Origin of the sequence: Yoonia rosea (assembly GCF_900156505.1) — a bacterium.
Taxonomy (GTDB): Bacteria; Pseudomonadota; Alphaproteobacteria; order Rhodobacterales; family Rhodobacteraceae; genus Yoonia; species Yoonia rosea.
The window spans coordinates 228310-284838 of record NZ_FTPR01000002.1 but is presented as its reverse complement, the minus strand read 5'-3'; the positions used below and the strand labels follow the sequence as shown (position 1 = coordinate 284838).

53 protein-coding genes, 1 tRNA gene and 1 riboswitch (2 of these 55 cut by a window edge) are annotated in these 56529 nt (G+C 57.5%); of the genes, 29 read left to right on the top strand and 25 right to left on the bottom strand.

All coding sequences use genetic code 11. The features are described from left to right. The 6 genes from crtB to B0B09_RS12605 form a co-directional block, all read left to right on the top strand. Nucleotides 1–679, top strand: the 3' portion of a protein-coding gene (gene crtB, locus B0B09_RS12630; protein ID WP_076660296.1) for a 15-cis-phytoene synthase. 344 nt of this gene lie to the left of the window's left edge; the window shows 679 of its 1023 coding nt (coding positions 345–1023); its start codon lies off the left edge, out of view; the stop codon is at nt 677–679. 29 nt (nt 680–708) lie between these two features. Continuing rightward, on the top strand, nt 709–1188 hold the full coding sequence (gene tspO, locus B0B09_RS12625; RefSeq protein ID WP_076660295.1) for a tryptophan-rich sensory protein TspO: 480 nt from the start codon (nt 709–711) through the stop codon (nt 1186–1188). A 40-nt stretch (nt 1189–1228) separates the two neighbouring features. Further along, nucleotides 1229–3028, top strand: coding sequence for an adenine deaminase (gene ade, locus B0B09_RS12620; RefSeq protein ID WP_076660294.1), 1800 nt, complete (start codon nt 1229–1231; stop codon nt 3026–3028). Continuing rightward, the gene (locus B0B09_RS12615; protein ID WP_076660293.1) at nt 3025–4506 is read left to right on the top strand and encodes an AMP nucleosidase; all 1482 of its coding nucleotides are present in this window, start codon (nt 3025–3027) and stop codon (nt 4504–4506) included. Before ade ends, B0B09_RS12615 begins: the two co-directional genes overlap by 4 nt. A gap of 133 nt (nt 4507–4639) precedes the next feature. Next, nucleotides 4640–4930, top strand: a complete 291-nt coding sequence (locus tag B0B09_RS12610) for an HU family DNA-binding protein (protein WP_055295176.1) — start codon at nt 4640–4642, stop codon at nt 4928–4930. Between the two features lie 153 nt (nt 4931–5083). Then, nucleotides 5084–5944 carry a DMT family transporter gene (locus B0B09_RS12605; protein WP_076660292.1) on the top strand — a complete coding sequence of 287 codons (861 nt, stop codon included), beginning with the start codon at nt 5084–5086 and terminating at the stop codon, nt 5942–5944. An 18-nt stretch (nt 5945–5962) separates the two neighbouring features. On the opposite strand, the gene aroC is transcribed toward B0B09_RS12605, so the two are convergent. Continuing rightward, on the bottom strand, nt 5963–7066 hold the full coding sequence (gene aroC / locus B0B09_RS12600; RefSeq protein ID WP_076660290.1) for a chorismate synthase: 1104 nt from the start codon (nt 7064–7066) through the stop codon (nt 5963–5965). 90 nt (nt 7067–7156) lie between these two features. Then, nucleotides 7157–7258: riboswitch (TPP riboswitch) on the top strand. A 37-nt stretch (nt 7259–7295) separates the two neighbouring features. On the opposite strand from aroC, the gene thiB reads away from it, so the two are divergent. Genes thiB through B0B09_RS12585 form a run of 3 tightly spaced genes read left to right on the top strand, consistent with a single transcriptional unit; the run spans nt 7296 to nt 10469 of the window. Continuing rightward, a complete protein-coding gene (gene thiB, locus B0B09_RS12595) occupies nt 7296–8285 on the top strand; it encodes a thiamine ABC transporter substrate binding subunit (RefSeq protein WP_076660661.1) in 990 nt (329 codons plus the stop codon). Then, the gene (locus B0B09_RS12590) at nt 8261–9790 is read left to right on the top strand and encodes a thiamine/thiamine pyrophosphate ABC transporter permease ThiP (RefSeq protein ID WP_076660288.1); all 1530 of its coding nucleotides are present in this window, start codon (nt 8261–8263) and stop codon (nt 9788–9790) included. The genes thiB and B0B09_RS12590 overlap by 25 nt, the downstream gene beginning before the upstream one ends. Beyond that, a complete protein-coding gene (locus B0B09_RS12585) occupies nt 9777–10469 on the top strand; it encodes a thiamine ABC transporter ATP-binding protein (RefSeq protein WP_076660286.1) in 693 nt (230 codons plus the stop codon). Before B0B09_RS12590 ends, B0B09_RS12585 begins: the two co-directional genes overlap by 14 nt. A gap of 79 nt (nt 10470–10548) precedes the next feature. Here B0B09_RS12585 and B0B09_RS12580 read toward each other — a convergent pair whose 3' ends face one another. From B0B09_RS12580 to petA, 3 genes are read right to left on the bottom strand one after another with little or no spacing between them, the layout of a single operon-like run. Further along, entirely contained in the window at nt 10549–11406 is an 858-nt protein-coding gene (locus B0B09_RS12580; RefSeq protein WP_207552157.1) for a cytochrome c1, read from the bottom strand. 16 nt (nt 11407–11422) lie between these two features. After that, entirely contained in the window at nt 11423–12772 is a 1350-nt protein-coding gene (locus B0B09_RS12575; protein ID WP_076660285.1) for a cytochrome b, read from the bottom strand. A 12-nt stretch (nt 12773–12784) separates the two neighbouring features. Beyond that, the gene (gene petA, locus B0B09_RS12570; protein ID WP_076660659.1) at nt 12785–13345 is read right to left on the bottom strand and encodes a ubiquinol-cytochrome c reductase iron-sulfur subunit; all 561 of its coding nucleotides are present in this window, start codon (nt 13343–13345) and stop codon (nt 12785–12787) included. A gap of 416 nt (nt 13346–13761) precedes the next feature. Between petA and B0B09_RS12565 the strand changes: the two genes are divergently transcribed. Continuing rightward, nucleotides 13762–14406 carry an outer membrane beta-barrel protein gene (locus tag B0B09_RS12565; RefSeq protein WP_076660283.1) on the top strand — a complete coding sequence of 215 codons (645 nt, stop codon included), beginning with the start codon at nt 13762–13764 and terminating at the stop codon, nt 14404–14406. Nucleotides 14407–14411: 5 nt separating this feature from the next. On the opposite strand, the gene B0B09_RS12560 is transcribed toward B0B09_RS12565, so the two are convergent. The 4 genes from B0B09_RS12560 to dapF are packed head-to-tail and all read right to left on the bottom strand — an operon-like array spanning nt 14412 to nt 17738. Further along, nucleotides 14412–15014 carry a glutathione S-transferase gene (locus B0B09_RS12560; RefSeq protein ID WP_076660280.1) on the bottom strand — a complete coding sequence of 201 codons (603 nt, stop codon included), beginning with the start codon at nt 15012–15014 and terminating at the stop codon, nt 14412–14414. Nucleotides 15015–15034: 20 nt separating this feature from the next. Further along, nucleotides 15035–15667, bottom strand: coding sequence for a glutathione S-transferase (locus B0B09_RS12555; RefSeq protein ID WP_076660278.1), 633 nt, complete (start codon nt 15665–15667; stop codon nt 15035–15037). After that, entirely contained in the window at nt 15664–16923 is a 1260-nt protein-coding gene (gene mtaB / locus B0B09_RS12550) for a tRNA (N(6)-L-threonylcarbamoyladenosine(37)-C(2))-methylthiotransferase MtaB (RefSeq protein ID WP_076660276.1), read from the bottom strand. Before mtaB ends, B0B09_RS12555 begins: the two co-directional genes overlap by 4 nt. Beyond that, the gene (dapF, locus tag B0B09_RS12545) at nt 16923–17738 is read right to left on the bottom strand and encodes a diaminopimelate epimerase (RefSeq protein WP_076660658.1); all 816 of its coding nucleotides are present in this window, start codon (nt 17736–17738) and stop codon (nt 16923–16925) included. Before dapF ends, mtaB begins: the two co-directional genes overlap by 1 nt. 96 nt (nt 17739–17834) lie before the next feature. Here dapF and B0B09_RS12540 point away from each other — a divergent pair. After that, a tRNA-Lys gene (locus B0B09_RS12540) sits at nt 17835–17910 on the top strand. A gap of 65 nt (nt 17911–17975) precedes the next feature. Here B0B09_RS12540 and B0B09_RS12535 read toward each other — a convergent pair. Beyond that, a complete protein-coding gene (locus B0B09_RS12535) occupies nt 17976–19175 on the bottom strand; it encodes an ROK family transcriptional regulator (protein WP_076660274.1) in 1200 nt (399 codons plus the stop codon). A 138-nt stretch (nt 19176–19313) separates the two neighbouring features. Between B0B09_RS12535 and B0B09_RS12530 the strand changes: the two genes are divergently transcribed. From B0B09_RS12530 to B0B09_RS12495, 8 genes are all read left to right on the top strand, one after another. Continuing rightward, the gene (locus B0B09_RS12530) at nt 19314–20342 is read left to right on the top strand and encodes a sugar ABC transporter substrate-binding protein (RefSeq protein ID WP_055295161.1); all 1029 of its coding nucleotides are present in this window, start codon (nt 19314–19316) and stop codon (nt 20340–20342) included. A 104-nt stretch (nt 20343–20446) separates the two neighbouring features. Next, nucleotides 20447–21535 carry an ABC transporter permease gene (locus tag B0B09_RS12525; protein ID WP_076660272.1) on the top strand — a complete coding sequence of 363 codons (1089 nt, stop codon included), beginning with the start codon at nt 20447–20449 and terminating at the stop codon, nt 21533–21535. Continuing rightward, nucleotides 21535–22305: an ATP-binding cassette domain-containing protein gene (locus tag B0B09_RS12520; protein ID WP_055295159.1), complete on the top strand. Its 771-nt coding sequence runs from the start codon at nt 21535–21537 to the stop codon at nt 22303–22305. Before B0B09_RS12525 ends, B0B09_RS12520 begins: the two co-directional genes overlap by 1 nt. Continuing rightward, nucleotides 22289–22912: a nucleoside/nucleotide kinase family protein gene (locus B0B09_RS12515; protein WP_076660270.1), complete on the top strand. Its 624-nt coding sequence runs from the start codon at nt 22289–22291 to the stop codon at nt 22910–22912. The genes B0B09_RS12520 and B0B09_RS12515 overlap by 17 nt, the downstream gene beginning before the upstream one ends. Nucleotides 22913–23022: 110 nt before the next feature. Beyond that, nucleotides 23023–24744 (top strand): AMP-binding protein, encoded by a 1722-nt coding sequence (locus B0B09_RS12510; RefSeq protein ID WP_076660268.1) that lies wholly within the window; start codon nt 23023–23025, stop codon nt 24742–24744. After that, entirely contained in the window at nt 24744–25625 is an 882-nt protein-coding gene (locus B0B09_RS12505) for a bile acid:sodium symporter family protein (protein ID WP_076660265.1), read from the top strand. Before B0B09_RS12510 ends, B0B09_RS12505 begins: the two co-directional genes overlap by 1 nt. 69 nt (nt 25626–25694) lie before the next feature. Beyond that, a complete protein-coding gene (locus B0B09_RS12500) occupies nt 25695–26708 on the top strand; it encodes an NAD-dependent epimerase/dehydratase family protein (protein WP_076660263.1) in 1014 nt (337 codons plus the stop codon). Nucleotides 26709–26759: 51 nt separating this feature from the next. Continuing rightward, nucleotides 26760–28088 (top strand): UDP-glucose dehydrogenase family protein, encoded by a 1329-nt coding sequence (locus tag B0B09_RS12495; protein WP_076660261.1) that lies wholly within the window; start codon nt 26760–26762, stop codon nt 28086–28088. Here B0B09_RS12495 and B0B09_RS12490 read toward each other — a convergent pair. The 5 genes from B0B09_RS12490 to B0B09_RS12470 form a co-directional block, all read right to left on the bottom strand. Next, nucleotides 28085–29287, bottom strand: a complete 1203-nt coding sequence (locus tag B0B09_RS12490) for an aminopeptidase P family protein (protein ID WP_076660259.1) — start codon at nt 29285–29287, stop codon at nt 28085–28087. The two genes, B0B09_RS12495 and B0B09_RS12490, sit on opposite strands and share 4 nt — an antisense overlap. Before the next feature lie 174 nt (nt 29288–29461). Continuing rightward, the gene (locus B0B09_RS12485) at nt 29462–30682 is read right to left on the bottom strand and encodes an ABC transporter permease (RefSeq protein WP_076660257.1); all 1221 of its coding nucleotides are present in this window, start codon (nt 30680–30682) and stop codon (nt 29462–29464) included. Between the two features lie 4 nt (nt 30683–30686). Then, nucleotides 30687–32348 (bottom strand): ABC transporter permease, encoded by a 1662-nt coding sequence (locus tag B0B09_RS12480; RefSeq protein WP_076660254.1) that lies wholly within the window; start codon nt 32346–32348, stop codon nt 30687–30689. A gap of 78 nt (nt 32349–32426) precedes the next feature. Continuing rightward, the gene (locus tag B0B09_RS12475; RefSeq protein ID WP_055295150.1) at nt 32427–33542 is read right to left on the bottom strand and encodes an extracellular solute-binding protein; all 1116 of its coding nucleotides are present in this window, start codon (nt 33540–33542) and stop codon (nt 32427–32429) included. Nucleotides 33543–33628: 86 nt separating this feature from the next. Beyond that, nucleotides 33629–34762: an ABC transporter ATP-binding protein gene (locus B0B09_RS12470; protein ID WP_375342222.1), complete on the bottom strand. Its 1134-nt coding sequence runs from the start codon at nt 34760–34762 to the stop codon at nt 33629–33631. 312 nt (nt 34763–35074) lie between these two features. Here B0B09_RS12470 and B0B09_RS12465 point away from each other — a divergent pair, with 312 nt between their 5' ends. After that, a complete protein-coding gene (locus B0B09_RS12465) occupies nt 35075–36259 on the top strand; it encodes a M24 family metallopeptidase (protein WP_076660249.1) in 1185 nt (394 codons plus the stop codon). 6 nt (nt 36260–36265) lie between these two features. Continuing rightward, nucleotides 36266–37453, top strand: coding sequence for an acetylornithine deacetylase (gene argE / locus B0B09_RS12460; protein WP_242654432.1), 1188 nt, complete (start codon nt 36266–36268; stop codon nt 37451–37453). On the opposite strand, the gene B0B09_RS12455 is transcribed toward argE, so the two are convergent. Then, nucleotides 37450–38301, bottom strand: coding sequence for an urea carboxylase-associated family protein (locus B0B09_RS12455; protein WP_076660247.1), 852 nt, complete (start codon nt 38299–38301; stop codon nt 37450–37452). The two genes, argE and B0B09_RS12455, sit on opposite strands and share 4 nt — an antisense overlap. A gap of 151 nt (nt 38302–38452) precedes the next feature. Here B0B09_RS12455 and B0B09_RS12450 point away from each other — a divergent pair, with 151 nt between their 5' ends. Continuing rightward, nucleotides 38453–39508: a pyridoxal-phosphate dependent enzyme gene (locus B0B09_RS12450; RefSeq protein WP_076660245.1), complete on the top strand. Its 1056-nt coding sequence runs from the start codon at nt 38453–38455 to the stop codon at nt 39506–39508. 22 nt (nt 39509–39530) lie between these two features. Here B0B09_RS12450 and B0B09_RS12445 read toward each other — a convergent pair whose 3' ends face one another. The 4 genes from B0B09_RS12445 to B0B09_RS12430 form a co-directional block, all read right to left on the bottom strand. Beyond that, complete coding sequence (locus tag B0B09_RS12445) at nt 39531–40406, bottom strand: LysR family transcriptional regulator (RefSeq protein WP_207552156.1); 876 nt, start codon at nt 40404–40406, stop codon at nt 39531–39533. 335 nt (nt 40407–40741) lie between these two features. Further along, nucleotides 40742–42232, bottom strand: coding sequence for a glucosylglycerol-phosphate synthase (gene ggpS / locus B0B09_RS12440; RefSeq protein WP_055295142.1), 1491 nt, complete (start codon nt 42230–42232; stop codon nt 40742–40744). A gap of 15 nt (nt 42233–42247) precedes the next feature. Then, a complete protein-coding gene (locus B0B09_RS12435) occupies nt 42248–43021 on the bottom strand; it encodes an HAD-IIB family hydrolase (RefSeq protein ID WP_055295140.1) in 774 nt (257 codons plus the stop codon). Beyond that, nucleotides 43018–44145, bottom strand: a complete 1128-nt coding sequence (locus tag B0B09_RS12430; protein ID WP_242654430.1) for an NAD(P)H-dependent glycerol-3-phosphate dehydrogenase — start codon at nt 44143–44145, stop codon at nt 43018–43020. Before B0B09_RS12430 ends, B0B09_RS12435 begins: the two co-directional genes overlap by 4 nt. 361 nt (nt 44146–44506) lie before the next feature. On the opposite strand from B0B09_RS12430, the gene B0B09_RS12425 reads away from it, so the two are divergent. After that, nucleotides 44507–45400 carry a UTP--glucose-1-phosphate uridylyltransferase gene (locus B0B09_RS12425; protein ID WP_076660240.1) on the top strand — a complete coding sequence of 298 codons (894 nt, stop codon included), beginning with the start codon at nt 44507–44509 and terminating at the stop codon, nt 45398–45400. Nucleotides 45401–45430: 30 nt separating this feature from the next. Here the strand turns inward: B0B09_RS12425 and B0B09_RS12420 are convergent, their stop codons facing one another. Both B0B09_RS12420 and B0B09_RS12415 read right to left on the bottom strand, forming a co-directional pair. Beyond that, a complete protein-coding gene (locus B0B09_RS12420; RefSeq protein ID WP_076660237.1) occupies nt 45431–45736 on the bottom strand; it encodes a chaperone modulator CbpM in 306 nt (101 codons plus the stop codon). 4 nt (nt 45737–45740) lie between these two features. Next, entirely contained in the window at nt 45741–46631 is an 891-nt protein-coding gene (locus B0B09_RS12415; protein ID WP_076660235.1) for a DnaJ C-terminal domain-containing protein, read from the bottom strand. Nucleotides 46632–46751: 120 nt separating this feature from the next. On the opposite strand from B0B09_RS12415, the gene B0B09_RS12410 reads away from it, so the two are divergent. After that, on the top strand, nt 46752–47603 hold the full coding sequence (locus B0B09_RS12410; RefSeq protein WP_076660233.1) for a universal stress protein: 852 nt from the start codon (nt 46752–46754) through the stop codon (nt 47601–47603). 48 nt (nt 47604–47651) lie between these two features. Here B0B09_RS12410 and B0B09_RS12405 read toward each other — a convergent pair whose 3' ends face one another. From B0B09_RS12405 to B0B09_RS12395, 3 genes are read right to left on the bottom strand one after another with little or no spacing between them, the layout of a single operon-like run. Next, complete coding sequence (locus B0B09_RS12405; protein WP_076660231.1) at nt 47652–48866, bottom strand: efflux RND transporter periplasmic adaptor subunit; 1215 nt, start codon at nt 48864–48866, stop codon at nt 47652–47654. A gap of 3 nt (nt 48867–48869) precedes the next feature. Continuing rightward, nucleotides 48870–51233, bottom strand: coding sequence for an ABC transporter permease (locus B0B09_RS12400; protein ID WP_076660229.1), 2364 nt, complete (start codon nt 51231–51233; stop codon nt 48870–48872). Further along, nucleotides 51233–51952 carry an ABC transporter ATP-binding protein gene (locus B0B09_RS12395; protein WP_076660226.1) on the bottom strand — a complete coding sequence of 240 codons (720 nt, stop codon included), beginning with the start codon at nt 51950–51952 and terminating at the stop codon, nt 51233–51235. Before B0B09_RS12395 ends, B0B09_RS12400 begins: the two co-directional genes overlap by 1 nt. A gap of 147 nt (nt 51953–52099) precedes the next feature. Here B0B09_RS12395 and B0B09_RS12390 point away from each other — a divergent pair, with 147 nt between their 5' ends. The 3 genes from B0B09_RS12390 (at nt 52100) to B0B09_RS12380 (ending at nt 54388) form a co-directional block, all read left to right on the top strand. Continuing rightward, nucleotides 52100–52309: a YgaP family membrane protein gene (locus tag B0B09_RS12390; RefSeq protein WP_076660224.1), complete on the top strand. Its 210-nt coding sequence runs from the start codon at nt 52100–52102 to the stop codon at nt 52307–52309. A gap of 54 nt (nt 52310–52363) precedes the next feature. Then, the gene (locus B0B09_RS12385; RefSeq protein WP_076660222.1) at nt 52364–53134 is read left to right on the top strand and encodes an SDR family oxidoreductase; all 771 of its coding nucleotides are present in this window, start codon (nt 52364–52366) and stop codon (nt 53132–53134) included. A 114-nt stretch (nt 53135–53248) separates the two neighbouring features. Beyond that, nucleotides 53249–54388 carry a site-2 protease family protein gene (locus B0B09_RS12380; RefSeq protein WP_076660220.1) on the top strand — a complete coding sequence of 380 codons (1140 nt, stop codon included), beginning with the start codon at nt 53249–53251 and terminating at the stop codon, nt 54386–54388. Between the two features lie 96 nt (nt 54389–54484). On the opposite strand, the gene B0B09_RS17990 is transcribed toward B0B09_RS12380, so the two are convergent. Next, a complete protein-coding gene (locus B0B09_RS17990; RefSeq protein ID WP_165689332.1) occupies nt 54485–54631 on the bottom strand; it encodes a hypothetical protein in 147 nt (48 codons plus the stop codon). A 142-nt stretch (nt 54632–54773) separates the two neighbouring features. Here B0B09_RS17990 and B0B09_RS12375 point away from each other — a divergent pair, with 142 nt between their 5' ends. Together B0B09_RS12375 and B0B09_RS12370 are read left to right on the top strand one after the other, a co-directional pair. Next, nucleotides 54774–55901, top strand: a complete 1128-nt coding sequence (locus tag B0B09_RS12375; protein ID WP_076660218.1) for an ABC transporter permease — start codon at nt 54774–54776, stop codon at nt 55899–55901. Next, nucleotides 55901–56529, top strand: partial view of an ABC transporter ATP-binding protein gene (locus tag B0B09_RS12370; protein WP_055295120.1) — the 5' portion only. Its footprint extends 148 nt past the window's final position; the window shows 629 of its 777 coding nt (coding positions 1–629); its start codon is at nt 55901–55903; its stop codon lies off the right edge, out of view. Before B0B09_RS12375 ends, B0B09_RS12370 begins: the two co-directional genes overlap by 1 nt.

The window sequence follows — 56529 nt, the reverse complement described above, 5'->3', positions numbered from 1 at the left end:
CACCTTAAGCGGTGTGCGCGATTATTCCGCCCGCGTGGCCAGTGCCGTAGGTGCGATGATGTGCGTGCTGATGCGCGTGCGCGATCCCGATGCGCTGGCGCGGGCCTGTGATCTCGGCGTTGCAATGCAGCTGACGAATATCGCGCGCGATGTGGGCGAAGATGCCCGCATGGGGCGGATATATCTGCCGCTGGATTGGCTGGCCGAGGCGGGGATTGATCCAATGAACTTTACCCGCGAAACCCTGCCTACAAATGACGTGCGGCGTATGGTCAAACGTCTTCTGGCCGAGGCCGACAGGCTGTATCTGCGGTCCGAGGCGGGAATTGATGTGCTGCCCTTGCAAGCCCGTACCGGTATCTGGGCCGCGCGGTTGATCTATGCAGGTATCGGCAAACAACTGCGCAAGCAGGGGTTTGACAGCATCTCGATGCGCGCAAGAACCTCGGGCGCGCAAAAGCTGGGTTGGTTGATGCAAGCGGGTGCGCGGACAAGCATTTCACTGATCATGCCGAAATCGGCAGTGATCTATGCGAAACCCCTGCCGGAAGTTGCATTCTTGGTTGATGCCGCCAGCCGCGCCAAGCCCGATCAAAAACGGACATCATCGGTGTTGGATATCTTGGCCGAGCTGAAAGCGCGCGAAGCAGGCATTGGAACTGACCGTCCAATGGCCTAAGTGTGTGGTGACCTTGAAAGGGCCCTGCAATGGATATTCTGCTTTTTTGCCTCTTTTTGGCGGCGACCTTTGGCGCAGGCGCGACGGGCGCGCTTTTCCCCACTGGTGAGTGGTACAAAAGCCTGAACAAACCGTCGTGGACACCGCCCAACTGGGCCTTTCCGGTTGCGTGGACCTCGATTTATTTGCTGATCTCTTTCGCGGGCGCCCGCGTTGCCGTGATGGAGGGTAACGCCTATGCGATGGGGTTCTGGGCGATGCAGATTGCGTTCAACGCGCTTTGGACGCCGGTGTTCTTCGGGGCGCGCAACCTGAAGGGTTCACTCCCGATCATGGTCTGTCTCTGGATTGCCGTTCTGGGGGCCACGATCACCCATCTCCAGCTTGATTTCTGGGCGGGGCTGGCATTTGTGCCCTATCTTGCGTGGGTCACTGTGGCGGCTGCGCTGAATATTGCGATGGTGCGTCTGAACCCCGATCAAAAGCCGCTTCCGCTTCAGAACCTCTGATCCCTCTTGAACGTCCCTGAAATCGGTGAAACCATTGGGGATGGAAACGCATTTCAAATCATGGGCCGAGGTTGCCCCCCGTCTGGTGGCTGTGGCCGCAGGTCGCGAAAAGGCCGATCTGGTCATTCGCGGCGGCAAACTGGTCAACGTTCAAACCCGCGAAATTCTTGATGGTTGGCAAGTGGCTGTGGCCGAGGGGCGCTTTGCCTACGTCGGCCCCGATGCGTCGCATTGCATTGGTCCTGACACCCGCGTGATCGAAGCGGACGGCCGTTATCTGATTCCTGGCCTCTGTGACGGGCATATGCATATTGAAAGCGGGATGCTGACGCCCGCCGAATTTGCAGCGGCTGTTATCCCCCATGGTACGACCACCATGTTCACCGACCCCCATGAGATCGCCAATGTGCTGGGCCTGCGCGGTGTCCGCATGATGCACGACGAGGCGCTGATGCAGCCCGTCAATATCTACACACAGATGCCGTCTTGCGCCCCTTCAGCACCGGGGTTGGAGACGACGGGTTTCGAAATTTCCGCCGCAGATGTGGCCGAGGCGATGGCATGGCCCGGGATCATCGGACTAGGCGAGATGATGAATTTCCCCGGTGTGATCAATGGTGACCCCCAGATGCTGGCGGAAATGGCCGCGACGATGAATGCGGGCAAAACCGTGGGCGGACATTACGCCAGCCCTGACAAGGGGGTGGCGTTTTCAGCCTATGTTGCGGGCGGTGCCGCAGACGATCACGAAGGTACCGCCGAAGCGGATGCACTGGCACGGGTACGTAATGGGATGCGGTCGATGATGCGCCTTGGATCGGCGTGGTATGATGTGGAAAGCCAGATTACCGCCGTTACCGAAAAGGGCCTTGATCCGCGGAATTTCATCCTCTGCACAGATGACTGCCATTCCGGCACGTTGGTGAACGAAGGGCATATGAACCGGGTTGTGCGCCATGCGATTGCCTGCGGCTGTGATCCGGTGATTGCGCTGCAAATGGCGACGATCAACACTGCGACACACTTCGGGCTGGAACGTGAACTCGGGTCTATCGCACCGGGGCGCAGGGCCGATATGATCCTGACCTCTGATTTGGTGACACTGCCGATCGAAGAGGTCATCGCACGCGGTCAGACCGTGGCGCGTGATGGCAAGATTACCGTAACCTGTCCGCATTATGCTTGGCCCGATGATGCACGCAAGACAGTGCATATGGGCAAAGTGCTTGGGGATGCCGACTTTGCCATCCATGCGCCTGAGGGAAAGAACAAGGTCAAAGCCAAGGTCATCGGCGTGGTGGAAAACCAGGCACCGACGCAGGCGTTGACTGCAGAATTGCCTGTCGTCAACGGGTTGGTTGAGGGTGAAGGCGACACCTATCAGATCGCCTTGGTCGAACGGCACCAAGGCACAGGAAAGGTCGTGAACGGCTTTGTGTCAGGGTTCGGATACACGGGCAAAATGGCCATGGCCTCGACCGTGGCGCATGACAGTCACCATATGATCGTCGTCGGCACGGACCGCGCGATGATGGCCGCTGCGGCAAACCGGCTGGGCGAGGTTGGTGGCGGCGTCACCGTCTGGAAAGACGGCGCGGAACTGGCGCTGGTGGAACTGCCTATTGCCGGCCTGATGTCTGACAGCCCTGCGGCCGAAGTGGCCGGCAAAGCCGACCAGATGGTTGCTGCCATGGCCGCTTGCGGCTGCACATTGAACAACGCCTATATGCAGCATTCGCTGTTGGCGCTTGTTGTCATTCCGTCGTTGCGGATCTCTGATCTGGGGCTGGTGGATGTCGATAAGTTTGAAATTACAGATATATTTGAGGAAAACGCATGAACGTTGCACAAGAGGTGTCAATCCGGACACCTGAAGTCCCCGCGCCAGAAGCCTTTACCGATGCGAAACTTGCCGTCGTCAGGCTGCAAGAGCTCTATAACACGGCAGTGAAATTCCTGTCCGAGAATTTCGCAACCGCTCTGCGGCATGGCCAGCCCGACACGCGGGTGCGGGCCTACTATCCCGAAATCCGCCTGACGACGACAACCCATGCAAAGATGGATTCGCGGCTGTCTTTCGGGCACGTGGCCGAACCTGGGGTTTATGCCACGACGGTCACCCGCCCTGATCTTTTTGCGTCCTATCTTGAACAACAAATCGGGCTTTTGCTGGCCAGTCATGGCGTGCCTGTGATCATCGGTGCATCCAGTACCGAAATGCCTGTACATTTTGCTGCCGCAAATGATCCGGGGCTGACGGTGCCGCATGACGGGTCCATGGAATTCAATCTGCGCGATGCATTTGATGTGCCGGACCTCAGCACGACACATGACAGCATCGTGAACGGCGCGGGGTTTCAGTACCCTGACGGCGCGCACCCTTTGGCACCCTTTACGGCACAGCGCGTTGATTACTCACTGGCGCGTCTGGCACATTATACGGCGACGGCGCCCGAGCATTTCCAGAATCACGTGCTCTTTACCAACTACCAGTTCTACGTTGAGGAGTTTGAATCCTTCGCACGCCAGATGCTGGCGGACCCCGACAGCGGCTACACCAGCTTTGTGAGTACCGGGAATGTCGAAATATCGGATGCTGATGCGCCTGTTCCGATGCCCGCGAAATTGCCGCAAATGCCGACCTATCATCTCAAGCGCAAGAACGGTGCGGGGATCACGTTGGTCAATATCGGTGTGGGTCCGTCGAATGCGAAAACCGCGACCGATCATATCGCCGTGCTGCGGCCCCATGCGTGGCTGATGGTCGGGCACTGTGCGGGGCTGCGCAATTCGCAGCGCTTGGGTGATTTCGTGCTGGCACATGCATACCTGCGCGAAGACCACGTGCTGGATGATGATTTGCCGGTCTGGGTCCCGATCCCTGCTTTGGCAGAAATCCAGATTGCGCTGGAAACGGCTGTGGCTGATGTGACCAAGCTTGAAGGGTATGAGTTGAAGCGGATCATGCGCACAGGCACAGTGGCAACCATCGACAACCGGAACTGGGAATTGCGCGAACAGGCTGGCCCAGTTCAACGGCTTTCCCAATCACGTGCGATTGCGCTGGATATGGAAAGCGCCACGATTGCCGCCAACGGGTTCCGGTTTCGCGTCCCCTATGGCACGCTGCTTTGCGTCAGCGACAAACCCCTGCATGGCGAGTTGAAATTGCCGGGCATGGCGTCGGAGTTCTATAAAACGCAGGTTGCAGCCCATCTGATGATTGGTATTCGTGCGATGGAACGGTTGCGCGAAATGCCGCTTGAGCGCATTCACAGCCGCAAATTGCGCAGCTTTGAAGAGACAGCTTTCCTCTAAACAGTCAAAAAGTGCGGAAACCTGCTCTTTTTCACTTGTAATGGCACACTAATCATTGTGGTGTCCCACAACATACCGTTAAATGTGCGGGTAATAGGCCCTACTGCTGGGGCGAACGAGGGAGACCAGTAAAATGGCGACAAAACCAATGACAAAGGCGCAGCTGGTTGCTGCACTTGCAGAAGAAACAGGCATGGACAAAAAAGCAGCCGGTGCTGCGCTTGATGCTGTGACAGACATCATCACCAAAGAAGTTTCCGGCGGCGGTGCTGTGACACTTCCAGGTGTTGGCAAGATCTATTGCCGCGAGCGCCCAGAGCGTATGGTCCGCAACCCTGCCACGGGTGAGCAGATCAAGAAAGAAGCCGACAAGGTTGTCAAAATGACAATCGCAAAAGCGCTGAAAGACAGCGTGAACGGCTAAGCCATCGCAGGCCCTTGGGCCGGATGCAGAGTTTGGGAAAGGTCGCCGGTTAAGGCGGCCTTTTTCGTTTCGGGATACGCAGTGCGGCGCGACAACAGTCGAGCCTTGCAATCAGCCGTACGCTGGGCGTAACTCGGCACCAAAGGGGATCACATGGACATCAAAGCAATCGCGATGGGGTTGGCGTTCGCGCTGATGTGGTCGTCGGCATTCACCTCTGCCCGCGTGATCGTGGACTATGCGCCGCCTCTGAGCGCGCTGGCATTGCGGTTCCTGATCTCGGGTCTGCTCGGTGTCGGTATTGCCTGGGTGCTGGGCCAATCCGCGCGGCTGACCCGCCGCCAATGGCAGGGTGTCGTTATCTTTGGGGTCTGCCAGAACGCGCTTTATCTGGGTTTGAATTTTGTTGCGATGCAGACGATCCCCGCGTCGCTGGCGGCGATTATCGCGTCCACGATGCCGCTCTTGGTGGCGTTGTCGGGGTGGTTGGTTTTTGGCAACACCGTGCGTCCGTTGGGCATTGCGGGGCTGATTGCGGGTGTGATTGGCGTGGTCCTGATTATGGGCGCACGGCTGCAAGGCGGTGTTGATGTCTTCGGGATTGTGCTGTGCGTGATTGGGGTGGTGTCCTTGACTGTTGCCACTTTGGCTGTCGCCGGCGCGTCCTCGGGTGGCAATGTGTTAATGATCGTGGGGTTGCAGATGCTAGTGGGCAGCGCGATGCTCTGGGTCCCTGCCCTGACGATTGAGGTTTGGGATGTCACGTGGAACTGGCAACTGGTTGTCGCCTTTATCTATACGACGATTGTGCCCGGATTACTGGCCACCGTGGTCTGGTTCTTGCTGGTGGGGCGGATCGGTGCCGTCAAGGCCTCGACCTTTCACTTTCTGAACCCGTTTCTGGGGGTCGCGACCGCTGCGATCATTCTGGGCGAAAAGATCGGCGTGCTGGATATCGTGGGTGTCGCGATTATCGCAGGCGGGATTTTGGCGGTACAACTGTCCAAACAGTAAGGTGGATTGAAATCCACCTTACCCGATTTTCCCGCGCGCCCCGCCAGTTTGCCCACGATCCAGCAGCAGATGATCAAGGATCACACAGGCCATCATCGCTTCGCCGACAGGCACTGCGCGGATACCGACGCAAGGATCATGCCGCCCTTTGGTCACCACTTCGGTCGGTGTGCCATCCATGCGGATCGACTTGCGCGGTGACAGGATCGAAGACGTCGGTTTCACCGCAAAGCGCACGACAATGTCCTGCCCTGTGCTGATCCCGCCAAGGATGCCGCCCGCGTGATTTGACGAATATTCCGGCCCATTCGGCCCCATGAAAATCTCGTCGGCATTGTCCCGTCCGGTTAGCGCCGCCGCTGCCATGCCCTCGCCGATCTCAACGCCTTTGACCGCGTTGATCGACATCATCGCCGCAGCCAGATCAGTGTCTAACTTGGCGTAAACCGGTGCACCAATGCCCGCAGGCACGCCGCGCGCCACGACCTCAATGATGGCACCGACCGAGTTGTGATCGTCCTTGCGCAGCCATGCCAGATAGTCGTTCCACTCTGCCGCTGCTTCGGCGTCAGGACAGAAGAAATCGTTCTGGTCGATCTGGTCCCAGTCGACCTTGCTGCGGTCAATCGCTTTGGTCCCCATCTGGGTCATATAGCCCTTGATCTGTACGTTCGGCGCAATCGCCTTGATCGCTTCACGCGCTACACCGCCAGCGGCGACGCGCGATGCGGTTTCGCGCGCGGATGACCGCCCGCCGCCGCGGGGATCGCGCAACCCGTATTTCTGGTGATAGGTGATATCCGCATGGCCGGGCCGGAAGGTGTTCAAGATATCGCCATAGTCCTTTGACCGCTGGTCGGTGTTTTCGATCATCAACTGGATCGGCGTACCGGTTGTCTTGCCCTCATAGACGCCGGACAGGATTTTGACCGCATCGGGTTCATTCCGTTGGGTTGTGTTCTTGTTCAGGCCGGGGCGGCGTTTATCCATCCACTGCTGGATCATTGGCGCCTCAAGCGGCACACCCGGTGGGCAGCCGTCAACAGTGGCCCCCAAGGCGGGCCCATGGCTTTCACCCCAAGTGGTGAAACGAAACAAATGTCCGAAGCTGTTGATCGACATGGGCATCTCCCTTTGCTCATGGGGTCTAGCGGGGGTGACAATCAGGCTCAAGAGGTTTCCCTTGTCCTTTGCCCTATTCCGCAATACCAAAGGCTTACCTCGGGGGGCCAATCATGGCTGAGATGCGTCGCACGCGGACCCGTTGAACCTGAACCGGTTAAGACCGGCGGAGGGAAGGTATGGCAATCCCGCTATCCCCCCAATCCGCCCTTCGCATTTGGAGGATACGATGAAGAATACCAGATATCTGCCAGTTGTCGCGGGACTAGCCCTTTGTGCCACAGGCGCAGTGGCTGACACGCCCGTGCTGCAAGTCATGACATATGACAGCTTTACCACCGAATGGGGCCCCGGCCCTGCGATTGAGGCCGCCTTCGAGGCAAAATGCGCCTGTGATCTGCAATTTGTGGGCGCTGGTGATGGGGCATCCTTGCTGGCCCGTCTGCAACTGGAAGGGCCGCGCACGGAGGCCGATATCGTCTTGGGTTTGGATACAAACCTGACCGCCGCTGCGCGCGAGACGGGACTATTCGCGCCGCATGGCGTCGTGGCCGACCTTGATCTGCCTGTCGCATGGGATGACGCGGATTTCCTGCCGTTCGACTGGGGCTATTTCGCTTTCGTCGCAAATGCAGGTGCGGAAGCGCCGACATCCCTGCGCGCTTTGGCCGACAGTGACATCCAGATTGTCATTCAGGACCCCCGCTCTTCCACCCCCGGTCTGGGTCTGTTGATGTGGGTGAAGGCCGCTTACGGCGATGAAGCCGCAACGCTATGGGCGGATCTGGCCGACAACATCATAACCGTGACGCCGGGTTGGTCCGAAGCCTACGGCATGTTCCTTGACGGGCAGGCAGATGCGGTTTTGTCCTACACGACGTCGCCTGCCTACCACCTGATTGCTGAGGAAGACGACAGCAAGGCCGCATGGGCCTTTGATGAAGGGCACTACATGCAGGTCGAAGTGGCGGGCAAAGTCGCAGGCACCGATCAGCCGGAACTGGCGGATCAATTCCTCGCTTTCATGGTGTCGGATGCGTTTCAAATCGTGATCCCCACAACAAACTGGATGTATCCTGCGGTCATTCCGGCTGCGGGCCTGCCTGACGGGTTCGAGACGTTGATGACACCGGAAACATCGCTGTTGTTGTCATCGGAAGATGCAGCCGCCATGCGTGATGCGGCCTTGGACGAATGGCGCACAGCCTTGTCCCAGTAACGCCGCGCGGGCCCGGCGTCGCAGCTGCGGCGCTGGTGCTTGTGCTCACACTTGGCACGTTGGCCGCTGTTGGCTGGCGTGCCGAATGGGGGGGCGGTCTGGCCCCTGCGGATTGGGCGGCTGTCCGGTTTACGCTTGTACAGGCGTTTCTGTCTGCGTTGCTGAGTGTCCTGCTTGCCATTCCTGTCGCGCGGGCTTTGGCACGGCGTGGTTTCTACGGACGGGATTTGCTGATTACCCTTCTGGGGGCACCATTCCTCCTGCCGGTCATTGTTGCGGTGCTTGGTCTTCTGGCGATTTTTGGCCGCGGCGGTCTTTTGAATGATGGCCTGGTCTGGCTGGGGTTTCAGCCCGTTTCGATTTTCGGTTTACACGGTGTGGTATTGGCCCACGTGTTCTTTAACATGCCCTTGGCGGTGCGGTTTATTTTGCAAGGCTGGCTCTCCATCCCCGCCGAGCGGTTTCGCCTTGCGGCATCGCTGAATGCGCCGGTTGGTAGGTTACTCGAATGGCCGATGCTTCGTTCAGTGGTGCCAAGTACGTTTCTGGTTATCTTTCTGATTTGTCTGACCAGTTTTGCGGTTGCCCTGACGATGGGCGGCGGACCGCGGGCAACGACAGTTGAACTTGCGATCTATCAGGCGGTCCGGTTCGATTTTGATCTAGGGCGGGCAGCGCTGCTGGCCTGCATCCAGTTCGGGCTTTGTGTATTGGCTGCTGCTCTGGCGTGGCGGGTGACAGGGAACGATCCGATCGGTGCCGGCATGGACCGTGTCGTGCAGCGTTGGGATTTGCCGCGGCCCGTTTTGGACTACACAGTGATCGTCATGGCAGGACTTTTTCTGCTGCTGCCTTTGGGGATGATCGTGGTACGCGGGCTGCCCGCCTTCGCCGACATGCCTGCAACGGTCTGGGTTGCGGCATTCCGGTCGCTCTGTGTCGCCATCGGCTCGGCGGTGCTTTGTGTCTTGATGGCCCTTGCGTTGGCTTTACGTGGTGGCGTGATGGTGTCTGTGATCGGGGTGATGCCGCTCGCGGCGTCTGGATTAGTCGTTGGGACGGGTGCGTTCTTGATCGTGTTTCCCTTTGTCCGTCCGGCTGATGTTGCCCTACTGGTGACCATGTTCGTGAACGCGACACTCGCTTTGCCTTTTGCGCTCCGCGCCATTGCTCCGACTGTTGATCAGATCAACCAAAGCTATGGCCGTTTGGGGTTGGCCTTGAATATGCGCGGATGGACGTGGCTGAGATGGGTTGTTCTGCCCCGTCTGCGGCGTTCACTGGGGTTTGCGGCGGGTTTGGCGGCGGCTTTGTCGATGGGTGATCTGGGGGTCATTGCTTTGTTCGCGGGGCAAGGGAAAGAAACCTTGCCGCTGGCGATGTATCGTCTGATGGGTGCATACCGGATGGAGACAGCAGCAAGTGCTGCGCTGTTGCTGGTGGTGCTGAGTTTCGCGTTGTTCTGGATCTGTGACCGATGGGGGCGTGGACGTGTTGAGATGTGAAAGTCTGGTTTTGCAGCAAGGCGCGTTTTCGTTGCGCGCGGATGTTGTGTTCGCGCGCGGCAAAGTGGTGGCATTGATCGGGCCGTCCGGTGCGGGCAAGTCGACGCTTTTGGTGGGTCTGGGTGGGTTTCTTGTGCCTGTGACTGGTCGCGTCATCATTGACGATGTTGATGTGACGGATGCGGCACCCGGTCAGCGGCCGATCAGCATGCTTTTTCAGGACAATAATCTGTTTCCGCATTTGTCTGCGGCGCAAAATGTCGGTTTAGGGCTGCGGCCGGACCTGCGGTTGCGCGAGGAGGAAAAGAGCCAGGTTGCTGCGGCCCTCGCAGAGGTTGGGCTGGCGGGCATGGGTTTGCGCAAGCCCGCTGCATTGTCGGGTGGGCAGCAAAGCCGCGTGGCGCTGGCGCGCGTGCTTGTGGCAAACCGGCCTGTCGTCTTGCTGGATGAACCCTTTTCCGCACTTGGCCCTGCACTCAAGGATGAAATGCTCGATCTGGTGAAATCCAAGCTCGCCGCGGCAGGAAAGACTGTCATGATGGTCACCCATGATCCGGCTGATGCGCAACGGATTGCGGATATGGTGGCGCTCGTGGATGCGGGTGAGGTGCATGCGCCCGTTGCGACCGATGCGTTGTTTGATGATCCACCGGCCGCGCTCAGGGCTTATCTGGGGTAAGGTGGAGCAAGATCCACCTTACAGAATGCAAAAGGCCCGCCAAAATGGCGGGCCTTTGTGTTTGTTTGGTCTGTTTGACTTAGTCTTTGTGCTTGTGTGGTGCCCAGAGACGCTTGTTTGTCAGGTACAGCAGCACGGACAGAACTGTCAGAAACAACACACCTGTCAGACCAGCCTGCTTGCGCGCAACTAGTTTCGGCTCGGCTGTCCACATCAGGAATGCCGAAACATCCTCTGCGATGTGCTCCAGCTCGGTGGAGTGGCCGTCGGCATATTCGACATCGTCGCCGTAGAGCGGTGGCGCCATAGAGATCCAGCTACCAGGCACCATGTGCTTGCCCTTTTCGTCAAGGCAGCTTTCAGGGAAGCCACCAGCAGCAAAAGCCACGTTGTAGTAGCCGTCCATTGGCTCGCCTTCCAGTGCGCACTCGGGCTCTTCATGGTAGCCTGTGAGCAAGGACGCAATGTATTCCGCGCCGCCCATGCCCTTGACGAACTGGTTGATGCCGGTGCCGTAAGGACCGTGGAAACCCGCACGCGCTTTTGCCATCAGGCTCAGGTCAGGTGCGTTGGAAAGGCTGGATGCCGGAAAGTTGTCAGCCGGTGTAGCAGGGCGGAAGTCGCCCTCACCGTCGAACAAGGACTGATCGAAGACCTCGTAGAACTCGGCATAGGCCCGCATCTGGTCCTCAGGCAGGCCAGGGCCACCTTCGTCGTGCAGGTTGCGGAACGCGACAAGTTCAAGGCCGTGGCAGGCGGAGCAGATTTCAGTATAGACCTGAAGGCCACGCTGAAGCTGCATCTGGTCATAGCTGCCGAATGGACCTTCGAAGGAGAATGCGAAATCCTCGATCTCGGTTTCGATTTCTGCGGCCATCACCTGCCCTGCTGTCAGGGCAAGCGCTGTTGCTGCAGTGAGTGATAGTTTGCGGAACATGACTATTCGTCCTTTCTCACTCGGCCGGGCTGGCAACAGGCTGGGCGCCGTCACCTTTCGGCGCATAGTGCGCATTGAAGTCGTCTTCGATGGTTGCTGGAGGTGTGTTCGGCTTTTCGATCACGCCCAAGAGCGGCAGGATCACCAGGAAGTAGGCGAACCAATATGTCGAACCGATGAGCGCGATGTAGGGATAGATACCCTCAGCAGGACGCGCACCAACCCACATCAGCAGCATGAAGTTCACGGCGAACAGCCAGAACCACCACTTGAACATCGGACGGTAGCGGCCCGAGCGGACAGACGAGGTATCAAGCCACGGTGCCAGTGCCATCACAACGATTGCACCAAACATCGCGATCACACCAAAGAACTTGGCATCGATGATCCCGAAGGTGATCCAGTTTACTGCGATGACCAACCAGACCTCTTGGTCGAACGCACGCAGAATTGCGTAGAACGGCAGGAAGTACCATTCTGGGACGATGTGCGATGGTGTGACCAGTGGGTTCGCAGGGATGTAGTTGTCAGGGTGGCCCAGATAGTTTGGCATAAAGCCGACGACAGCCATGAACACGGCCAGAATAATGGCTAGCGCAAACAGGTCCTTGATCACGAAGTACGGCCAGAATGGCAGGGTGTCTTTGGCTGCGTCCTCTTTCGATGTGCGACGCACCTCGACACCGGTCGGATTGTTGTTGCCAGTCGTGTGGAACGCCCAGACGTGCACGATTGTCAGACCCAACAGAATGAAGGGCAGCAGATAGTGCAGCGAGAAAAAGCGGTTCAGCGCAGGCTGGCCGATTGATCCGTTTGGCGTACCGAGCAGCCAGACCTGTACCGATTCACCAATGAAGGGGATCGCACCGAAGAGACCGGTGATAACAGCCGTGCCGTGGAACGACATCTGGCCCCATGGCAGCACGTAACCCATAAAGGCCGTGCCCATCATCAGTACATACATCAGCATTCCAACGATCCATGTCACTTCGCGCGGTGATTTGTATGAACCATAGTAGAGCGAACGAAAGATATGCGCATAAACGGCAACAAAGAACAGCGACGCGCCGTTCATGTGGAAGTAACGGATCATATGGCCGCCATTCACGTTGCGCATGATATGCTCAACCGAGTTGAACGCCATATCGACGTGCGGCACATAGTGCATCACCAGGACAATCCCGGTCACGATTTGCAGCACAAGAGTGAAAACAAGAACGATACCCCAGATCCACATCCAGTTCAGGTTCTTGGGTGTGGGGATCATCAGGGTGTCATACATCAAACCAACGATGGGTAGGCGCGTGTGAAGCCACTTTTCGCCGCCGGTCTTTGGTTCGTAATGGTCGTGGGGAATTCCGCCCATGGGTTTCTCTCCTTAACCGAGTTGAATTGTTGTTTCGTCCACGAAGGACGCGACAGGAACGGGCAGGTTGCGCGGCGCTGGGCCTTTGCGGATCCGGCCGGATGTATCGTAGTGTGATCCGTGGCACGGGCAGAACCAGCCGCCAAAATCACCTGCGTCGCCCAGCGGCACACAGCCAAGGTGTGTACACACACCCATCTGGACCAACCAAACACCATCTTCTGTCAGTGCGCGGTTCTCGTCAGTGGCTGGCGTGCCGTCAGGAAGGTTCGCGTTTTCCGCGCTCTGGTCCGGCAGATCGGACAGTTCTACGGCGCGCGCTTCGGCGATTTCCTCTTCGGAACGGGACCGGATAAAGACTGGTTTACCTTGCCAAAGCACTGTGATCTGGGTGCCTGGATCGACCGCGCTGACATCAACGCGGATCGAGGCGAGCGCCAAAACATCGGCGGAAGGGTTCATCTGGTTTACCAGTGGCCAAACTGCGGCGCCCGTTACTACAACACCCGCTCCAGCGGTTGCGTAATAAAGAAAGTCGCGGCGTGTGCCCTGATGATCATCTGCATGTGACACTGGATGCATCTCCGATTCTTTTGATGGGCTCTATGCCCGCACGAGAAAATAGACCGACAAGTCGGTCAGTCAATTTGAGCGCTGTTTAACTATCAAACCTTTCAAGGTCCAGCGGACAATCGGGCGCAGGCCCACAAGGCAGTTCTGTTATGCGCTAACAGCGAAGACTTCGTTAAACATGCACGAAGAATCACTTGTGTCCTTGTTCGGCATGGCGGCCCTGGCTTGCCGGCGATTATCCCGGACTGTGCTCAACTGTGGCATTTATATGGCGGGATTTTCCGATAAAATACGGCTATTTGTGTCGATGACGCCACATGCGGACGGTAACACAGCACAGGGTGGTCATGATTCATTGTCAGCTTTGTGGCAGGTCTCTACGCCAGTTAGGTGCCTCTCATTCCGGACAAGCTGCTATGCGCCGTGCCCTTGCTTTTTGCCTTTGTGCCATGACTGCACCTGCCCTTGCGAAGGCAGATGTGCAGTTGAGCATCTATGGCGGCGCACAGACTGCGCCAGCGTCCGATATCTCGATTCGTGATCCATTGATCGGGGCGGATGACTTTTCCCAGGATTGGGAAGGACGCTCGTCCGAGGCGCCAATCTACTACGGGGTGCGCGCAACACGCTGGCAGTCGCCGACATTCGGCTATGGTTTGGATTTCGCGCACAACAAGGTCTACCCCGCCAACGGTATCGCAGCACCCGGTTACGAGGTGCTGGAATTCGCTGATGGACTGAATACCCTGACGTTAAATGCGTACCGGCGCTGGACCGAGATACTTGGCGATGTGACGCCCTATGTTGGCGGCGGCATTGGTTTCGCCGTGCCGCATGTCGAGGTCGTCAACGGCAGTTCCGATACAAGTGGTTATCAGGTGACAGGTCCCGCCGCGACGCTGCTTGCCGGTGCCGCCATCCCGATCAACGACCAATGGTCCATTTTTGGCGAATACAAAGGCACGTTTTCATCCAACCGTGCTGAACTTGATAGTGGCGGCACGCTCGAGACGGACATTTTCACAAATGCCGTCAATTTTGGTGTCAGCTTCGATTTCTAGCGCTGCTACTCGGGCTTTGTCGCAACCATGCTGTCGCGCGTACTGAATTCTGCATGCCAGTGTGCCAGCGCTTCGTTTCCGTTGCGCCAACCGCGCGCATCATGCCGCAGATCAATATAGGATAGCGCACAGGCAACGGCGATCTGTCCGATATTGAGCGGGCCGGTCAGATGGCTCATCCAGCGGCTATTGATTGCGGCGATGCCACGGGCGGCTTTGGCCCATTGCGCCTCAATCCAGTCAGGCGATTGTTGGTCCGCAGGGCGTAGCCGTGTTTCATAGGCCATCGACACAGTTGCATCCATGATCGCGTCGGCTGTGGCCTCGAGCGTGAGAATTTCCCAGATGCTGCTTTGCGGATAAAGGTTGGCACCAGCCAGATCATTCAGAAAGCGCGTGATGACACGGCTGTCATAGATCGCAGGGCCATCGGCGCGGATCAGTGCGGGAATTTTCCCCATCGGATTCGCGGCAATGACCTCTGGCGCCGAGTTGAAAGCAGAGGTCGAAACGATCACCTCGTCCACTGTATCCATCAGCCCTGCTTCACGGATCAGCACACGCGCTTTGCGGACAAAGGGGGATGCGGAAGAAATCAACAATTGCATGGGGCTGGTCCTTATCTAGGTCAGGGAAACAAGACCTGATCCTGCCCCTCTTGCCAAGGCGGATATTTCGTCATGATCGCGCGAAACCGTTCTGAGGCCAGAAAATCATCCAACCACGCGGTCAAAGGACCCATGCCTTGCGCATCAAACCATGCGCGATCTGTATTTGCGAATTGTCGCACGAAGGGCAGGATTGCCATATCGGCCAGTGTGCGACGATCCCCCATCAGGAACGGGGACCGCGCAAGACGGTCGTTCAATTCGGCGAGGAATACCATCGCTTTGGCGCGCTCATCTTCTTCACTGCGGTCGGGAAAGCGGACGGCGTATTTGGTGTGATCCAAGGCGCTTTTGAAGGGACCATCATTCCGGTCAATCAGGGCGTGGCCTTCGTGCGGCATTTCAAGCCAGCCCTCGGGGTCATTGCGGCCTAATGCCCAGAGCATGACATCGCGGCTTTCCTCGATCACGCGGTCCCCGTCCTGCACCACAGGCACCGTGCCTTTGGGTGAGGCAGCCAGAAAAGGCGCGGGCTTCTCTCGTAGCAGGATTTCCTGCAATGCAACCTGCACACCGCTGGACTGGATCGCAAGGCGGGCGCGCATCGCGTAGGGGCAGCGCCGAAAGCTCCAAAGGATCGGCAGCGTTGTCATGCGGTCAGCTGCGTGCCTGCAAATCCGGTGATCTGCGCCTGCACGATCTGGCTTTCGGGCTGGTCAGTGTCGAACACCACTTCAGTGAACTGCGCGGTGCGACCCATCCGCGCATTCTCCATCAGCACCTGATGGGTCTTGCCCTGTTGGGCGGCCAAATGCCGCATGACTTGCGCTTCACCTGCCGCGCGCAAGGCGGCAGCGCGGGTTCTGATCAGCTTGCCATTCACCTGCGGCATCCTCGCAGCAGGCGTGCCGGGGCGCGGGGAGTAGGGAAAGACATGCAGCCATGTCAGATCGCATTCTGCGACAAGCGCCAGAGAATTGGCAAACATCGCGTCCGTCTCGGTCGGGAAGCCTGCGATGATGTCGGCGCCATATGTCATGTCGGGGCGCAGTTTCCGCGCCTCCTGGCAAAAAGCGATGGCATCGTCGCGCAAGTGGCGGCGTTTCATCCGTTTCAGGATCATATCGTCGCCATGCTGCAAGGACAGGTGCAAATGCGGCATCAAACGCGGTTCGGTCGCGATGGCCTGCATGAGGTTGTCATCCACTTCGATACTGTCGATCGAGCTGATCCGCAGACGCGGCAGATCCGGCACCAGTTTGAGGATCCGCATCACCAGATCGCCCAGTTTCGGCGTGGCAGGCAGATCGGCGCCCCAACTGGTCAGGTCAACGCCGGTCAGAACAACCTCGTTATAGCCGGTATCGACCAAGCGTTTGATCTGATCCACCACGACACCGGCAGGCACCGAACGTGAATTGCCGCGGCCATAAGGAATGATGCAGAACGTGCAGCGGTGGTCACACCCGTTCTGGACCTGCACATAGGCACGGCTGCGGGTGCCGAAACCGTCAATCAGGTGGCCTGCGGTCTCGGTCACCGACATGATGTCATCAACCTGTACCGGTTCGGTCTGCCCGATCAGATCGGGGGCCATGCCCGCCCATGTGGCAGGGTCCATCTTTTCGGTATTGCCGATGACGACATCAACCTCGGCCATTCTGGCGAAAGTGTCGGGTTCTGTCTGGGCGGCGCATCCTGTGACAATCAGCTTTGCACCCGGATGATCGCGGCGGAGCTTGCGGATATCCTGACGTGCTTTGCGCACGGCCTCTGCCGTGACGGCGCAGGTGTTCACCACGATGGCGTTATCCACGCCTGCCGCTGTTGCCAGTTCCTTCATCGCCTCGGTCTCATAGGCGTTGAGCCTGCAACCGTGGTTGGAGAATATGGGCGCTGTTTTCACCATCAGAGCCGCCAGACGCCGTCAAAGACATGTGCCGTTGGCCCTGTCATCCACACGCCATCATCACGCCAGTCGATATGCAGGGTGCCGCCATCCAGATCAATCCGGACGGACCGCCCTGTCAGCCCGCGCCGTGCGGCAGCGACAGCTGTGGCACAAGAGGAAGAGCCGGAGGCCAGCGTCACACCGACGCCGCGTTCCCAGACACGCATGCGCAGGTGGTCTGGTCCAACGATGCTCGCAAATTGCACATTGGTGCGTTGCGGATACAGCGGGTGATGTTCGATTGCAGCCCCTTGGGCGGCCAGATCAACAGCCTCGGCGTCTGCGACAAAGAATGTGCAATGCGGGTTGCCCATGCCGGTCGCTGTTGGTGCGCCGTCAATCGGCAGTTCAAGCGTGTCCATTTCATGCGCCAAAGGCACATCCTGCCAGTCCAGCTGGGGGTGACCCATGTTGACCGACGTCAGGCCATCGCCAGCATCCAGCGCCTGCAGGATACCGCGCTCGGTTTGCAAGGTCAGCGTGGTCGCGCCAGACTGGTCCATCAGATAGCGCGCGATACAGCGCGTGGCGTTGCCGCAGGCCCCTGCCAGTGATCCGTCGCTGTTCCAGAATGTCAGCCCCACATCGGCTTCGGCCGTGTCGGACAGGACCGCAAGCTGATCAAACCCAACGCCGCGATGGCGGTCTGCGATTGCCACAGCGATAGCCGCATCCACGCGCGGGGTGATTCCCCGTTCGTCCACGACAACAAAGTCGTTTCCCAGCCCGTGCATCTTCATAAAGGGCAAAAATGATGAGTCGTTCGTGGTCATGGCGGCGATATATGCCAAGGCAGACAAGTTATCCAGCAGTCAGGGGAATTTGGGGGTTGACCATACCCCCATGGCTTTCTAGATACCGCCCTCAGTGGGCCGTTAGCTCAGTTGGTAGAGCAACTGACTTTTAATCAGTAGGTCGATGGTTCGAACCCATCACGGCTCACCACTTTTTCCGATACTCGGGTACGATTTGATTGCGGCAGGCAGAGCGTCGCAAGCCACGTGCATTCGCTACTGTACCAGAAACCGGTGGCTGAGCGGCAGGCTCGCTGCGCCGAGAACGCGGGCATCGGGGCCGCGCGTCCCCGTTGCAATATCGGGTCTGTCCATGCCGGTCATATCCAAAGTCGCAAGATGCGCTTTTGTCTGCGCGGTCAGCTCCGCGCAGAGCGCGCGGGGCATCCATCCATCAATCAAAACCAGCTCAAGATCGACGATCGCCTGCGTTGACTGGATCGCCTGTGCAATTGCGTGCGCGCATTGCGCGGTCCATTCGGCGACGATGTTTTCGGGGAAATCCCAGTTTTCAGGGTCGACCCACATCTTTTGGGCGTCGACACCATTCTTGACAAGCGCCTCTTCTAGCGTGGCCAAAGAGGCAAGCTCGATCATCGGGCGTGAAACACCATTGCGGTCAGGGATGTTCAGGGGCCCGAAACTTGCGGCATTGCCGGTTGACCCTGTGTAAAGCGTGTTGCGCAGCACCAGACCACCGCCAATGAAGAAGGCGATGAAGAAGCAGAGCGTATTTGCAGGCAGCGGGTTTTCACCGAACACCATCTCGGCGCTACAGGCCGCGGTTCCGTCGTTCTGCAAGAAGACAGGCATCCCGAGCGCTTCGGCGATCTCTGTCTCCAGATCGCGGTACTCCCAATTGGCCATACGTTCCGCGTCAACGCCGATATGCTCGGGCCAGCTCCAGAGATAGAAGGGCATTGCAATGCCCAAGCCCGCGATCCGCGGTTTCAGGTTTGCAGGAAGCCGGGCGCGCAGGGACTTAGACGACGTTTTGGCAAATTGCAGAACCTTGTCGAAATCAGGGTAGTCATAGATCTGTTTTTCGCGGTCGATGATCTGGCCGAGGAAATCAATGGCGACCATCTCGACAGAGCGACGCCCCACTTTCATGCCCAGAAAGACAACACCCGAGGGGTTGAGTGAAAGGGGCACAGACGGTTGCCCGATCCGGCCCCGGGAAGGTGTGCCGCGTAGAATAAGACCATCGGCCTCAAGCGATCCGATCAGGCGGGCAACGGTCTGGGCTGACAAACCTGTGCGGCGTGCGATATCGGCCTTCGCCATGTCGGAATTTCGGCGCAAGAGGCTCAGGACAACGCGCTCGTTTCGTTCGCGCATGCCGCCTTGATTGGTGCCGCGCTCAAATGTCGCGTCGTCCGATTCGTCCCTGTCCGGTTCCTGAATTCTGTCCATTGCACCCAACTATTCTTTGGTTTCGCCAAGCAATAGCATATTAAATAACTCTCTGGAAGTTAGTTATTGACAGTCTGTCGGAAAAGCTTCAGTTTCTCGTCTCACGGGAACGACTAAAAAGGTCATGGGAGGACCATTATGTTTAAATCTACAAAGACAGCCCTTTTGGGTGGTGCAATTGCTATTGCGAGCAGTGGCGCAGCTTTTGCCGACGCACACGGACCATCCGCTTGCTTGATTACAAAGACAGACACCAACCCTTTCTTCGTGAAGATGCGCGAAGGTGCCGAGGCTGCTGCCGAAGCTGCGGGCATGACGCTGAGCTCTTTTGCAGGGCGTGTTGACGGTGACCACGAAACACAGGTTGCTGCGATCGAGACCTGCATTGCAAACGGTGCATCCGGTATTCTGCTGACAGCGTCCGACACATCATCCATCGTTGGTGCGGTCACGCAGGCCCGTGAAGCAGGTCTGTTGGTTATCGCGCTCGATACACCGCTTGATCCGATTGATGCCGCCGACGCGACATTCGCGACCGACAACTTCCTTGCGGGTGAGTTGATCGGCCAGTGGGCAGCCGCAACACTTGGTGATGAAGCCGCAAACGCGAAAATCGCGATGCTTGACCTTGCTGTCAGCCAGCCAACTGTTGGCGTTCTGCGCGACCAAGGCTTCTTGCAGGGCTTTGGTATTGATCTCGGCGACCCGAACAGATGGGGCGATGAAACCGACCCGCGCATCGTTGGCAACGACGTCACCGCAGGGAACGAAGAAGGCGGCCGTCGTGCGATGGAAAACCTTCTCGCTGTCGATCCGATGATCAACGTTGTCTACACCATCAATGAACCGGCCGCAGCTGGTGCCTATGAAGCGCTGCGTTCTATCGGTCGTGAAAACGACGTGCTGATCGTGTCTGTCGACGGTGGCTGCCCGGGTGTGCAGAACATCGCTGATGGTGTGATCGGTGCGACATCGCAGCAGTATCCACTGTTGATGGCGTCCAAAGGGATCGAAGCGATTGCAGCATATGCAGCCGATGGCACATTGCCTGAAAACACACCGGGCAAGAACTTCTTTGACACCGGCGTTGCTCTGGTCACCGACCAGCCAGCAGAAGGCGTTGACAGCATCTCGGTTGCCGAAGGCATGGAGCTTTGCTGGGGTTAAAACCCTGACACGTCTTTGTTAAACTTTGAAAAGGGCAACGTGTTTGCCCTTTTCTCTAAGAAGCTGAATTCGCCGTTCACGCCGTTGCCACGTTGGGGAGCATAATGCCAAACGATTCCGATAACTATGAATCTGTTGTCAAAACGGAGCGCACTGAAACAGTTGCCGCCTTCGTAGATAACCGCAAAGGGTTCATGCACAATTTACAGCACTTGCTGCACGTCAATCCTGCGCTGGTGCCGTTGTTTGTGCTTGTCGCTTCAATTGCAGTGTTCGGGTTGCTCTTGGGTTCAACATTCTTTTCGCCCTTCGCACTGACGCTGATTTTGCAACAGGTGCAGATCGTCGGCATCGTCGCGGCTGCGCAATCTCTGATCATCCTCACGGCAGGTATCGACTTGAGCGTCGGCGCAATCGCTGTTTTGTCGAGCGTGATCATGGGGCAGTTCACCTTTCGCTACGGCATTCCGGTTGAGGCCGCGATTGTCATCGGCCTTGCGTTCGGCACGTTGATCGGCACGATCAACGGATGGCTTGTTGCGGTGATGAAGCTACCGCCCTTTATTGTAACATTGGGGATGTGGCAGATCGTCTTGGCGGCCAATTTCCTTTATTCCGCGAACGAGACGATCCGCAGTCAGGATATCGAGGCTGATGCGCCCTTGCTCCAGTTCCTTGGTACGACTTTCAAAGTCGGCGCGGATGCAAATGGCAGCGGCGGCGCTACCTTTACCTATGGTGTGATTGCCATGATCCTTATTTTCGCCGTGCTGACTTATGTGCTCAGCCAAACGGCTTGGGGCCGCCATGTCTATGCCGTGGGTGATGATCCCGAGGCAGCGCAGCTATCTGGTGTGAACGTCCGCTATACGCTGATTTCGGTCTATGCCGTCACCGGTTTCATCTGCGCGATTGCAGGCTGGGCGCTGATTGGCCGGATCGGGTCTGTCAGCCCGACATCGGGTCAGCTTTTGAATATTGAGAGCATCACGGCCGTTGTGATCGGTGGCATCTCGCTCTTCGGGGGGCGCGGATCGATCCTTGGGCCGCTCTTTGGTGCGCTGATTGTGGGTGTCTTTACGCTTGGCCTGCGCCTTGCGGGGGCAGACGCGCAGTGGACCTATCTTCTTATCGGCGCGCTGATCATTGGCGCTGTCACCGTGGACCAATGGATCAGAAGGGTATCGGCATAATGGAACCGGTTTTAAAAGGACGCGGGCTTGTCAAACGCTATGGCAAGGTCACCGCATTGGACCATTGCGATTTCGATCTCTACCCGGGTGAAATCCTTGCGGTGATTGGCGATAACGGCGCGGGGAAATCATCACTGATCAAATCCGTATCGGGCGCAGTGGTCCCTGATGAGGGCGAAGTGTTCCTGGATGGCCGGAAGGTGCAGTTCAATTCACCCACCGAAGCGCGCGAGGAAGGCGTCGAGACCGTCTATCAGACGCTTGCGATGTCACCTGCCCTGTCCATTGCGGATAATATGTTCATGGGGCGCGAATTGCGCAAACCGGGGTTTATGGGCAAATGGCTGCGCCAGCTTGACCGGCCCCGTATGGAGAAAATCGCCCGCGAAAAGCTTTCGGAACTGGGCCTGATGACGATCCAGAATATCAATCAGGCGGTTGAAACACTGTCTGGTGGCCAGCGCCAAGGTGTCGCCGTGGCGCGTGCCGCCGCGTTTGGATCCAAGGTGATCATTCTGGATGAACCGACGGCTGCCCTGGGCGTGAAAGAAAGCCGCAAGGTGCTTGAGCTGATCAAGGACGTGAAGGCGCGTGGCATTCCGATCATCCTGATCAGTCACAACATGCCGCATGTATTCGAGGTCGCGGATCGCATCCATATCCATCGCCTTGGCAAACGCCTGTGTGTGGTAAAGCCATCCGAGGTTTCAATGTCCGATGCTGTCGCGTTGATGACCGGAGCAATGACGCCCGATGAAATTGCCGCCTGAGACACTTGCGAAGCAGGCGCTCGAGCATGTTTTGCGCCTGCCTGACGGGCGCAAACTGATCGCGATTGCAGGGCCGCCCGGTTCGGGGAAATCCACCGTCGCAGCAGTCTTGCACCATCTCTTGGGTGCACAAGGCAAAACGTCTGCGGTGGTGCCGATGGACGGATTTCATCTGGATAACGCAATCTTGGATGCGCGCGGATTGCGGGCGCGGAAAGGTGCGCCAGAAACCTTTGATGGCGCGGGATTTTGCAATCTCGTGCAGCGGATTGCACATGACGGGGCGGACATTGTGTATCCTGTCTTTGACCGGTCGCGGGACATCGCGATTGCCGGTGCGGCGGTCCTTTCAAAAGATGTGGAGTATGTGCTGTTTGAGGGCAATTACCTCATGCTTGATGGCGCCCCTTGGGACCAGTTGGCGCAATTCTGGACCAGCTCCATCTGGATAGACGCACCAATCGTGGAACTTGAACGCCGTTTGATGCAACGCTGGTTCGATGAAGGATTCTCTGAAACAGAGGCGCGTTTCAAGGTTGGCGAAAACGATTTGCTCAATGCGAAACATGTGCAATCCAACAGCCGTACCTGCGAATTAGTACTTTAGTGCGGGCTGAGCGCATTCGACGCAGGGTTAAATACCCCGCAGCCACTGCTTTTGCTTCACAAAATCGCAGGACAGGATAATCTCTCCCGAACGCTTTTGGGAGGAAGCCAGTGACAGACCAGACACGCCCATGGACGGCCTTTTACGGCTCGTCCGTCCGCAAGACGATCGACGCGCCCGAATTTCGAACAATCGGTGATTTCATCAGCGCGACTGCCGCGCTTTATGGCGACCAACCCGCATTTACGACCTGTCTGCCCAACGGCATGAATGGCACGTTAAGCTACCGTCAAGCGGATGAAATGTCCGATGCGCTGGCGGTTTACCTGCGCGAAATCGCGGGTCTGGACACCGGTGACCGCGTTGCCATTCAGGTGCCCAACTGCCTCGCCTATCCGATTGCGGCCATGGCGGTTTTCAAGGCCGGGTGTATTCTGGTCAACGTGAACCCCCTCTATACGCCCGAGGAAATGGCAAAACAGTTCGCTGATGCCGAACCGTCTGCCATCATCGTGGTCGATATGTTCGCCGACAAGCTGGTCGAAGCGATGCAGGGCCACCCGATCCCGAATGTCATCGTGACCCGCGTGGCCGAGTACTTTCCGGCAATGCCCCGCGGTATCGTGGGTCTGGTCCAAAAGTACTGGGACAAGACGATTACCCCGATCACGATCCCCCACATCCGGCTGCCAGAGGCCGTGAAGGCAGGCCGCGCCAAACACGCGCAGACACACAATGCGCTGGAAAGCTATCGTCAGACAATCGACCCTGATGATGTCGCATGCCTGCAGTACACAGGTGGCACCACCGGTGTGTCCAAGGGCGCGATGCTGACCCACAGCAATATTCTGATGAATATGGAACAGACGATGGAGCTGATTGAGCAGTTCGAAAAGGGCCGCGAAGTGGCCCTGACGGCGCTGCCGCTTTATCACGTCTTTGCCTTTACCGTGAATTTTCTGGGTATGTTTTCGCAGGGCGCGCATAACATTCTGATTCCAAACCCCCGCCCGCTCAGCAACCTCAAACGCGCGTTCGAGAACTACAAGATCACATGGCTGAGCGGCGTGAATACGTTGTTTAACGGTCTGACAGGGGAAGTCTGGTTTCTCGATACACCACCCAAGCACCTGAAATTTGCATCTGCTGGCGGCATGGCAACGCAGGGGGTTGTGGCTGAGCGATGGGAAAAGCTGACCGGCAAACCCTTGCTGGAAGGATATGGGCTAACTGAATCCTCGCCGATCCTGACGTTTAACCCTTTTGGCAAAAGCCGCGTGAACTCGATCGGTGTGCCTTTGCCCTCGACCGAGCTGAAATGTGTGGACGAGGACGGTGTTGATGTGCCGCAAGGCGCGCCGGGCGAACTGATTGCCCGCGGTCCTCAGATCATGAAGGGCTATTGGAAAAAGCCCGAAGAGACCGCCCAGACCATTCAGAACGGCTGGCTGTTAACCGGCGATATCGGCGTGATGGACGATGACGGGTATTTCCGTATCGTCGACCGCAAGAAGGATATGATCCTTGTCTCGGGCTTCAATGTTTATCCGAACGAGATTGAGGACACGCTGGCGGCCCATCCGGGTATCGAAGAAGTCGCGGTGATCGGCGTGCCTGATGGTGCATCCGGCGAAGCTGTGAAGGCCTTTATCGTCAAGCGTGATGAAACGCTGACCAAAGATGCCGTGCGCGCCTACTGCAAGGAACATCTGACTGCGTACAAAGTGCCCAAGGCGGTGGAATTCCGTGACGAACTGCCAAAATCGAACGTCGGGAAAATCCTGCGCAAGGACCTGCGCGCCGAAGAACAAGCTAAAGTGGAGAACGCATAATGGTTGGACCACTCGAACAAGCCATTCTGGCGTTGATGATTTTCGTGATCATGCTGGGCATGGGTGCATCGCTGACCCCGCGCGATTTTACGCTGGCATTGAAGCGACCCTACGGATTGATGATCGGCGTTGTGTCGCAATACGGCTTTATGCCGTTGATCGGCTTTATTCTCGCGACAACTTTGCCCGTTTCGGATACGATCAAGATCGGTATCCTGATCATGGCCTGCATGCCGGGCGGCACGACCTCGAACATCTTTACCTACTTCTCGAAGGGTAATCTCGCGCTGTCGGTGCTGATGACGGTTACATCCACGGTCTTTGGCGTTCTGCTGATCCCGCTGGTGCTGGTGCTGTATGCTGGCGCGCTTGATCTGGATATTCCGCGCGAAAACATCATTGCGACACTGGTGCTTCTTCTGGTGCCTGTCGCTATCGGGATGGTCCTGCGCAAACTGAACGCCAACGTGGGCGCTGTAACCGAATTTATGGGGTCGATGCTGGCGATCTTTTTCATTCTGTTCCTGATCGTATCGTGGATTCCCCGCAACTGGGAGTTCCTGCTCACGACGACATGGGCCACGTATTTCGGGTCCATCGTGCTGGGCCTCTTTGGTTTTGCGCTGGGCTACGGGTTCTCGATCCTGTTGCGGTTGCATCCGCGGAATGCGCGCACGGTGGCGCTTGAGACAGGTATCCAGAACGGTCCGCTTGCGATTGCGATCATCGCCTTCACATTTCCTGCGACAGAGCAGCAAGCAATCATGGCCGTGCCGGTGCTCTATTCACTGTTCATCGTGATCACCTCGACAATGGTGACGCTGTGGTTCCGTCGCGTGAACACGGCGAACGAGCAACCTTTGCCCAACGGTTTGCTCTAGCTGCATTGACCTGAACCTTGCATTGCATGAAAACGGCACCAAGCAGCCGTTTTCATCAAGGTTTCATTCATGCGCACTGTCTTTATCACGGGAACGGCCGGATTTATCGGCTTTCACCTTGCGCAGCTGTTGCTGGATGAAGGGTTCCGTGTCGTTGGCTATGACGGCATGACTGACTATTATGACGTGCAGCTCAAACGCCGCCGTCACCAGATCCTGCTGCAAAATCCGCATTTCTCATGTGTTGAGGGGCGGCTGGAAGACTATGATCTTCTGGCCAAAACCTGTGATGAAGCCAAGCCGGATATCATCGTCCATCTCGCAGGACAGGCCGGTGTGCGCTATTCGCTCGAAAACCCGCGATCCTATATGGAAACGAATGTTATGGGCACGTTCAACGTGACCGAATGTGCACGCATCCATCAGGTTGAACACTTGCTGATGGCCTCGACCTCATCGGTTTACGGGGCCAACACCGATATGCCGTTCAATGAATTGCAGCGCACTGATACGCCACTGACGATCTATGCCGCCAGCAAGCGCGCGAATGAGCATATGGGCCACGCCTATGCCCATCTGTGGAAGATCCCGACCACGATGTTCCGGTTTTTCACTGTTTATGGGCCTTGGGGGCGGCCCGATCTGGCGCTCTTCAAGTTTGTCAAAGCAGGTTTGGATGGTGAGGCCATCGACGTCTATAATAACGGCGAAATGGCGCGTGATTTCACCTATGTGACTGATCTTGTGCGCGGTATCCGGCTCTTGGTTGATACGCCGCCTGTCGAACCTGCCACCCCAGATGATATTGCCGAGGGCGATAGCCTCAGCCCCGCTGCACCTTTCCGCGTGGTCAATATCGGCAACGGGACCAAGGTGCCCTTGATGGATTTCATTGCCGCGATTGAGGATGCATTGGGTATGCCGCTGGAAAAGAATTTCATGGAGATGCAAAAGGGTGACGTGCACGAAACCTTTGCTGACAATGCATTGCTGCAACATCTGACCGGATATGCGCCGCAAACCGATGTTGCAGAGGGTGTCAGCGCCTTCGTTGCATGGTATCGCGACTATTACGGTAAGTGAATTTGGCGTTTCATGAGAGACATGCGCCACTGCTAAAGAAGAGAGAAGACGATGAAAATTGCAATGATTGGCACCGGTTATGTTGGTCTGGTGTCTGGCGTCTGTTTCTCGGACTTTGGGCATGAAGTGGTCTGCGTCGATAAAAATCAGGATAAGCTCGCACTTTTGCGCGCAGGCAAAACCCCGATATTCGAGCCGGGTCTCGATCGTTTGATGGCGAGGAACATGGCGGCAAACCGGCTGTCGTTCACAGATGACCTTCGGGACGCAACGCAAGATGCCGATACGGTTTTCATCGCTGTCGGCACCCCCAGCAGACGTGGTGATGGCCATGCGGACCTGAGTTTCGTGTTCGGTGCTGTCAAAGAAGTGGCCGAGGTTTTGACCAAGCCTGCGGTCATCGTGATAAAATCAACTGTGCCCGTCGGGACGAACCGCAAGGTGGCGGAACTCTTGAAAGAGGTGCGCCCTGATCTGGCTTGCGATGTGGTCTCGAACCCTGAATTCCTGCGCGAAGGGGCCGCGATTGACGACTTTATGCACCCTGACCGCGTGGTCGTTGGCGTTGAGTCCGAGCGCGCGAGCGAGGTGATGCGAGAGGTCTACCGCCCGCTTGCGCTGCGCGATTACCCGTTGCTGACCACAGATCTTGAAACAGCAGAGATGATCAAATACGCCGCCAACGCGTTTCTGGCGACAAAAGTGACCTTCATCAACGAGATTGCGATGCTCTGCGAGAAAACCGGTGCTGATGTAAAGGACGTCGCCAACGGCATGGGCTTTGACAGCCGCATCGGGCCAAAGTTCTTGCAGGCGGGTCCGGGCTATGGCGGGTCCTGTTTCCCAAAGGATACGATGGCGCTGGCGCGGATCGGGCAGGATAATTCCTCGCCTTTGCAGATCGTAGAAACGGTGATCAAGGTCAACGAAGAGGTCAAACGCCTGATGATTGAAAAGATCATCGACCTGTGTGACGGCAAGCTTCAGAACAAGACGATTGCCGTGCTGGGCCTGACGTTCAAGCCAGATACCGACGATATGCGCGATGCGCCCGCGCTGACGATTGTGCCTGTGCTTGTCGGGCGGGGTGCGAATGTGCGGGTTGTTGATCCGCAGGCGTTCCGCGAAGCTGAATCGCTGTTGCCGAACGTGGCATGGTTCGATGATCCCTATGCGGCCACAGATGGCGCGGATGCCGTGGTCATGCTGACCGAGTGGAACGAGTTTCGTGCCCTTGATCTGCGCGAGATGGCTGGTCGGATGGCACAGCCCCGCATGGCGGACCTGCGCAACATTTATTCTTGCGATCTGGCGCTCGATGCAGGTTTTGAGGCCTACTCAGGCATGGGCCGCAAGTCCAAGCTACCCTTCGACGACTAGGCCACCACGTTGAAGTCGGGGCCGTAGGGATATCCTGTGATATCCTCGTTGCCGTCTTCGGTGATGACCAGAATATCGTGCTCACGGTACCCGCCTGCACCCGGTGTGCCTTCGGGGATTGTCAGCATCGGTTCCATCGAAATCACCATCCCAGGTTCCAGCACCGTGTCGATGTCTTCGCGCAACTCAAGCCCCGCTTCACGGCCATAGTAATGCGACAGGATGCCGAATGAGTGGCCGTAGCCAAAGGTCCGGTATTGCAAGAGATCACGTTCGGCAAAGAAGATGTTAATCTTTTCAGTGACTTCCGCGCAGCTGGCACCCGGTTTCAAAAGGCTCATCCCGTATTCATGCGCCGCGACATTGGCTTCCCAGATTTTCAGGCTGGCAGGATCGACCGTTTCCACGAACATCGTGCGTTCAAGTGCTGTGTAGTATCCGCTGACCATCGGGAAGGTGTTGAGGCTGAGAATATCACCACTCTCAAGCTTGCGCGATGTCACGGGGTTATGTGCACCGTCGGTGTTGATGCCGGATTGGAACCAGACCCATGTGTCACGGTATTCGGCATCGGGGAAGACCTTCGCAATCTCAAGCTCCATTGCATCGCGCCCTGCCATGGCGACGTCAATTTCGCGCGTGCCTGCCTTGACCGCGTCCTTGATCGCATAGCCGCCCACGTCGGCGATCTGTGCACATTGGCGGATCAGGGCGATCTCGGCGGCGGATTTATGCATGCGCTGGCGCATGGTCATTGGGGCCACATCGGTGGTGGTGGCAGGCGACAGAAAGGATTTCAGCAGGTCAAACTGCGCCAGCGACAAGTGATCGCCTTCATAGCCGATCGCCTTGCCGCTGCCGGTCACGGACAGCACCGCGCGCCAGTAGTTGTTCCGTTGCCAATCGGTATAGGTGATATTGTCACCATGGCTGCGCCGCCAAGGTTGGGCGGCGTCAATGCCCGCGCTGATGGTGACAGACTCTGTCGCTGTCACGACAAGCGCATAGGGACGCCCGAAGGAACAATAAAGAAAGCCCGAGTAGTAGGCGATGTTGTGCATCGAACTAAAGACACAGGCGTCAACACCGGCATTGGCCATATCGGTGCGCAGTAGTGCAAGGCGGGCGTCATATTCGGAGGGGGCGAAAGGAAGGGTCTTTTCCCCCTGATGGAAACGGTAGAATTCTGGGCGATCCATAGCATGGCTCCGTGATCAGCGGCCCATGCGTGAAGAGTGAACTCATCTGACGCAAAGGCGGCAAAGTGAAGTCCCGGCGTTCAGGATGAAACGTGTCAAAGAAAAAGAGTCGGCGACGCCATCGCCGACCCTGAAGGTCATTTGCCCGCAAAATACGGGCTATGGCAAGCCCCCTTACGCGGGGGACAGACCGCGCAACCGCTCGGACCGGCGGCGCAACAATTCGACCGTTGTCAAAAGCATGATCGAGACAATGACAAGGATCGTCGCGGCTGCAAGGATTGTTGGCGAAATCTGCTCGCGCAGGCCGGTGAACATCTGCCAAGGCAGTGTCTGCTGCTGGGCAGAACCCACAAAGAGCACGACAACCACCTCGTCAAACGACGTAATAAAGGCGAATAGACCACCGGAGATCACACCGGGCAGAATGAGCGGCATTTGCACTTGAAAGAAGGTGGTCACAGGGTTGGCCCCCATAGATGCCGCAGCCCGCGTCAGCGACCGGTCAAAGCCAACCAAGGTTGCAGTCACCGTAATGATCACGAAAGGAATACCGAGCACGGCATGTGCGAGGATCACTTTGACAAAGCCCACGAATGATTGCGACAGGCCAAGTGTTGCTTCCAGCCAGTTGCCCAAAGGCGCGTAGAAGAAGAACATACCCGTTGCCGAAATGATCAGCGGGACAATCATCGGCGAAATCAGGATTGCCATGATCGCCTGACGCCCGGGAACGTGGCTTTGCGACAGGCCAATCGCGGCCAGCGTTCCCAATGTCACCGAAATGATCGTCGCAATCGGCGCAATGATCAAAGAGTTTTTCAGCGGCACCATCCACTCATCCGTGCCAAGGAAATCACGGTAGTGCTTGAGGCTGTAACCCTCGGCCTGGAAGTTCAGCATCTCCGGCGTGAAGGTAAAGAAATCCTCGGCGTTGAAGCTGAGCCACATCACAGGGATCAGTGGTGCCACGAGGAAGAAAAAGATCAAGCCGCAGATGAATTTGAACGTGTTGTGCCACAACGTCTGTCCAGAGGTGTAGTAGATTGGCACGGTCATGCCGTAGGCCCCTGTCGCCAGCCAATAGGCTGTCCAGCTCAGAACGGCCCCGATGATTGCACCGGACACGGCTGTGCCGACGTTCCCAAAGACCAAACCAGCGATCGCGAGGGCAGCAATCGTGCCCCAACGCACCGCAGTGCGCCGGTTCAGATTGGTATCTGCCACAAAGGCGATGGCAGCGCCGACGAGGGCGCCAATCAGCATACCCAGCATCGGCTGCGCCACCATATTGCCGCCGACAAAGCCGAACATCGCGGCCAGGAGTGCCGTCAGGGGCATCGTGAACCGGAACAGGTCCGGACGCTTTTCTGCTATAAGCATCTTCTTTGCCATCGTCTTAGCCCCCCAGCTTTACGTTATCGATGCCGACGATGCGGTCGTAGCACCAGTAGAGTGCCATCACGAGCACCAGAAGGATTGTGCCCAAGGCGGCCGCAAGGCCCCAGTTCAACGAGCTTGAGATGTGATAGGCGATCCGGTTCGAGATAAAGACACCATCGGTGCCCCCCACGATCTCGGGCGTGATGTAGTAGCCAATCGCCAGAATGAACACGAGGATCGACCCCGCACCAATGCCCGGCACAGATTGCGGGAAGTACACCCGCCAGAAGGCTGTCCAATTGGTTGCGCCCAGCGATTTCGCCGCCCGCAGATAGGTGGGTGGGATCGTTTTCATCACCGAATAAAGTGGCAGGATCATGAACGGCAGCAGGATATGCGTCATCGCAATGATCGTACCGGTCGAGTTGTTCATCAGGATCAGACGGTTTGCGTCATCCACAAAACCAAGCCAGACAAGGATTTCATTGATCACACCTTGTTGTTGCAACAGAACCTTCCATGCGGACGTCCGCACCAGAAGCGAGGTCCAGAAAGGCAGCAATACAAGGATCATCAGCACGTTGGCGGTGCGTACCGGCAGGTTCGCCAACAGCCACGCAATTGGATAACCCAGCAGAATGCAGCTACCGGTGATGATCAGCGACATTTGCAATGTGCGGATGAAGAGCTGGATATAAAGCTGCTGATTGTCAGGGCGCATGGACACACCTTCGGGTGTCAGCTGGGCGTCAACCGCGTTCAGAAAATAACCGGTGGTGTAGTTCGGGCTATAAACAACAATCGTCTCCCAGACCTCTTTGTCGCCCCAGTCCTCATCAAGATCGAGGAACGCTTCGGTAAAGGTCAGATTTGGCAGGTCAGCGGCGGCAAGCGCTTGCAGCGCATCGGCACCGGGCCCTTGATAGGCTGTCAGAGCCGGCCCTGTCGCAGGGTCACGCAGATCAATGGCAAGGGCCGCATAAACGGCCTCCCACGGATCTTCCTCGGACACGACATCTTCTTCGTCAATCACAGTCCAGATCGCCCAATCGGTATAGGCGGCTGCGGTTGTTGGCAGTATCTCGATGATGGCCTGCGATGGCATAAAGCCGATCTCCGCGGACATATCTTGCTCCATCAGGTTTTCCCAACGCGCGCGCCGCATTTCAAGCATGGCATCACCGCCAGTCCCGTTCATCATCTCGAACCAGAATGCGCCTTCCTCAAAGCGCGGATCGACATCTTCGATCGCGTCCTGAAAGACCTCGCCAATAGAATCCATGTTGCGCCCCGATGTGCGGAACAGCGATGCAAGGCCTGTGGTTTCATAGTTCAGACGGCTGCCCAGTCTCGTGTGCCTGCGGGCCTCGGCGGCGTTGAACAGGTCAAAGAACATGTTCTGATAGACATCTTCGGACGGCATGTCCTGAGTTTCGCTATCCCATGCCGCAAGTGCAGGCACCGCGCCGGGCAGCGTGTTCTCTACGATCTCGTTATCGACCGATCGGATCAGCATGGAAACGATCGGGATCACAAAGGTCAGAAGGACAAAAAATAGAAGCGGGGCGATCAGCGCCAGCGCCCGCAGTTTTTGGCGGCGAAGTGCGCGTCCCAGGCTTTCTTTGAGGGGCCTGCCGTCAGCAGCAAGCATTGGTCCCGAGCCGGTTGTATCACTCATGTCGTCCCCAATCGTTTAACGCAAATTTCGGTATTCATGGAAATGGAAAGGGGCGAAACCGCCCCTTTCCTTAAGTGCTTACTGTGCAAGCCAGGCTTGGAACTTCGCGTCGATATCGTCGCGGTAGTCAGCCCAGAACTCATAGTTGTACAGGAAGGTGTTTGCCGCGTTCGCCGGGTCGGTTGGCATGTGCTGCGCCATGTCGATACCCAGTGTTGCGTGCTGACCAACCAGTGGCGCAGAAGACAAACGAGCAGGACCGTAAGAGATGTACTTGGCCTGATCTGCAAGACGCTGTGTGTCTGTCGCAAAGTAAACAAAGTCCAGTGCGCGTGCTTTACGCTCATCGGACAGACCTTCTGGGATGATCCAGCCGTCAAGGTCGAACACTTGCGCGTCCCACATCATGCCGATTGGCTGGCCCTGCTCTTCGATCGCTGCAAACAGACGACCGTTGTATGTGGAGCCCATAAAGACTTCGCCATCAGCCAGAAGCTGTGGTGTGTCTGCACCAGCGGACCACCAGATCACGCTGTCACGGATCGTGTCGAGCTTAGCAAGCGCCTGCTCTTGGCCTTCTTCTGTTGCCAGAACGTCATAGACGTCTTCTTTTGCAACGCCGTCACACAGCAAGGCCCACTCAACGTTGTTGATTGGACGCTGCTCAAGGGCGCGCATACCTGGGTATGTTTCCAGGTCGAACACGTCACAGATGTCGTTGGGCGCTTCTACACCGGCTGGCACCATGTCTGTGCGGTAGCCGAATGTTGTGGAGTAGACGATCTGCGGGATAAAGCAGTCGCCGACCAGAAGGTCGCCAAAGTCGTCAGACGCAGATGTACCGTCCGGTGCAGGTGCCAGCACTTCGTCAGCGTCGATTTCCATTGCCAGACCTTCGTCGCACAGACGCAGGGCGTCAGCAGCAACAACATCAACCACATCCCATGTGATCGAACCGGCTTCGTTCATGGCGCGCAGCTTGGCCACAGCTTCGGCCGAGCTTTCGTCCCATGTGATGGTCACACCGGGGTTCATCGCGACATATGGGTCAGCATATGCGTTGATCTGGGACGACTGGTATGCACCGCCCCAGCTGACCAGTGTCATGTCTGATGCCATATGACCGTCGGCAAGCGACGTTGTGGCAGACAGGCTCAGGGCCATTGTCGTCAGAATTGGTTTCGTAAACTTCATACTATTCTCCCGTTAAACCTGGTTTTTCGATGATGACCGCGCATACCAGGGCTAGCGCGGCCAATCTGACAGTGCCTCGGGTCGCTTTACGCGTCCAAAGCACGGCAATCTTCGGGCAACCAACCAATTTCGATCTGCTCGCCGGGGCGAAGCCGTGGTTGGTCGGGGGCATTCCGTGTCTTCATGACAAATTCGGTCGACCCGGCAACACGCAGACGTGTGCGGAAGATGTCACCCATATAGATGAACTCAAGCACTTCGGCCTTCAGTGTGTGCGCGTCCGGAGACAAACGCTCTTTGTTGGTTTCAACGCGTTCGGGGCGGATCGACACTGTTGTGCGCTCGCCTACCGCATTGACGTTCACGGGTACCGCGTCGATTTCCTCACCACTATCAAGCTGGACGACACAAGTATTCTTGGCATTGTCTATCTTGGTCACTTTGCCACTGAGCGTATTATTCTCACCAATGAACTGTGCAACGAAGCTATTTTGTGGCTGCTCATAAAGCTCGTCCGGTGGGGCAAGCTGCTGAATGCGGCCATCATCGAACACGGCAACGCGGTCTGACATTGTCAGCGCCTCTGTCTGGTCGTGCGTCACATAGACCGTGGTGATCCCAAGGTTATGGGCCAGATCGGTAATCTCGAATTGCATCTTTTCGCGCAGCTGTTTGTCCAGCGCGCCAAGTGGTTCGTCCATCAGCACCAGTTCGGGTTCAAACACCAGCGCGCGCGCCAAGGCGACGCGTTGTTGCTGGCCACCCGAAAGCTGGGCGGGACGGCGATTACCGAATGCACCCATTTCCACCATGTCCAAGGCGCGTTTGACCTTTTGTTCACGCTCGGACTTGCCCATTTTGCGGACCTCCAGCGGAAAAGCGAGGTTTTCGGCGATGGTCATATGCGGGAACAACGCATAGTTCTGGAACACCATGCCGATGCCGCGCTTGTGCGGGGGGATATCGTTGATGGATTTCCCATCAAGCCGGATATCGCCGTGCGTCGCTGTCTCGAAACCGGCCAGCATCATCAGGCAAGTTGTCTTGCCTGAACCCGATGGTCCAAGCATTGTCAGAAACTCGCCTTTTGGCATTGAGAGGTTGAGGTCTTTCACGACGAGCGTTTCGCCGTCATAACTCTTCTGCACTCTTTCGAATTCGACGAAAGAGTCGTTTTGTTTTGTATCGGCCAAAATTGGCTCCCTTTTGTGTCGCAACATTTTTTATCTCTGCGTTGGCCTCATACTAACGTAAAAGCGTCAGTGGTTTGCAAGCAGATTTCCTGAGCGCACCTTTACTGGACACTAAAACCCTTCGTTATATAGCGTTCAGCGCTGTAAATGAGGCAATCCGCCCCATGCGATGCCAAGAATCATGGCGTTTTGCAAATCTCGTTTCGCAAGGATAACGGCTCATCTGAAACCGATGACGCTCTTGTAACATGCGGTGTCGCGAAAGGCGAGGCGGGGCGCCGTCGCCGCTGTAGCCTCTTATGCAGTTGCATCGCGCACTGGGCCAAAGGAACATCGCACATGACACATCCGGATCCGGCTTTCAGCGCAAGCGAATACGCCCGCCGCCTGACCAAGACGCGCGCAGCCATGGCGGCCGCCGGGCTGGACATTCTGTTCGTCGAGGATCCTTCGAACATGGCGTGGATCACCGGCTATGAAGGCTGGTCGTTCTATGTACATCAGGGTGTCGTTGTCTTTCATGACGCTGATCCAATCTGGTGGGGGCGCAGGCAGGACGCCAATGGCGCGCTGCGCACGGTCTGGATGCAGGACGACCGGATCTTTGGCTATGCCGACCATTTCGTGCAATCCACGGTCCGTCACCCCATGCAGGACCTTGCGCGCCTGCTGACCGAGATGGGGCATGCGAAGGCGCGTATCGGTGTCGAGATGGACAACTACTATTTCTCAGCCAAAGCCTTCACCACGCTTTGCACAGAATTGCCCAATGCGAAAATTCTTGACGCAACAGCACTCGTGAACTGGCAGCGGGCGGTCAAATCCGACGAAGAGATTGCCTTTATGCACAAAGCGGCGCGTATTGCCGAAAACGTTATGGACGGGGTGATCGCGCGGATCGAACCCGGGATGCGCAAGAATGATCTAGTGGCGGAAATTTACGGTGACGTGATCCGTGGCATTGGTGACGATTGGGGGGACTACCCAGCGATTGTGCCGCTTTTGCCCTCAGGCACAAATGCCGCCGCCCCGCATCTGACGTGGGACAGCCAGCCTTTCAAACGTGGTGAGGGCACATTTTTTGAACTGGCAGGATGTTACCGCCGTTATCACATCCCGTTTTGCCGCTCTGTTTTTCTTGGGACACCGCCTGATTTCCTCAAACGCGCCGAAGCCGCGCTTGTCGAAGGGCTTGAGGCCGGCCTTGATGCGGCTCGTGCAGGCAACCGCGCACAGGATATCGCGATCGCCCTCGCCGCGCCGCTGGAACGCGCGGGCATCGAACGCGGTGCGCGCTGTGGCTATCCCATCGGTCTGAGCTATCCCCCGGATTGGGGCGAGCGGACGATTTCACTGCGTGAAGAAGACGAAACGATCTTGGAGCCGGGCATGACCTTTCACTTTATGCCGGGTCTGTGGATGGATGATTGGGGTTTGGAGATCACTGAATCCATCCTGATCACAGAGGACGGACCAGCGTCCTGTTTCTGCGACCGGCCACGCAAGATGTACCTCAAGGACTAGGCGCGCGTGGTTGTTCCCCTCTCCTCGCCACGCGTGACGGACATCACGCAGCGTGCCCAGAGTATCCTGCAGCACCTTATCGGCTTTCCCACAATCTCGGCTGACAGCAATCTGGCGATGATCTCGTGGATGGCGGAGCATCTGGAACGTCAGGGCGCACGCGTTTTTCTGGATCACGATGACACCGGCAGTAAAGCGAACCTTTTTGCGACGTTTGGACCGGACGCGCGTGGCGGTATCCTTTTGTCGGGTCACACCGATGTGGTCCCTGTGGCAGATCAGGACTGGGCCACAGACCCTTTCGTCTTGCACGAAGGTGATGGCCGCCTTTACGGGCGCGGTACCTGCGACATGAAGGGGTTTATCGCGGCCACGCTTGCCATTGCGGAAACCGTTGATGCGGACAAGCTGATGCGCCCGCTCCACTTCGCCTTTACCTATGACGAGGAAACCGGTTGCCTGGGCGCGCAATCGCTTGTCGGTGTCATGCGTGATCTTGGTTTGGTGCCTGACATCACGATCATCGGCGAACCCACAGAAATGCGGGTGATCGAGGGGCATAAGGGCTGCTGCGAATACACGGCACATTTCACAGGGCTTGAGGGCCACGGTTCTGCCCCTGATCTGGGTGTAAACGCGGCCGAATATGCGGTGCGCTATGTCACGCGGCTGATGGAGTTGCGCCAAGACCTGATTGCGCGCGCACCAGCGGACAGCAAGTTCGCGCCGCCTTGGACGACCATCAATATTGGCCGCATTTCTGGCGGCGTGGCCCATAACGTGATTGCGGGCAAAGCCGAGGTTGAATGGGAAATGCGGCCCGTGCAAAACAGCGACGCCGATTTCGTCAAATCCAGCATGGCCCGCTATTGCGCCGATACCTTGCTGCCCGCGATGCAGGCGGTCAGCCCTGACGCCAGCATTACCCTGACCACCGTAGGCGAAATCGCGGGGCTTGAGCCGATGGCCGTGAACGACGCCCGCGAATTGGTCGCCGAACTGACAGGCGCGAACGGCGCCGATCTGGTGGCCTTTGGCACCGAGGCAGGGCTTTTTCAGGCGCTGGGCAGCCATGTGGTGGTCTGCGGTCCCGGATCAATCCAGCAGGCGCATAAGCCGGATGAATACCTTGAAATTGATCAGTTGGACGCCTGTACGACCATGCTGTCGCGACTGGTGCGCTATATCTCTTAGCGCCCGTGACTACGGTCGTAGGCGTTAGGTGCCGGTGATGTGAAGGGTTCAGTGCTTTCAAAGACATCGATCACCAGCGGATAGCATGCGGCCTTGTCCGACGTATGCTCATCCCCGCAATCACCGCCCGGGCAGGCAGACAGGCCGACGATCAGGTCAATCTCTGCAAAGAACTCCAGATAGTCGCCCTTCCGCACGGGACTGGCCTTCATAAAGTATTGATGGGTGTCGTTGGTAAAGCCGGTGCACATAAAGACATTCAGGACGTCGTGCACATAGGACTCTGCCTCGGCCAGTGACATGCCTGTATGATCTGCCAGTGCGCGGGTCAGGTTGGAATGGCAACAGTAGTGATAGTCGGACCCCGACAACAACCGTCCGGTGTAGGGATCACAGCGTGTGCCGATCACGTCATGCACAGATCCGCCGTCTGCATCCCAACCGTACCAATCCAGCGTGTCCTCTGTAATCGTTGCCATCGGGCGCATATTCGGAAAGCGTGACCAAAGCCTGTCGCCGGTGGACAGATGCGTGCCGTGCAAGGCGCGCGTTTTGCCGGAATAGAAATGTTCGGTCAGGTCAGTGGCGGACCATAGGTTCAGATCGCCGACCTGTGCGCCATCGGGGCATGTAATCCGAAAGAACCCGCCCGCAGGGACGGTCGTGCAGCGCGCATCGCGGGGCAGGATCACGCAGGTGGCGCGATGGGTGGCGCTGGCGCGGCGGCCCTGCATCGCCTGATGATCAGGCGGGGCCAGCGCGTCGGTCGGATAGCAGATCACGGCAGGTTTGGCGCGCCGCGCGTCAGCATCGCTTGGGGGCGCAAAGGCAGGCTGATCAGGTTTCATGGGTGTATACTCGTCTCAGGGGATGTCGGGCGGAACCGTAGCTTTGAATGGCGGTCAAAGACCAGACCTCGGATTCGTGGTTCGAATTTGCTAAAGAAACTTGTGGCGGTCAGAGTAACCGTGACGCGGAATTCCGAGCAAAGGGTGTCTCATGGCTGAAATCTATAAAAATGCGGTGCGTGGACATGGTTTGGCCGATCCGGCACCAGGTGGCGCTTTTGACACCGAGGCTGTCACCCGTTTGCTCGGTCAATGCCCCGCTCATCATGCGACACCTCTGGTGGATTGCGAAGGCATTGCCCGCATCATCGGTGCTGCCCGTGTTGTTTTGAAGGATGAGCGCACGCGGATGGGGCTGGGTAGCTTCAAGGCGCTGGGCGCAGCCCATGTGATTGCCCGTGATGCGGCGGAAGTGGTGCGCGACAGGGATGTTGATTGGTCCAACGCACTGAACGGGCGCAGCTATGTTGCTGCCAGCGCAGGCAATCACGGGCTTTCGCTTGCTGCAGGCGCTGCCGTTTTTGGTGCGCGTGCGGTGATTTACCTGGCCGATACCGTCCCCGAAGGTTTTGCCGCACGTTTGCGCGCGAAAGGCGCAGAGGTCGTGCGCGCCGGTGCCAACTACGAGGAAAGCATGGCGGCCGCGTCTGTTGCAGCGGAGGAAGGCGACTTGCAACTTCTTTCAGACGGGTCGTGGCCGGGTTACACCAGATTGCCGTTTCACGTGATGGAAGGTTACACCCAGATGGGCCTTGAAATAGCACAGGCTTATGAGGGCACGCCGACCCATGTATTCTTGCAGGCGGGTGTTGGCGGGTTGGCAGCAGCGCTGGCTGAGAGTCTGCGTGCATACTGGGGCGACGGGCCACGCATGATTGTGGTTGAGCCCGAGGCAGCGCCTGCGCTGATCGCAAGCATGAAGGCGGGGGCCTTGGTCACCACCCAAGGTCCTGTTTCCAACATGGGGCGTTTGGACTGCAAGACGCCCTCAATGTTGGCACTGGGCATTCTGGCACGTGATGCGGATGATTTTGCGACCATCACGGAAGGTGAAGCAGAGGCAGCTGTGGCGGCTTTGGCGGAACAGGGCATTAGGACCACACCGTCGGGCGCTGCGGGCGTTGCGGCGGCTTTGGCTGGCGTGGGGGATATTGATAGCAGATCAAACGTGCTCTGCATTATCAGCGAAGGACCGGAGGACGGGTGATCAACCGCGCGTGCGCGCTCTGTCAGTCACACTTGCCGCAAAGACACTTGTTCGGTGAGGGAAATATATCCTTCACCCAGCATTTCGCGGCTTTGATCGCCGGATCATTCTTGCGGGTTTCATAGAAAAGAAACCACATTTCACGGTCCACAAAGGTTTGCGCTTCATCTGAATGAACCTGACGTAGTTTCGGGAACGCGCGGGCCATACAGGTGGGCAGAACACACGAAAGGCCGGTCGCTTGGGCAGTATTTGCAATCGCACGGTAGGAATCCATCCGTATGATCGGGCAGGTCCCGAAATATTGCCGTGCGAGTTGCATCTCTGGCAAGCCTTCAAGGCTTAGAGGCAGCCCAACCCATCCGTTCTGATCACCGTCTTCGGACGCAAAAATCCCAACCCTGCAATTGGCCACCTTGAACCGCGCGACGCCCGGTGTGTCGGGACGCGAGAGCCGAAGTGCGACATCGGCCTCGCCGCGTTCGATTGCAGTTGTCGCGTCATTTGCCTCAATCATGATCTTTGCCTGCGGGAATTTTTCGCGCCAGAGGTTCATCGCAGGGGCAAGAAAATCGCTGTTGATGAATGAAACTGTGGTGATCTGCAGCGCGCCAAAGAAATCATTGCTGTTCTCGATATCCTTGAGCATGAAGCCCAGACTGGATTGCGTGGCCTCTGCAATCGCAACAAGTTCTTCGCCAATCTCGGTAAGTTCCCAACGATTGCCCGCAGGCAGGAAGATCGGATGCCCAAGTTCTTCCGAGATCGTATCGACGTGGCGTGCAACGGTACTGCTTGTTACGCCAAGAACATGTGCTGCCGCGCGATAAGAGCCGACCTCGGCGACCGTAAGCACGGTCTGCAACTGGCCCCAAGACTTGAACTTTCTGATATTCATCATCTCACTCCGATGACGTTCGGAACGAAACATATCTGCTTCGTTCGGGAGATGGGTCGCTTGCAAACGGACAAACTGCGAGCGCTGTGCGCCCATCCTTGGCATCAAAAGGTGCGCTGTCAATCTGGCTTTATGGAGAGCTTCGCAATGACGGTTGCAAGGTGCCGCTATTTTTAAGAGGGGGTAGGGGAAATTTCGCTATATTCGCGTTCGTTGCATTCGGTGTACGCATCATGCTGCCGCTCACGGCAATTTGTCGGCAAAGTATCGACCACTGGGCCCTTCGTGGTCCCAATCGCCGGAGATACTTTGCCGACACAGCAATATCGTTCAGTCTAGGCTGCCGGAACAATGACCTGCTTTGGTTTCAGTTCAAGCGTGCCCGGTGTCCATTTGCGCACGTCTGTCTTCTGGACAGCTGCGCGTAGGTTTTGCATGCGCATGCGGCGCTCAGGTTCAGGCATTTGCAGGGCGCTGACGATTGTTAAGTCCATCGCGCGATTCGAGAACGGGTTTGTAATCACAGCATCGGCCAGTTCCACAGCGGCCCCTGCGAATTCGGACAGCACCAGCACACCGCTATTGTCGATCCGTGATGCGATGAATTCCTTCGCCACCAGATTCATGCCATCCGCCAGCGGTGTGATCCATGCGACATCGGCGGCCTGATAGTATGAGATCAGCTGCGTGAACGGCACGGCACGTGAAATCAGCGTCACCGGTTGCCATTCCAGTGTCCCGAAACGGCCATTGATCCGGCCTGCGATCTGTTCGATCTCGCTTTGGATCTCCTCATAGGCCTGCATATTGCGGTTGGCGGCGACCGAAACATGCATCAGCCGGATTTTGCCCCGCAGGTCAGGGTTATATTCCAAAACACGCTCAAAGCTGGCCAGCTGCTCGATTCCGCCTTTGGTGTAGTCGGTGCGCCCGACCGAAAGGATCAGTTTCTCGTCACCGATTTCCTCTTTGATCTTTGCGGTTTGCGCCACCGTTTCCGGAGCATGCGCAATCTCGTCGATATAGCCGATATCCACGCCCACGGGTGTCACGCTGACCGCTACCTCATGGCCATCGAGGTTCAGCTTGCTTGCCCATGCACGTTCGGCCAGCGCAGTGCCTTCGAAAATCCATTTGTCGGGCACTTGCGTCCGCGTGGTCACATCCACGTCGAACAGGCTGCTGGCGACCGAGACAAAGTTGCTGGCATAACGCGGGATGTGAAAACCGATGTCATCGCAGGCCAGCAGGCTTTTCACGATCTCCTTGCGCCACGGCAGCATATTAAAGATATCTGCCGACGGGAACGGCGTATGATGGAAGAATGCGATCCGTACGTCAGGGCGCATGGTGCGCAGATAACCGGGCACGAGCCAAAGGTTATAGTCATGCACCCAGACCAAAGCGCCCTCTGCTGCTTCTTCGGCGGCAGCTTCGGCGAAACGGCGGTTCACATCCTGAAAATTCGCCCAGTCGACAGGGTCGTAGTTGTAGCGTTCCTTGAAGCCATGGAGGATCGGCCAGAATGCCTCTTTCGAGGTGACATGATAGAATTCACGGACCTGCTCTTCAGACAATGCGAGCCTTGACACAGCATAGCGGCCATAGTCGTCCTCAATTTCGATGCGTTGCTCAAAATCGGGATTGGCAGGGTCTTCGGCCAGTTTCCACGCGATCCACGCCCCGTGATCGACCTCACCAAAAAAGCTTTTCAGCGTCGGGACGATCCCGTTGGGGCTTTTGTTTTCGCGCAGCACGATCTGGCCGTTCTCTTCGACCTCTTCGTAAGGCTGACGGTGATAGACGATGACCATTTCGGAAGACATCTGATGCTCCTTTCGCTACGCGGCAAACATGTTGTGGTGCAAAATTGCTTCGGCGATGCCTGCGGCGCCTTCCGCTTCTGCGGCGTAGCAATGTGCCAGATCTCTGACCGCGTCGATCAGGGAAGGTTCGGAACCGCCGACTGCAACGGCAGGCAGGCCCATTTTCAGCATCGTCAGGTCATTCATCGTATCGCCCGCTACCAGAACACGCCGGTTGTCGATGTTCAGGTGGGTCAACAGACGCAAAAGCGAGGGGCCTTTGCTGACACCCTTTGGCAGCACGTCAAAGAAACGGTTGTCCGACACAATGGTATCAAGTCCGAGGTCGGCGATTGTCTCAATGGCGCTTTCGTCGAAGTTGGCAGGATCCATGTCATAGCTCAGACGATAGCGGAAGAGCGTGGATTGAAGCCGCAGACCGCGTGTGCCGTTAAGGACAAAACGGGCTTTGGTGCCGGCATCGCCCCACGCGGTGGCGATTTCCGCCTCAAGCTCGGGGATCGGAGACACAAGGTTGTTGTGATCCATCGTTGCAATCGTGGTGCCGACATCAGCGATCACGTAATCGGGGCGCGGCACGTCCCCCTTGCGGGTGATATCGTGGATGAATCCCGGATCGCGCCCTGTCACAAAGATCAAACCCACCTGCGCGCGGTTGGCCGCGATCCAGTTGTACAGACCTGCGCGCTGGTCATCAGACCCGCCGAGGAATGTTCCATCAAGATCGGTGGCGAGGACAAATTTCTTGTCCGCGATGTCGGTTGTATCGAATTTCTCGTGACGGGTCATGAGATCCTTTCTGCAAGTGTTGCAATATCTTTGTCAGTTGCGGGGTGTGTGAAAGAGAGATCCATCGTGCGTGGCTCTGCCTCAATCGGGCGGGCCCACAGGTTGGCGAAAGCGGTGCCGAGGTCTGCGCCCTCATGAAGGATAGACCGTACGGTTTCGCAAATTGGCATGGCCACGTTCACGCTGCGCGCAAGGTCGGTGACCGATTTTGCGTTCATCTCGCCTTCGACAACGACGGGGCGGCCGTCAAAACAGTCGGCGCGCGGCGTACCTTGGCCCAGTTGCAGGCCAAGCGACATGTTGCGCGATGTGGGGCTGGAACATGTCAGCGACAAATCCCCGATCCCCGATAATCCGGTCACGGTTTCACGGCGGCCGCCCAGGGCTTCGGCCAGTGCCTTCATTTCATCGAGCCCGCGGGTAATCAGTGCCGCACGGGTGTTTTCGGCAAAGCCCGCGCCGGACATCAGCCCGCAGGCGATGGCAATAATATTTTTCACCGCACCGCCGATTTCCACGCCGACCAGATCGTCCGAGACATAGGACCGGAAACTTTCGGTCGAAAGCGACAGTGCAAGGCGCACAGCCGGGCTCTCATGCGGGCGCAACCTGTCACCATAAGTAAACGGAAAGGCGACAGTGGCGGCTGTGGGGTGCCCAAGGGCTGTTTCCAACGCAAAGGTCGGGCCCGAGACGCAACCGACGCAGCGACCGCCCAGTTCCTCTTCGGCGACTTGTGTCATCAACAGACCGGTTTCTGCCTCGATCCCTTTGGCGCAGACGGCGACCGGCGTTTCTTTCGGCGCGTGCTCTGCCACCTGACGGGCAACATTGCGCACGCTGCGCGACGGGACAACGATAAGGACCGCTTCAGCGCCCTCCAAGGCCTTGGGCATATCTGTTGTGCCGCGCAAACCTTCGGGCAGCGTTACACCCGGCAAAAAGCGTTCGGTCGTGCTTTTCATGTTGATTTCATCAATGATAGCGGGATCGCGGCCACAGATTGTCGTCTCGCATCCGGCGCGCGCCAGAACCACGGCAAGGGCCGTACCCCAGGACCCAGCCCCAACCACGGTGACCTTTCTATAAGGTAGCGCAACCGGTTGAAATGGTTGTCCCGTCATAGCGTGATCTTTCATTGGTGACCTCTGAAGTTGAAAGCGGATTGCGGATGCAGCCATATCCGGCCACGTGCATCAAAGACCGGATGGACCGGTATATATGTCGCTTACGTTACAGTCATGTCGGTTATGGTGGCCCCTGATGTCCAAAAGTCAATGCTGCAGGTGCAAAATGACGAGAACCTTTAGAATTCCTCAGAGAAATGCGCGTCTTTTGACCAGTAAACACCCAAGGAATGGTCAGACACGCTAAATTTTAGGCACTTGATGATTTGATAGCGACATTTCTATGTCGCTTTTTGACATTTTGTGCAGTTGCAGCATTTATGAGGTGAAACCGTATTTGTGAAAGGATACCAACGCCATGACCAAGTCACCTGTTCGTACTGCCATCTTTCCTGTTGCCGGATTAGGGACTCGGTTCTTGCCCGCCACCAAGGCGACACCCAAAGAACTGCTGCCGGTTCTGGACACGCCATTGATCCAATATGCGATTGACGAGGCACGTGATGCGGGTATCGAGCGGATGATTTTTGTAAGCCACCCTTCCAAATCAGCAATTGAACGGCACGTCATGGATGATGTCCGTTTGCGCACAGAGTTGAAAGCGCGTGGCAAGGAGGCACTTGCGACAGAACTGCGTGAAGCGGCGTTTTGTCAGGTTGAGGACGACGTGGTCTTTACGATGCAGGATGAACCGCTGGGTCTTGGCCACGCAGTGCTTTGCGCCCGCACGCACCTCCTGCCCGGTCCGGTCGCCGTGATCTTGCCTGATGACCTGATCCTGGGCAAAGGCTGCATTGGCGAAATGATTGAGGCCTACGCGGCGGGTGCCGGCGGCCATCTGGTTGCGACCATGCCGGTCGCGGCGGAAGAGACCAATAAATACGGTATCCTGTCGGTCACCGGACAAAACGGCAATCTGCTCAAAGCCGATGGTATGGTGGAAAAGCCCGCACCCGAAGATGCGCCATCACTTGACGCCGTTGTCGGGCGCTACGTGCTTGATCCCTCGATCTTCGAGGTTCTGGCAACCCAACCGCCCGGTGCCGGTAATGAAATCCAGCTGACGGACGCGATCAATACGGGCGCAGGCACGGTTGGTCTCGCGGGATTGCGTTTCTCGGGTGAGCGTTTCGATTGCGGCGCCAAGGCAGGGATGCTGCGCGCAGTCCTGCATATCGCGTCGCAAGACCCCGAATATGACGCGGTGCTGAACGAATATCTGGCCGCCGCCAATCCGTCCTTGGCTGCCTAGGAAGTGACGGGTCTTGATGCGGGGACTTCCCTATCCTTCCATCAAGGCGAGCCTGCGGGCCAGCCTGTCGCGTTCTTCTATCAGGTCCAGAACAAGCGCTACGCCGGCCACGTTCAGCCCGAGATCCCGCATCAGGCGTGCGGCTTTACGGGCGCGGGCGATGTGCTTGGGTGCGAATTCCCACTCGGGGGTCGTTTCTGCGACAGGTGTGACAACGCCATGTTCAACAAGCTTGACCACCCAGTCTGCGTTTGTGTCGCAGAACATCGTCAGTTCTGACAGCGACAGCGTTTCGACGACTTCAACATATGTGCCGCGAGGACTAGCTTTTTTCATTGCACTATACTCCTAGTTTCGACCGGGGATTGTGGGGCTGTGCCTCGGCCAACTGCTGATAAAGGTCACGGGCTTTTGGTGACAGTTTGGACGGGTTCACGATTTGCAGGATCGCGTAGAGGTCGCCTTTTTGCGCGGCGGGCATCCCGCGGCCTTTCAACCGTAACTTCTGGCCTTGCCTGGCATCGGGCGGAATGGTCAGGTCAACTGTGCCTGTCGGGGTTGGCATGGGCACTTTCCCACCCAGTGCCGCCTCCCAAGGGGTGACCGGCAGGGTCACGTAAAGATCGCGGCCTTCGATCGTATAGATGGGATGGGGTCGAAAGCTGACTTCGATCAGCAGGTCGGCACCCTCTGCCCCCTTGCCTTTCAGGCGAAGATTTTGGCCGGGCAACACGCCCTTGGGGATTGTCAGATCAATCCGGCGCGTTTGCATCGTCACATGGCCGGTTTTGTCGATCTGCGGCGACTGCAGCGTCAGGGCCTTCTTTGCTCCGGTGATCGCATCCTCAAGCGATATTTCGATCGCTGCGTGCTGATCACGCGGCATGCCACCACGGACAGGCCGGTCGCCAAAGAAATCACGGAACATGTCAGGGTTCACATCGCGTTCGTCAAAAGCAAAGCCGCCTTGCCAGCGATCATCCTGCCGGGTGGTCTGCTCTGATCGTGGCTGGTCCCATGATGCGCCATAGCGGTCGTAGGCCGCCCGCTTTTCCGGATCGCTGAGCACATCATTGGCCGCGGCTGCCGCCTTGAATTTTGTATCGGCTTCGGGGTCTGCGTTTACGTCAGGATGAAATTTGCGCGCCATCTTGCGATAGGCGCGTTTGATCTCATCCGCCGAGGCGTCGGGGGCAACACCGAGCGCCTTATAGAGTTCTGTATCAGCCATTTCACCGTCTCATCTGCGTTGGTCTTGTTATGCATGCGACGGGCTCTTCGAGATTGACTAATCTCAATCCGGCATTGCTGGTTTGGCCTAGGGTGAGACAACTTTCACAAGAGGTCCGCTATGAAAAACGCCACATTTTTTGCCCTGCAAGGACCGGAAGGCACCCCCGCCGATCTTGCGTCGATCGTAGATGCCGCCGAAGCAAATGGCGGACGCCTGAGCGTGCTGCATGTCGGTGCCGTGCCGATTTTGACCTATGCGATTGCTGCCACCCCTTACGGCATACCCGTTATTCCCGAAGGATGGCTTGGCGAGCGTGACGAAATGAACAAAAGGCTGGCTGCGCGCCAAGAAGAAATGCGCACCTGTCTGACGCGAGAAAGCCTGACAGGCGAGGTGGCAACGCTTTGCGCCGAACCCACGGCATTGCATGATATTGTCGCCGTCAGGTCGCTGTTTGCCGATGTCAGCATCGTGCTGAATTCCTTGCGCGATGATGAAACGGCCTTCAATGACATTGTCTATGGTCTGCTTTTCAAGGCACCCGGTCCGCTGATGTTGAATGTTGAGAAAGGCAGTAAGGCGCTCGCACCTGAAAATGTGCTGCTCGCATGGGATAATAGCATCCCGGCGGCACGGGCAGTGCGCGCGGCCCTGCCACTCTTGAAGACCGCCAAAGAGGTGACGATTGCAACCTTTGATGCCGACCCGTCCCGCTGGGGCGACGGGGAAAGCCCTGGTGCCGATTTGGCCACGTGGCTCAGCCACCATGGGTGTACTGTCACCGTGCAGGAATACGTGACCGGTAGCAAAACTGTGGCAGAGGCGATCCTGAACCGCGCGCAAGAAACGACCGCCGATCTGGTCGTGATGGGCGCATATGGGCGCAGCCGCTGGAACGAGCGTTTCTTTGGGGGGACCACGGAAACCATGATTGCGCAGCAAGACATGGCAGTGCTGTTGTCGCACTAGGGATTACACGTTGATCCGAGGGCACGGCGCAGTATTGCACCGTGCCCTTTATTCAAGGCTGCTGCGCTGGACGATGTCTGCCCCTGTCATCAGTTGATCATTCGGATGTGTCACGACCTGCATCTCAGGCTCCAGCCCTTCGAGAACTTCGGCAAATTGCGCATTTTGCCGCCCGATGGAGATGATTTGCTCCATCACAATCCCGTCTTCGGCGCGAAAAACGGCCCAGTCGCCGCGCCGTTTGAAAAGCGCGCTCAGAGGAACCTGGACAGCGCCTTCTGTCTGCCATTCGGTGATGCGCAGAAATACAGCGAAACCATCCCCCAGCCCCGCCCTTTCAGCAGCGGGTGTCGTAATGTCGAAAATGACATCAAGGCGTTGCTCGTCTATGCCCAATGCAGAGATCTTGGTCTCTGCCGCCGGTGAAATACGGGTCAGCGTTGCCGCAAGAGCATTATTGCCCCCCCAGCGTTCGACAGTCGCAAATGCGCCGGTTTGCAGGCGGACCGCGTCGGACGATAACAGATCGGCGACAATCTCAAGCTGGGCGGGATCTCCGATGCGCAAAAGAGGGGCACCAGTGGCCACGGGATGTTCGCTGATGCTCTCGATACTCAGGACGACGCCGTCAGCGGGGGCGTAAATCTCAAGACAGCAACTTGCATCCACATCCGCCGCTGATTGCGGGCTTTGCAGCATCGTGGCAGCGCGGGCAAGCGTGCTATTGGCCATATCAATCCGCGCTTCGGCGGCCTCGACCGTGGCTTGGGCGACAGCAAGTTTTTGCACTGCGTCCTCCAACCGCGTCAGCGAGGCCACACCGCGTTCGACCAGTGTTTGTGTTCGATCGTACTGTGCCTGAGCCAGTGTGCGATCCTCTTGCGCGCGCGCCAAATCCGCCTCTGCGACGTGCAGCGCTGCCTCGGCTTCTTGCACGGTCGCTTGCGCCTGAAGTAGGCTCCGGCTGTCCAGCAATCCCGGTGCCGCAGGGCGCACGACCGCGATCACGGTCTGGCCGCCAATCACCGGATCACCCACATCGACCGGCGATCGCAACGCTGTTCCCGTTATGGGGCTGGCCACATCATAGATATCCTTGATCCGTGTGACGCCATCGGCGTTGATCGTCACCGCCAAAGGTCCGCGGGTGATGGTGTGCAGATCGACTGGCACAGGATCTTCCTGCAGGGCGACATAACCCATCCCAAGCATGAGTGCGGCGCCAAGGCCGACCAGTCCGATGGTGCGCGGTTTCCAGGTCATCGGTTACTCCCTTACTTTCATTGCAGACACGAGGTTTTGTTTGTCCAGCCTGCGCCGTACCAGCATCACAGAACCAAAGCTGGCCAGCAGAACGACGATGCTCGCCTTGGCATAGATCGCCGGATGTATGACAAGCGGCATGTTATAAAGGTCGCTGGAAAAGCTGTTGAACATGCTGGCTGTAATCAGCGTCCCGATCCACCAGCCCAAGGGCTGCGCCAGAACCGACAGCAACATGGTTTCACCGATCAGGATGTAGGACACCTCGGCGCGCGTAAAACCGAGGATACGCAGGCTGGCCAGTTCGCGGGACCGTTCCGACAGCTGTATCCGCGCCCCGTTGTAGGTCACGCCGATGGTGATGAGCAGGGCAATCACGATGTAGATCGTGTTCATGACACCGATATTCTGCGCGATCGTTTCGGAAAAGGAACGCCGTGTGTCTGTCATCATGACGATGCCCGCGAGGCTGGGAATATCCTTGAGCCTGCTGTGCAGGTCCGCAACCTCGCTATCGTCCAGAGACACATTGATCAGGGAAATGCGCGGTGATTGCCGCAATAGCGCATTGACGTATTCCAGATCCATATAGGCGCCCAGACCAAAGTACTGCGCGATGATATCGGTCACGCGCAAAGGATGCGTTTCCTGCCGGCCTCCAAGGAACTTGGCGTCAACCGTATCCCCGACCCTGACATCGAGTTGCGTGGCAAGACGTTCGGTCAACACCACCCCGCCCGGCGGCACGGCGATCTGTTTGCCCTCCTTGTCGATCACGCGGCTGAGGTCGCTGTCGGGGCGGCCAGCTTGAATGACTGTCCGCTTTTCGCGGTTGCCGTTATTCAGGATGACAGGATGGTATTGCTGCCCTTCTGCCTGCAAAACCGCTGGCAGGTCGGCGGCTGTAGCAAGAACAATTTCGGGCATGTCATGGGACAGGATCAACATGCCATCCTGACGTGCGCTTTCGTAGAATGCGCTATCGACAATCCTGTTCAGTGAATAGGTGAAGAACGAGGGCGACACCACGGTCGAGACCGCCAGCGCCAGCCCCAGCAACGTCAGCCCGCTCCGCACAGGCCACCGTATCAACGACCGCAGGATCATGATCGTAGGTTGCGACAGGTGCATGGCCGCCATCGCGCGGTCGATCCAAGAGCGTTTGAATTGCGGTGGCGCGGGGGGCTGCATCGCAATGGCGGGGGCAAGACGCGCGGCCTTGATGGCGGCCTGCGCGGCTCCTAGCGTTGTGGTCAGCATCGCCGCCATGCCAGAGGCCGCATAGACCCAAAGCGATGTGCTGAAGATCAGAAAAGGAAAGTCGAAATATTCGGCATAGAGCAACGCCATCTGGCGTGCCAGCCACGCACCGACAAGCCAGCCAATTCCAATGCCGACCACCGCAATCAGCACGGCGAGCATCAGGTAGTGCAAACAAACCTCAAGGTTGGAATAGCCCACCGCCTTGAGCAGGCCGATCTGGCTGCGTTCAAGCGCAATGATCCGCCCCATGACCATGCTGACCAGAAATGCAGATATCCCGAAGAAGATCGGCGGCAGCACCGTTGCCATATTCTGCAGCTGTTTGATTTCGCTGTCGATAAAGCTGTGCGAGGCCTGCAGATCCCGCCCGTAAGCGCCCAATGATCCGTAAGGTTCAAGCAGCCGGTCAACGGCGTCAATCACGTTCTCTGCGCGCGCGCCCTTGCTGAGTTTCAGCGCGACATCGTTGAACGCCCCCGTCATATCAAAGGCAGCGGCCACGGCCACCTGCGACATCCACAAAATGCCGAAAGTGGCATTGTCGGGCATCAAGGCACCCGGACCGATGGTGTAGATAAACTCGGGCGACTGGGCGGTGCCGGTGATCGTCAGTTGCCGCTTCTGGCCGTTGAGATTGGCATAGAAGAAATCGCCAAGCTGGAATCCGTTCGCGAGCGCAAAATTATGGTTCACCATCACTTCATCGGTTGATGTGGGATCGGGTAACCGACCTGTCTTGAGAAGTGGCACGTTCAGTCGCGGCGCACCATCTGGCGGCAGTGACAGGATTTTCCCTGTCACGCTGACCATACTTCCGGGCACATCCAGAACAGCGCTGCCCACGGTGCGCGTCTCAACCGCCCAAACCCCTTCAATCGCGGCGAGTTCTGTCACGAGTCTTTCGGGCGCGCGCTGTACGGCGCTAAAGACATCGGCAAAACGGTTGCGCTCATAATAGGTGTTGCGGGTATCGCTGAGGGATTTGTACATCCCCAACGCGGTCAGGAGGATCGCGACGCCGCAGGCCAGCACCAGGGCGATGGCGAGGGCCTGTTTCCAGAGACGCGAAAAATCGCGGAGTAGTTTGCGGTCAATCGCCTGCATCACCAGACGATCTCTGACGGGGCAAGGCGTGTTTCGTTTGTGTGGACGCTGCTGATTTTCCCATCCGCAAACTGGATGACACGGTGCGCCATGCGCTGAATTTCAGCATTATGGGTGATGATGACCGTGGTCGTGCCAAAACGGGAGTTGATGTCCTGCAAGACCTCCAGAACCTGCACACCTGTAGTACTGTCCAGTGCCCCTGTGGGTTCATCGCAGAGCAAGATTTCGGGGCGCTTGGCGATGGCGCGGGCGATGGCGACACGCTGTTGTTCGCCGCCTGACATTTCGGAGGGGAAATGGTCCATCCGTTTGGCCAGACCAACAAGCGCCAGCGCCTCTTCCGCAGACATCGGGTCAGGCGAGACATCGGTGACAAGCTGGACATTTTCACGCGCGGTCAGGCTGGGCACCAGATTGTAGAACTGGAACACAAAGCCCACGTGATCGCGGCGATAGCGGGTCAGTGCGCGGTCGGGCATATCGGTAAGCTCGGTATCGCGAAACCAGACACGTCCCGCCGTCGCATGATCCAGACCGCCAAGGATGTTAAGCAAGGTTGATTTGCCGCTGCCCGACGGCCCCAGAAGGACAGTCATTTCACCGGTGTAGAGTTCAAGATCAACACCCGCGAGGGCAAATACCTTCACGTCGCCGGTCTGATAGACCTTCGTGACACCTTGGGTCCGAAAGACAATTTCTGGCGCGGCTTGGCCCATGGGTTTGATCCTGACTTGGGGGATACTGCCAAGACTTGCCCCAACAAACATTGATCAAAATCAATTGGTGTAGCCGGGCCTAACCTAGAATGGGCGCAGAAAACGGCGGGCTGTTCCGGCGCGCCGTAGAAAGCAAAGGAACGTCATATGTTTTCGAATGTAGGTACGATCGACCGGCTGCTCCGTCTTGTGATCGGCGCGGCCCTGATTGCGGCACCACTGATCAATTTCATGGGTCTGGGTGCAAGTGCGACCGTCACGTATCTGATGATCGCAGTCGGTGTCATTTTGTGCGCGACGGCCGTGTTCGGCATCTGCCCGCTTTACAAGTTGATCGGCGTTTCGACGAGAGCCTGAGGTGGCTTTGCGGCAGGGCCTTTAGGCAGGACGTCAATTTTAAGGAGAACGAATATGGGACTGGTAACAGATAAAGTCGCTTTGGTGACGGGCGGCGCGGCCGGGATCGGACGCGCCACGGCCAAGACATTCGCCGCAGAGGGCGCAAAGGTCGTTGTGTCTGACGTCAATCAGGACGGCGGGGCAGAGACCGTTAGAATGATTGAAAAAGCGGGCGGGACAGCGCTTTTTGTTGCGGCTGACGTTGCGAAAAAAGCGGATGTTTCCGATCTGATTGCCAAGACGGTTGCGGCCTATGGCAGACTTGATTGCGCGGTGAACAATGCGGGAATTGAGGGCAAGATTGCGCCGTTTGCCGCACAAACCGAGGAAAACTTTGATGCGATTATCGGCGTGAACCTGAAAGGCACCTTCCTGTGTTTACAGGCCGAGATCGCTGCGATGCTTGAGACAGGGGGCGGTACGATTGTGAACCTGTCCTCAATTGCAGGGCTTATCGGTTTTTCGGGGCTGTCGCCTTACGTCGCCTCCAAGCACGGTGTGATTGGCCTGACCAAGAACGTGGCACTTGAGTATGCGACCTCCGGCATTCGTGTGAACGCGGTTTGCCCCGGTGGCGTCGATACCAGAATGCTGGATTCGCTGGCAGAACAGGTCACATCAGGCGCGCAATCCGCGACAGATATGATGGCGCCCCTGCATCCGATGGGCCGTATCGGCACACCTCAGGAGATAGCCGAGCTTATCGTGTGGCTGTCTTCGCCGCGTGCAGGGTTTATCACCGGGACCGCGATCCCGATTGATGGCGGGTATGTGGCGCAATAGTTCAGCGCGTCGTGTTGGTACGCCGGAACTGCCCCCAAAATGAGATCATTTGACATTGCTCAATCGCGCCCCGTCAAGGGCGCGATACGCTTGTCATGAAGGTGAGGTTCCAGAATGTTCACATCCGCGATCAGGTTATTCAATGTGGGTGGCTTTGAGATCAAGCTGGACCCAAGCTGGTTCTTGATTGCAGCTCTGATCACATGGACGCTCGCGACCCAGTATTTTCCCCTCACGTTGCCGGGTTTGGCCGACACGAGCTATGTGTTCTTGGCCGTCTTCGCGATGCTTGGCTTCTTTACTTCGCTTTTACTGCACGAGTTGGCACATTCGGTCGTTGCCCGTAGCTATGGTGTGCGGATCAAGGGGATCACCCTGTTCCTGTTTGGCGGTGTGGCCGAGCTTGAAACCGAGGTACCCTCTGCGAAGGTCGAATTCCGCGTCGCGATTGCGGGCCCCGCGATGAGCATTGTACTGGGTGGTCTTTTCTGGATGTTGGCGGGGGTATCGCAGGCGGTCATGATCTCTCCTGCCGTGCCAAGCGTTCTGACATATCTTGGCACGGTGAACATCGTGATTGCTGTGTTCAACATGTTGCCGGCATTTCCGATGGATGGTGGCCGCGTCTTGCGGGCCTATCTTTGGGCGCGGCACGGCGATCTGCTTAGCGCGACACGGACGGCTGCGACATCGGGGAGGATTCTGGCCTATGGTCTGATTGCCTTGGGGGCCTACACCGTCTTTCTGGGCGCGGCACCCTCGGGGCTTTGGTACGTTCTGATCGGTTTTTTTGTGCTGGCTGCGGCACGGTCCGCCTACCAGAACCAGCTGATGCAAAGCACGTTTGAAGGCAAGACAGTCTCGGCCGTTATGATCAGAGATCCCATCGTTGTCTCGCCCGATCTGACATTGTCGGAATTCGTTAATCAGGTGATGTTGAAATACCGGGTCAGCTTTGTTCCGGTTGTGGCTGATGGGGTGCTGATCGGGCAGATCGACAAAGATGTCTTGTCCGCCATTGACCGCGATCATTGGACCAGTACGCGCGTTGGCGATGTGTTTGCCGGCCTTGATGTTGCGGTCACGATCCCGCCGGATATGGCGGTCCGTGCCTTATTAGAGCTGATTTCCCAGACTGGTGTACGCAAGTTCATGGTGGTTGATGAACACAAACTGATGGGCGTGGTCACCTTGGCCAATCTGATCGGGCATTTGCATCGTGCCGAGAACGCGATCCAGCGGACAGCACTCTAGGGTCAGATGGCCTTGTCTTACCGCGCCCGCTTGATCGCAATCAGCGCCCTGTCCTCTGAGAAACAGCGCGCCGAATGTGATCAGCAGTGACGGGCGTTAACCCGCGATTGGCGCCATGCAATCTGCGGCATCAAGGGTCAGAACAGGATCGTCTGGTCCGCATTCCTCACCTGAAAGGGGATAAGTTCCTTCCTGTGTGCAATTGGCCAGAAGAAGGATCATCAGCAATGGCAAAAGTTTCATAATGGGCCTCTTTCCATGTGTGTTTGCAAGGCGCACACTAGCCATCGATGCGGCTGTGTGATTGATGTTTATCAACAGGGGGTCATTGCGGTCCTTGACCTTGATCAACGCACCTTGAATCGCGCCGACATAGAAGGTGGATATGGACACTCGCCGATCGCGCCCAGCCGATAAGACCACCACCCCGCAAATGAATTTTGTGGACGGTGTTCTTGTGCTGGAGGGGGATTTCCTGATCGGATCAGTGGACGGCCTGCTTGCACAGCAAGGTCAGGCTGAAACGATTGACCTGAGCGGTGTCACACGGTTGGATACGGCGGGTGCTTGGGCCGTTGTAACGCTGGAACGCCGGATCAAGGCTGCTGGCGGGATGCCGAAGATCACGGGCGCGACATCCCTGCAAAGCGATCTCATCGAGACCTTACGCCAGAATATGCCGGAAACAGACATACCCGTTGCACCGAAAAAATCGGTCGCCGACAGGCTCGAACAGGTGGGGAGGTCAACGGTCAGCGCGTTTCAAAAGACAATGGCGATTGTCGGGTTCCTTGGCCGCGTTGTTGCGACGGTTGCAGGGTTGATCGTGCGGCCGGGGCGGATCAGGTGGACCGCCATTGTGCACCACATGCAGCAGGTGGGGCTGAACGCTGTTCCGATTGTGTCGTTGATGGCCTTCCTGATCGGTGTCGTGCTGGCCTTTCAGGGGGCTGCACAACTGCGCCAGTTTGGAGCAGAGGTGTTCGTCGTTGATCTGATCGCGATCTCGATTTTGCGTGAGCTCGGTATTCTGCTCACAGCGATTATCGTGGCGGGACGGTCCGGTTCGGCTTTTACCGCCGCGATTGGGTCTATGAAAATGCGCGAAGAGATCGATGCGATGCGTACCCTCGGGCTTGATCCGGTGGAAGTGTTGGTCGTGCCTCGCGTGATCGCCTTAGCCATCATGTTGCCGGTTCTGGGGATCATCGCCAACTTTGCGGGCCTGTTCGGCGGGGCGCTTATGTCATGGATTGAACTTGGCGTTTCTCCGGGTGTGTTCCAGTCCAGATTTGTCAGCAATACAGGTGTTGAGCACCTTTTCGTGGGGCTGGTCAAAGCGCCATTCTTTGCGTTGATCATCGCAATTGTGGGCTGCTTTGAAGGGATGCAGGTCAAGGGTAATGCGGAATCTCTGGGGCATCTGACCTCGACCTCTGTGGTGTTGGCGATCTTTCTTGTGATCGCCGCGGATGCGCTGTTTTCGATCTTTTTTGCCGTGTTGGGGGTCTGATGGACGAAGCCCCTATCATCAGTGTTCGCGGCCTTGTCACCCGTTTCGGCAAGCATACGGTCCATGACGGCCTCGATCTTGATGTGCGGCAGGGCGAGATCATCGGGATCGTGGGCGGATCGGGGACTGGCAAATCGGTGTTGCTGCGTGCCGTTGTGGGGCTGCTGAAGCCTGCTGACGGCCAGATTACCGTCTTTGGCGAAAACGTCCGTGATACCAGTGCCGAGGACTACCGCCGCTTGCGCCGCCGCTGGGGTGTGATGTTTCAGGATGGCGCGCTGTTTTCATCGCTGAACGTGCAGCAAAACGTCGAGGCGCCGATGCGTGAACAGCTTGCGCTGTCGCCCGAAACCCGCGCGGCACTGGCGGCGATCAAGGTGCGCATGGTGGGCTTGCCCGAAGATGCATTGCAAAAGATGCCCTCCGAACTTTCCGGTGGGATGCGCAAGCGGGCCGGTTTTGCGCGCGCAATCGCGCTTGATCCCGAGATTGTCTTTCTGGATGAACCGACGGCCGGACTGGACCCGATTGGTGCGGCGGCCTTTGATACGCTGATTGCGCAATTGCGCCGCGCATTGGGTTTGACGGTATTTCTGGTCACGCATGACCTTGATAGCCTGCATGCAAT

Bases quoted from the DNA above. Each gene is read 5' to 3' on its own strand.
- tspO (WP_076660295.1), top strand. From the start codon at position 709: ATGGATATTCTGCTTTTTTGCCTCTTTTTGGCGGCGACCTTTGGCGCA.
- ade (WP_076660294.1), top strand. From the start codon at position 1,229: ATGGAAACGCATTTCAAATCATGGGCCGAGGTTGCCCCCCGTCTGGTG.
- B0B09_RS12615 (WP_076660293.1), top strand. From the start codon at position 3,025: ATGAACGTTGCACAAGAGGTGTCAATCCGGACACCTGAAGTCCCCGCG.
- B0B09_RS12610 (WP_055295176.1), top strand. From the start codon at position 4,640: ATGGCGACAAAACCAATGACAAAGGCGCAGCTGGTTGCTGCACTTGCA.
- B0B09_RS12605 (WP_076660292.1), top strand. From the start codon at position 5,084: ATGGACATCAAAGCAATCGCGATGGGGTTGGCGTTCGCGCTGATGTGG.
- aroC (WP_076660290.1), bottom strand. From the start codon at position 7,066: ATGTCGATCAACAGCTTCGGACATTTGTTTCGTTTCACCACTTGGGGT.
- thiB (WP_076660661.1), top strand. From the start codon at position 7,296: ATGAAGAATACCAGATATCTGCCAGTTGTCGCGGGACTAGCCCTTTGT.
- B0B09_RS12590 (WP_076660288.1), top strand. From the start codon at position 8,261: ATGGCGCACAGCCTTGTCCCAGTAACGCCGCGCGGGCCCGGCGTCGCA.
- B0B09_RS12580 (WP_207552157.1), bottom strand. From the start codon at position 11,406: ATGTTCCGCAAACTATCACTCACTGCAGCAACAGCGCTTGCCCTGACA.
- B0B09_RS12575 (WP_076660285.1), bottom strand. From the start codon at position 12,772: ATGGGCGGAATTCCCCACGACCATTACGAACCAAAGACCGGCGGCGAA.
- B0B09_RS12565 (WP_076660283.1), top strand. From the start codon at position 13,762: ATGCGCCGTGCCCTTGCTTTTTGCCTTTGTGCCATGACTGCACCTGCC.
- B0B09_RS12560 (WP_076660280.1), bottom strand. From the start codon at position 15,014: ATGCAATTGTTGATTTCTTCCGCATCCCCCTTTGTCCGCAAAGCGCGT.
- B0B09_RS12555 (WP_076660278.1), bottom strand. From the start codon at position 15,667: ATGACAACGCTGCCGATCCTTTGGAGCTTTCGGCGCTGCCCCTACGCG.
- mtaB (WP_076660276.1), bottom strand. From the start codon at position 16,923: ATGGTGAAAACAGCGCCCATATTCTCCAACCACGGTTGCAGGCTCAAC.
- dapF (WP_076660658.1), bottom strand. From the start codon at position 17,738: ATGACCACGAACGACTCATCATTTTTGCCCTTTATGAAGATGCACGGG.
- B0B09_RS12535 (WP_076660274.1), bottom strand. From the start codon at position 19,175: ATGGACAGAATTCAGGAACCGGACAGGGACGAATCGGACGACGCGACA.
- B0B09_RS12530 (WP_055295161.1), top strand. From the start codon at position 19,314: ATGTTTAAATCTACAAAGACAGCCCTTTTGGGTGGTGCAATTGCTATT.
- B0B09_RS12525 (WP_076660272.1), top strand. From the start codon at position 20,447: ATGCCAAACGATTCCGATAACTATGAATCTGTTGTCAAAACGGAGCGC.
- B0B09_RS12520 (WP_055295159.1), top strand. From the start codon at position 21,535: ATGGAACCGGTTTTAAAAGGACGCGGGCTTGTCAAACGCTATGGCAAG.
- B0B09_RS12515 (WP_076660270.1), top strand. From the start codon at position 22,289: ATGAAATTGCCGCCTGAGACACTTGCGAAGCAGGCGCTCGAGCATGTT.
- B0B09_RS12505 (WP_076660265.1), top strand. From the start codon at position 24,744: ATGGTTGGACCACTCGAACAAGCCATTCTGGCGTTGATGATTTTCGTG.
- B0B09_RS12500 (WP_076660263.1), top strand. From the start codon at position 25,695: ATGCGCACTGTCTTTATCACGGGAACGGCCGGATTTATCGGCTTTCAC.
- B0B09_RS12495 (WP_076660261.1), top strand. From the start codon at position 26,760: ATGAAAATTGCAATGATTGGCACCGGTTATGTTGGTCTGGTGTCTGGC.
- B0B09_RS12490 (WP_076660259.1), bottom strand. From the start codon at position 29,287: ATGGATCGCCCAGAATTCTACCGTTTCCATCAGGGGGAAAAGACCCTT.
- B0B09_RS12485 (WP_076660257.1), bottom strand. From the start codon at position 30,682: ATGGCAAAGAAGATGCTTATAGCAGAAAAGCGTCCGGACCTGTTCCGG.
- B0B09_RS12480 (WP_076660254.1), bottom strand. From the start codon at position 32,348: ATGAGTGATACAACCGGCTCGGGACCAATGCTTGCTGCTGACGGCAGG.
- B0B09_RS12475 (WP_055295150.1), bottom strand. From the start codon at position 33,542: ATGAAGTTTACGAAACCAATTCTGACGACAATGGCCCTGAGCCTGTCT.
- B0B09_RS12470 (WP_375342222.1), bottom strand. From the start codon at position 34,762: ATGTTGCGACACAAAAGGGAGCCAATTTTGGCCGATACAAAACAAAAC.
- B0B09_RS12465 (WP_076660249.1), top strand. From the start codon at position 35,075: ATGACACATCCGGATCCGGCTTTCAGCGCAAGCGAATACGCCCGCCGC.
- B0B09_RS12455 (WP_076660247.1), bottom strand. From the start codon at position 38,301: ATGAAACCTGATCAGCCTGCCTTTGCGCCCCCAAGCGATGCTGACGCG.
- B0B09_RS12450 (WP_076660245.1), top strand. From the start codon at position 38,453: ATGGCTGAAATCTATAAAAATGCGGTGCGTGGACATGGTTTGGCCGAT.
- B0B09_RS12445 (WP_207552156.1), bottom strand. From the start codon at position 40,406: ATGAATATCAGAAAGTTCAAGTCTTGGGGCCAGTTGCAGACCGTGCTT.
- ggpS (WP_055295142.1), bottom strand. From the start codon at position 42,232: ATGTCTTCCGAAATGGTCATCGTCTATCACCGTCAGCCTTACGAAGAG.
- B0B09_RS12435 (WP_055295140.1), bottom strand. From the start codon at position 43,021: ATGACCCGTCACGAGAAATTCGATACAACCGACATCGCGGACAAGAAA.
- B0B09_RS12430 (WP_242654430.1), bottom strand. From the start codon at position 44,145: ATGACGGGACAACCATTTCAACCGGTTGCGCTACCTTATAGAAAGGTC.
- B0B09_RS12425 (WP_076660240.1), top strand. From the start codon at position 44,507: ATGACCAAGTCACCTGTTCGTACTGCCATCTTTCCTGTTGCCGGATTA.
- B0B09_RS12420 (WP_076660237.1), bottom strand. From the start codon at position 45,736: ATGAAAAAAGCTAGTCCTCGCGGCACATATGTTGAAGTCGTCGAAACG.
- B0B09_RS12415 (WP_076660235.1), bottom strand. From the start codon at position 46,631: ATGGCTGATACAGAACTCTATAAGGCGCTCGGTGTTGCCCCCGACGCC.
- B0B09_RS12410 (WP_076660233.1), top strand. From the start codon at position 46,752: ATGAAAAACGCCACATTTTTTGCCCTGCAAGGACCGGAAGGCACCCCC.
- B0B09_RS12405 (WP_076660231.1), bottom strand. From the start codon at position 48,866: ATGACCTGGAAACCGCGCACCATCGGACTGGTCGGCCTTGGCGCCGCA.
- B0B09_RS12400 (WP_076660229.1), bottom strand. From the start codon at position 51,233: ATGCAGGCGATTGACCGCAAACTACTCCGCGATTTTTCGCGTCTCTGG.
- B0B09_RS12395 (WP_076660226.1), bottom strand. From the start codon at position 51,952: ATGGGCCAAGCCGCGCCAGAAATTGTCTTTCGGACCCAAGGTGTCACG.
- B0B09_RS12390 (WP_076660224.1), top strand. From the start codon at position 52,100: ATGTTTTCGAATGTAGGTACGATCGACCGGCTGCTCCGTCTTGTGATC.
- B0B09_RS12385 (WP_076660222.1), top strand. From the start codon at position 52,364: ATGGGACTGGTAACAGATAAAGTCGCTTTGGTGACGGGCGGCGCGGCC.
- B0B09_RS12380 (WP_076660220.1), top strand. From the start codon at position 53,249: ATGTTCACATCCGCGATCAGGTTATTCAATGTGGGTGGCTTTGAGATC.
- B0B09_RS17990 (WP_165689332.1), bottom strand. From the start codon at position 54,631: ATGAAACTTTTGCCATTGCTGATGATCCTTCTTCTGGCCAATTGCACA.
- B0B09_RS12375 (WP_076660218.1), top strand. From the start codon at position 54,774: ATGGACACTCGCCGATCGCGCCCAGCCGATAAGACCACCACCCCGCAA.